We start from the raw sequence: 57,671 nt of genomic DNA, 5'->3' as shown, positions 1-57,671 counted from the left end.
CACTATCAGTATCGGGCTCGTCAACAAGGAAACAAAGTACTCGATCAAAATGGACATTTGGTGTTTTATCCTGGTTCTTCTGCCGAAACCTATAAAATGGCTTATAATGCATCGACGACACTAGCCGCTCTGCAGGTGGTAACCCATCGGATGTTGTCTTTGGTTGATGTGCAGCAAGATACCACGTTAAGATCCTATCTTGAGGGTTTTCAAAGACGAATTCCTCCTTTACCATGGCGAGAACTTGATGGGAAGAAAATGTTGGCCCCTGCACAGGTGTGGTCAAGGGTAAACAATACGGAAGCACCTCAGCTTTATCCTGTGTTTCCTTGGGGTATTTATGGAATAGGTAGACCTGATTTAGAAGTCGCGCGAAATACCTACTGGCATGATCCAGATCTCCTTAAGTTCAGGAGCCATGTTGGCTGGAAGCAAGATAACATATTTGCGGCTCGATTGGGGTTAACAGCAGAGGCGAAGCGATTGGCTTTACTCAAATTAGCTGATGCAGACCGTCGTTTTCCTACATTTTGGGGGCCAGGTTTTGATTGGGTACCGGATCATAATTGGGGCGGTAGTGGCATGGTAGGATTACAGGAGATGATTCTTCAAACAGTGGATGACAAAATATATCTATTTCCCGCATGGCCTTCGGAATGGGATGTAGATTTCAAACTCCATGCCCCACAGCAAACGACCGTAGAAGGAAAACTGCGAGGAGGGAAAGTCGTTGATCTTATCGTTATGCCGGCAACGCGAAAAAAGGATGTAATTAACCTTCTGGATAAAGACCTAAAGAAATAAACATTGCGCTGTCGGCATGACAGTCCATAACAGTTTTAACCTTTATTCCTCTTATCTTGGAGCATCAATATGAATCTATATTATTAAAATAAAATTTATGAATGCATTAGCAGGAGTTATATTTCACTTTATTGGAGGATTTGCGTCGGGGAGCTTTTATGTACCGTATAAAAAAGTCAAGGGTTGGTCTTGGGAGGCCATGTGGATCTTGGGCGGTTTATTTTCTTGGATTATTGTTCCACCGATTGCTGCGTGGATTACGATTCCCAATTTCGCCGACATCATTCGGGAAGCCGGAGCGTCGACGTTGGGTTATACATTTTTGTTTGGGTTACTGTGGGGCATAGGAGGCCTTACGTATGGACTGGGCGTTCGCTATCTCGGTGTATCGTTGGGTGGCAGTGTGATCTTAGGATTGAGTATGGTCTTCGGATCATTGATGCCGGCAATATATTATTTTTTCAATCAAACGCCCGGAAAACACGGTATTGACTACTTTTTTACAAACAGTGCAGGAATTTGCGTGATGGTAGGCTTGCTTGTTTGTGTATTGGGAATTTACCTATGTGGTCGCGCTGGAATACTTAAAGAAAGAAGTTTAGCAACCCTATCTGCGGAGGCGAAGTCGGATTACAATTTTGGCGTCGGCATTGTGGTGGCTATTGTTTCCGGTGTTTTGAGTGCTTGTTTTAATTTTGGTATTGAAGCAGGAAAGCCTATGGCTGATATTGCAAATGAATTGTGGAAAGCTGCAAATCCCAATGAAGGGGAGTTTTTATACCAAAATAATGTAACCTATGTGGTGATTTTATGGGGAGGCTTTATGACGAATGTTATTTGGTGTATCTACTTGTTGACCAAAAATAAAACATTCTCCGATTACGGTAAATCGTCTGCTCCTTTAGCTAAAAATCTTTTATTATGTGCTTTAGGTGGCACAACATGGTACCTGCAGTTCTTCTTTTATGGTATGGGAGAAAGTCGTTTGGGAAATGGAGCTAGTTCTTGGATTTTACATATGGCCTTCATTATCTTAATCTCCAATGCTTGGGGAGTTGCATTAAAAGAATGGAAAGGTGTCAATAAATCAACGTATACGTCCATCATTGCCGGGATTATAACGATTATACTCTCGATTTGTATTGTTGGATTAGCAAAAACTTTAGAATAGAATAATAACATAAATTTTTATAACCGTGAAAGCATATAAACACGTAAACTACCTATGGGATGATGCAAAAGCAAAATCGCTGGAAGGCGATGAAGTAGCTTTATTGCTATATCGCTCCAATCTATTGGGTGCTGACTTGAGAATTACCAACTATGGAGGCGGAAATACTTCCTGCAAAGCGATCGATAAAGATCCTTTAACGGGAGAGGAAGTTGAAGTGATGTGGATTAAGGGATCGGGTGGCGACATCGGGACACTTAAAAAGTCTGGATTAGCAGCACTATATGTGGAGCGTCTACGTAATTTAGAACGCGTTTATCGTGGGATTGATCATGAAGATGAGATGGTCGAATTGTTTAACCACTGTATTTTTGATTTAAATTCAAAAGCGCCTTCTATTGATACACCATTACATGGTTTCCTTCCTTTCAAACATATCGATCACTTACATCCTGATGCAGCAATAGCAATTGCTGCGGCAAAGGACGGAAAAAAAATTACACAAGAGCTTTTTAACGGAACTATTGGTTGGGTTGAATGGCAGAAACCAGGGTTTGACTTGGGCTTGCAATTGCGCGCTTGTTTGGAGGAAAATCCAGGTATCCGCGGTATTATGCTAGGTTCACACGGTTTGTTTACTTGGGGAGATACGGCTTATGAAAGTTATGTTAATTCCTTGGATGTAATCGAAGCTTGTGCGGAATATTTAGCACAGAACTATGGTAAAACACGTCCTGTATTTGGGGGGCAAAAGCTGGAAAGTTTATCCGCTGAAGAGCGTAAGGAACAAGCAGCGAAGTTGGCACCTGTTTTAAGAGGATTCTGCTCGAGTGAACGCCACATGATTGGACATTTTACCGATGATGAGAAGGTGTTGGAGTATATCAATTCAAATGATTTGGAGCGTTTGGCACCATTAGGTACAAGCTGTCCAGATCACTTCTTGCGTACTAAAATCCAACCTTTGATCTTAAATTTAGACAAAAATGAAGATTTAAGTGATGTCGAAGTTCTGAAGGAAAAGCTTGCGCCATTGTTTGAGGACTACAGAGCCATGTATACAGCGTATTATGAGACTTGTAAGCATCCGAATAGCCCTGCTATTCGTGACCGTAATCCAGTCATCATTCTGTTTCCAGGCGTAGGTATGTTCGCATTTGCTAAAGATAAGCAAACAGCACGCGTTGCCGCAGAATTCTATATCAATGCGATCAATGTTATGAAGGGTGCTGAGGCGGTGAGCGAGTATACCTCTCTTCCTCGTCAAGAAGCATTCAATATTGAATATTGGTTGTTGGAAGAAGCTAAGTTGCAACGTATGCCTAAGCCAAAAGCATTGTCTGGGAAAATTGCCTTAGTAACTGGTAGCGCAGGAGGAATAGGTAAAGCTATTGCGAAGAAATTTGCAAACGAAGGTGCTGTTGTTGTCTTAAATGACCTAAATGCGGAGCGTCTTGCTGGAGCCGAAGAAGAATTTATTGGCTTATTTGGAAGAGATTCGGTAACAACGGCAATTTTAGATGTGACGAATCAGGAGCAGATAGAAGAGGCTTTAAAAGTAGCATCTTTAGCTTTCGGTGGCGTTGACATTATTGTAAATAATGCTGGACTATCAATTTCTAAGACGATTGAAGATCATACGCAAAAAGATTGGGATTTATTGTACAACGTTCTTGTTAAAGGCCAATTCTTGGTAACACAAGGAGCAACAAAGCTTCTGAAAGCACAGAGCATCGGTGGAGATATTGTTAATATCGTGAGTAAGAATGCATTGGTTAGCGGGCCTAATAACGCGGGCTACGGAAGTGCTAAAGCTGCTCAATTACACTTGAGTCGCCTGAATGCGGCTGAGCTGGGTGCAGCAAAAGTACGTGTCAACGTTGTGAACCCAGATGCGGTTATTTCAGATAGTAATATTTGGGCCGGAGGTTGGGCTGAAGGTCGTGCAAAAGCATACGGTGTGACGGTCGAAGAATTGCCGGCTTATTATGCAAAACGTACATTGCTTAACGAAATTATTTTACCAGATGATATTGCAAATGCTTGTTTCACTTTTGTGGGTGGACATTTAAATAAGTCTACCGGTAACGTGCTTAATGTTGATGGCGGTGTTGCCATGGGCTTTGTACGATAATTTATGCAATTCGAAGATCTGCGCACTCTCTTGCCGCAGATCTTCGTTTTTTTACACTTTTTACTTTGAAAAATGAGAATTGAAAAACAGACTATAGAACAACATAACCAGGAGCGCGTCGCAAAGCATCAACGTGCATTTTCTTTCGTAGCAGAAGATATTCCACAGGTAGAAGATATTATTTCAAAATTAGAGCAATTTCAAATTGCTATTCCGAGCTGGGCACTTGGTACTGGAGGTACACGTTTCGGAAGGTTTTCCGGAAAAGGTGAGCCTGCAAGTTTGGAGCAGAAGATTGAAGATGTTGGTTTATTGCATGCCTTAAATCAGTCAAGTGGAGCTATTTCTTTGCATATTCCATGGGATATTCCTCAAGATGCGGCGAAGATAAAAGAAGTTGCTGCTTCCTATGGTTTGGGTTTTGATGCAGTCAACTCGAATACGTTCCAAGATCAAGAGGGGCAGGAACACAGTTATAAGTTTGGTTCTTTACACCATGTAGATCCTAAGGTACGTAAGCAAGCTGTAGCGCATAATATTGAGGTTATCAAACATGGTGTTGCATTGGGATCCAAGGCGCTTACCGTGTGGTTAGCGGATGGTTCTTCATTTCCTGGACAGCTTAATTTTCGGGAGGCATTTCAAAATACGTTGGAAAGTTTGAAGGAAATCTATGCACACCTACCTGAAGATTGGAAGCTTTTTGTTGAATATAAACCATTTGAACCATTCTTCTATTCCACAACTATTGGTGACTGGGGACAATCGCTCCTGTTGGCAAATAAATTGGGACCTAAAGCCTATACGTTGGTTGATTTAGGCCATCATTTGCCTAATGCAAATATTGAGCAGATTGTTTCGTTACTTTTGATGGAAGGCAAGTTAGGTGGTTTTCATTTTAATGATAGCAAATATGCAGATGATGATCTTACGGCAGGAAGCATTAAACCATATCAATTGTTCTTAATTTTTAATGAATTGGTTGATGGCCTAGATGCACGTGGTTTAGATCACGCTACAGGCTTGGGTTGGATGATCGATGCTTCTCACAATTTGAAAGACCCTCTAGTCGATTTATTACAATCGGTGGAAGCGATAAAAATTGCTTATACACAAGCTTTGTTAGTTGACAGAGTTGCCCTGAAGAAAGCACAACAGGAAAATAATGTTGTTGGAGCACAGGAGATCTTGCAAAATGCATTCCGCACGGATGTTCGTTCTATTGTTGCTGAAGCACGTTTGCGTCAGGGAGCTGCCTTGAGTCCGGTTGCATTGTTCGAAGAGTTAGATGTAAGAAATAAACTAATCGCAGAAAGAGGCGAAAATTCAGTAGCTACAGGATTATAGTATCTGATTATGAAGAAAGCACGTATTCCGGTTGTAGCGGTCTTTGACGTAGGTAAGACAAATAAGAAGTTGTTTCTATTTGATGAGCATTACCAGATTGTTTTTGAGCGCTCCGCCCGGTTTTTAGAAACGGAAGACGAAGATGGGGATCCCTGTGAGAATCTAGAAAGTCTACGGCTATCTGTTTTTGATTCTTTGCATGAAGTGTTCCGTCGTGATGAATTCGATATCAGAGCTATTAATTTTACCTCTTACGGGGCGAGTTTTGTTTATCTGACAGAAAGTGGACGACCCCTAACGCCACTGTACAACTATCTAAAAGCTTTTCCGAAAGAACTGGAGGATAAATTATACGAGGAATATGGAGGGGTGGAACAATTTTCGTTGGATACGGCTTCTCCAGCTCTAGGAAGCCTAAATTCAGGATTGCAGGTGTATCGTCTCAAAGAGCAAAAACCGGAGTTGTTTGAGCGCGTGAAATATGCGGTGCATTTGCCGCAATACCTTAGCTTCTTGGTTTCTGGACAGATGTACTCGGACATGACTAGTATAGGTTGCCATACTGCATTATGGGATTTCAATACTAAAGATTATCACCAATGGGTAAAAAGTACAGGAATCGCGGATAAGTTGGCACCCATTGTTCAGGGCAACGAGGTGTTCTCAGCTGCGTTTCCGGGAAGTACTTACAAAGTAGGTGTTGGTCTACACGATAGTTCCTCAGCACTGATTCCTTATCTGTTAAATTTCCATGAACCTTTCATCTTGATTTCAACAGGAACTTGGTGTATTTCTTTAAACCCATTTAATGAAGATGGGCTTACGAAAGAGCAGTTAGAGAAGGATTGTTTGTTTTACATGACTTATGCAGGTAAACCTGTGAAGGCTTCTCGTTTATTCGCGGGCTATGAGCATGAAATTCAATCAAAACGTATTGCAGATCATTTTCAGGTGACAACAGCACGTTTTAAAAATCTAGAAATTGACTGGCATCTTGTTGAGCGGCTGACGGAGAATAAAGAGATTTCGACAGATCTTGATGCTTTTGGTCAGGTAGATTTAAGTTCATTTGCCGACTATATTGAAGCTTATCATGCTTTTATGGTATACTTGGCTGAAGCACAGGTAGCTTCTACAAGACTTATATTATCTGATAAACGGATCAAACGAATTTTTGTCGACGGTGGATTTAGTAAGAATAATATCTTTATGAATCTGTTGGCGCGTAAATTTGGAAATATAGAAATTTATGCCGCATCGATGGCTCAAGCTACTGCTATAGGGGCTGCCTTAGTGATTCATGAGCATTGGAACAGCTTGCCTATACCGAATAATATTATTGAATTACGATATTATAGAGCTTAACTTTTTTCATATACACTACATCGTCCCCTCCACATTGTCATGATCAATAGGAGGGGATTTTTTTTGCAATCTGCTTTTTTCTGATCAGAATCCCTAAAACGTTTTCGTAGATTAACAAATTTTTTACTGGAAGAACGGTCAAATAATTGATATACTTGTCTAATTGCTAGTGAATGGAATCGTATTTGCGCACGTTATCTGATCCTTTTTCATCCTATAAATTATTTTGAATAGGTCGTTAAGCTGAGTGATTATTTGGAGGATATTCAGTTCCAATTACGCTAACATAATTTATAAACTAATAAAACTAAGATGAAGTATTTTAATTCGGTTATCAAACTATTACCAGCCTGTGCCATGGTGTTTTTATGTCATTTCCCTGAAAATGCTGCCGCACAATCTACATCAAAAGGTTGGCAGAATCTATTTGACGGAAAGACATTGCAGGGCTGGAAATCTGTCGGCGGAAAAGCGCCTTACACTGTAGAGGATGGCGTTATTGTGGGAAGAATGACAAAGGGAACTCCGAATTCATTTCTGTTTACAGAGAAGGAATATGGTGATTTTATTTTGGAACTGGATATTAAGCTGGAGGGCGATCAAACGAATTCAGGTGTACAAACACGAAGTCATTTTGATCCTTCAGCCAACGGTGGAAAAGGACGCGTTTATGGTCGACAGGTAGAAATCGATCCTTCCGCTCGTGCTTGGAGCGGCGGTATCTATGATGAAGCACGTCGCGGTTGGTTATATCCTTTGGATTTGAATGAAAAAGCAAAATCGGCGTATAAAGCAGATCAATATAATCATGTGCGAATTGAGGCTATAGGCGATGAAACACGTACGTGGATTAATGGGGTGCCAGTCGCATACGTCGTGGATACTATTGATGCAAAAGGGTTTATAGGTTTGCAGGTGCATAGTATCCCAGATGCACAGGATGGTAAAAAAGTCTATTTTAAAAATATCAAGATACAGACTGCAAATTTGAAAAAACAGGATTTCCCACAAGAGGTCTACATTGTAAACCTAAAACCTAATGATTTAAGTAGTGCAGAAAAGAAAGCTGGATATAATCTGCTTTTCAACGGTAAAAATTCGGATGGATGGCGCAGTGTAAAAGGAGACAACTTCCCAAGTAAAGGATGGGTAATTAAGAATGGAGAAATTAGTGTTCTTAAATCTGATGGCGCGGAGTCTACAAACGGAGGAGATATTATTACAAAGGACGAGTATGCAGTGTTTGATCTTTCTTTTGAATTTAAGTTAACACCCGGAGCAAATAGTGGTGTGAAGTATTTCGTGACACTGAAAGAAAAGACAGCGGGTTCTGCTATTGGCTTGGAGTTTCAGGTGTTAGATGATGAAAGGCATCCAGATGCTAAGTTAGGAAGAGATGGAAACCGTACCTTGGCGTCTTTGTATGATTTAATCACATCGAATAGAGACGCTAGAGCCAGAAGACCAATAGGGGAATGGAATCGGGGACGAGTTGTGGTAACGGCAGATAATCAGGTAACACATTATTTGAATGGCGTGAAGATGGTTAGTTACGTTCGGGGATCCAAAGAATTCAAGGATATTGTTGCTATAAGCAAGTATAAGGGCTGGGAAAACTTCGGAGAGGCACCAACAGGTCATATTTTGTTGCAAGACCATGGTGATAATGTTTCGTTCAGAAGCATTAAGATTAAAAAAGTAAAATAAGGTACATATAATTATAAGTAGATGAATCATTATTTATCCCGCCGTAGTTTCATTAGCCGGACAGCAATGGCAGGCGGTGCTGTCTTACTTTCTAACAGTGTTCTGGGAAATGTGACATTAGCAAAACCGAATGAACGAATCAATCTAGCATGTATTGGCATAGGTAATCGTGGAGGAGAGATTATAAAAGAATTGTATAAAACGGGACTTTGTAATATCGTGGCGCTCTGTGACGTGGATATGGGGGCAAAACAAACGCAAGAGATTATAAAGATGTTTCCTGATGCGCCTCGTTATCAGGATTTCAGGAAAATGTTTGATGAGATAGGCAACAAGATCGATGCCGTTTCGATTGGAACTCCCGATTTTGCCCATTTTGCCATAACAATGATGGCTATAGACTTGGGTAAACACGTTTACGTAGAGAAACCTATGGCGAGTACGTTCTGGGAAGTGGAATTGATGATGCAGAAGGCAAAGAAATTCCCGAAGGTTGTTACTCAGATGGGAAATCAGGGGCATTCGGAAGCGAACTATTTCCAATTCAAAGCATGGAAAGATGCGGGAATCATTAAAGATGTGACGCGTATTGACGCGCATATGAATATGCCAAGGAGATGGCATGGCTGGGATCCGAAAATGAAAAGTTTTCCGAAGCCAGAACTTATTCCTGATACGTTAGATTGGGAGCTTTGGCAAATGCAGACTTTAGGTCATGATTACAATAAAGATTTTGTAAATGGTCAGTGGCGCTGTTGGTTTGATTTTGGTATGGGCGCTCTAGGCGACTGGGGGGCGCATATTTTGGATACAGCACATCAGTTTTTAGATTTAGGGCTTCCAACTGAAGTAGATGCTAGCTTTTTAGAGGGACATAATTCGTTCTTTTTTCCGATGTCTTCCACAATTAAGTTTCATTTTCCAAAACGAAAAGGAATGCCAGCATTGGATGTAAACTGGTATGATGGTTTGGACAATTTGCCTCCAATACCAGAAGGTTATGGTGTGTCAGGACTTGATCCGAATATTCCTCCACCAAGTACAGGGAAAATGGAGCCCGTAAAACTTAATCCAGGGAAGATTATTTACGGTAAAGATTTGACCTTTAAGGGAGGATCACATGGTAGTACGTTGCAGATCATTCCAGAAGCAAAAGCAAAAGATATGGCAGGAAAGCTTCCCAATGTTCCGGAGACACCGTCTAATCACTTTGCTAATTTCTTAAAAGCCTGTAAAGGAGAGGAAAAAACCAGATCGTCTTTCGATATAGGTGGACCATTGAGTCAAGTTTTCTGTTTGGGTGTAATCACGCAACGCTTGAATACGAAAATTACTTTCGATCCGATAAAGAAAGAAATCGTAAATGACAAATTTGCAAATGCGCTATTGGCTGGTCCAGCGCCACTAAAAGGCTGGGAGCAATATTATAAAGTTTAATGTTTGTTTTTGTTAATGTATAGTTGTTCAGTGTTATGCGGGTAGAAATACCCGCTTTTTTTATAAAAAAAAGGTTTTCAAACGGGGAGAATGAAAACCTTTAGCTAACCAATTATAAACCTAAATTATGATAGGACAAATATCGTTTGTTTTTTGTTTCTTTCAAAATCTAATAAAAAAAATGTCGTTTTTATACGACATTTTAGTCGAGAAAGCTTGTTTTTTGTAATCTTTAAAGAAGCTTCAGTAGTTCGGAGGGATGATGGATGATGAATTTCGCGCCATTTTCTAAGAGTTCTTTTTCTGTTCTAAATCCCCAAGTTACACCGACGGCGGTAACTCCAGCTCTCGTTGCGGTTAACATATCGACAGAAGAGTCGCCCACATACAGGCAATCATCTTTCGTTATATCGAGACGCTGTAACGTTTCAAGTACGATATCTGGATCAGGTTTTGGAGGTTTATCCGCACGATGACCTAATACCAGATTAAACCTGTGGTTTGGGAAATAATGATCTACTAAAGCTCGTGTTGCCTCGTGGTATTTGTTGGATGCGACACTGAAAAGACAGCCTTTTTTTGAAAGCTCCTCCAAGGTAGAAGGTATGCCATCGTAAGGCTTTGTAAAATCCTGGCCATGAACTTCATAGTGTTTGACAAAGTCTGATTTTACGCTTTCAATGGTTTGGTCGTTTCTGTTTTGAATGGGAAGTGCACGTTCCACAAGCATGCGAATGCCGTTTCCGACAAAATATTTATAGGCTTCTTCATGATGTGCTGGAAAGCCGTGTTTCTGAAGCGCGAAGTTACAGCTATTGGCAAGGTCTGTTAAGGTATCAATCAGGGTACCGTCTAAGTCGAAAATAACGAGTTTCATACCGCAAACTTAGAAAAATATTTGCTTTTCGATCTCGTACCAAAGAGGTTTGTTGACTTTTAGTTTTAAAATATCCAAGCTTATTGAGGCTTTGATGATGAATGGAACTGTTGCTGTAGAACCTTTCTCCTATTTATGTAGGATATTCAAGGAATAGATAATACCTTTGGTAGAGTTGAAAAACCTTTATATAACTTCCTTAATGAAACAAAAGAAGAAGGCTGAAAGCTGTGATCATTCCTGTTTTATGTGCCGATATGTGATCAAGGATTGGCATAGGCAAATCGATCTATCGAAGGAAACCGTAAAGCTAAAAAAGGGACAGCAATTTATTTCGGCGGGTGAAGCTGTAAGAGGCGTTTACTTTGTTGAATCAGGCTTGGTTAAAGTACATCGTCGTTGGGGCGAAAAGGAAATGATTGTTCGCTTCGCAAAAAAAGGAGACATCGTTGGACATCGTGGCGTGACGTCTTCCAGTTCGGTATATCCAATATCAGCTACTGCTCTTGAAGCGACGAATTTGTGTTTTGTCGACTTGGATTTTTTTCTTTCTACTTTACGTGTTAGTCCTGAATTAAGTTATCATCTGATGTTATTTTATGCCGATGAGTTACAGTTATCAGAGCAGAAGATGTGTAATCTTGTTCAACTTTCTGTAAAAGATCGGCTAGTATGGAGCCTTTTATTATTGTACAAACTCTTTGGAGACGCATCCGCAGACGGTTATTTAGGCTTAAATTTGAGTCGAAAAGATATCGCAGCCTATATAGGGACTACTTATGAAACAACGTACCGTATGTTGAATGAACTGGTAGAGGAGGGTGGTATTAAGTTAGATGGGAAGCGCATTTTTATTGAAAATATCGATTTATTGCATCAATATATTGTAGACGAAAATGCTAGATAAGGCAGAAGTAGGGCTTGCCTAAGGCCCTTCACTCTTCTTGCCTCTTTTGTTTTCCCTCAATTATTTTTAAAATTTATAGCCCAAGCCGATACCTAATTTCCAGCGCCCATCCGTAGTTGCCGTTTTTGCGGAATAAAATGTCGGTAGTTGTAAAACGATGTGGTTAAATACGGCGGTTATTCCAAATCCCAAGCTCGGTGTGATCCAGGCGTTCTTAGGTTTTTCTGGCTCGACCTTATCTTCTTTGATTTTTAAGCTAGGCAGAAGACCCATCAAAATAGCTTTTTTTTGTGCATAGCTGTACTTTATTGCTGGTCCTGTACAGTTGATGTAAGCACCTTTATCTACGTATCCCATAGCAACAGTGCCTTCAAATAAGCTGGCTTTTATCTTAGGTTCCTGTGCTTGAGAGATGTTCTGCATGCTCAAACAGCTGAGTATTACGACTGCAATATTTTTTATTCTTTTCATACGATCGGTTTAGTTTTGACTGGTGGATATTTGATCTTTTTTGCTGTATGTGTAGTAAATTGCCATACCTGTAAATAACAGTCCGCCAACGATATTGCCTGCCGTTACGATAAGTTGATTGTATAGCCACCAATCGGAGAAGGAGACTTTTGCACCGAACATCATTCCTGCAGGGATCACGAACATATTCACAACAGCGTGCTCGTAACCTAGTGCAAAAAATATGAATATGGGAATTCCTGCCGCTAATATTTTACCCAATGTAGATTTTGAAGTCATCGACATCACAACCCCCATACAGACCATCCAATTACAAAGAATAGCTTTTACAAAAGCAGAAAATAAGCCCGCAGACCCATGTAGGCCATATCCTAACGTTTTCTTTTCCGCAATAGTGATCAGTCCTTTTTCGATATTCCCCAATTGGGTGAGTTGTCCCGTTTCTGTTGTTGCTGCCCAAAATAAGGTGGCGAAGAGAATACTGCCGATTAGATTTCCTATAAACACCCATAATAGGTTGCTCGTCATGGTTTTAAAGCTTATTTTTCCTTCAAACCATGCTAAGGGCACAAGGGCAAAGCTACCTGTAACGAGTTCTAGTCCAAGTATAACGATGATGACGAAGCCGACGGGAAAGACGAAGGCGCCAACGAGGCTCAGTCCCGTTTGTGTTGTTGCCATGAGGGCGAGTGTAACGGAAATGGCCAATAGTGCACCAGATAAAGCGCCGCGAATGAGAAGGTCTTTTACTGGAAGAAGAGATTTGTTGAGTGCTGTGCTCATCATAGTGCCAGCGACTTCTTTTGGGGTGATGTAGTCCATATCTTAATAAATGAGAAATAGTATAACTGTTATATTTTTTTATCAGATGGCTAGCCGAATGTAAACACGGCCATTTTCTATTTTTACAGGGTAGGTCTTGATGCGGCATTCATCCCCTGTAAGACATTCGCCTGTGTCTAAGGCAAATGTTTTTTTGTGAAATGGACACGCTACTTTTGGCGTTTCCCCAAGAGAGCCTAACATTCCTCTGCTTAGGATCATCTGCCTTTTGTGTGGACATTCGTTTTGTGTGGCATACCATTCGTTGCGCCTTGCGAAATAAAACAAGGCAATTTGTTCGTCGTTCAATTTAATACAAACGCCTCCATTCTCGATGGCGTCTTCTGTACGGCAGGCTTCAAGCCATTGGGTATTGGTTAAAGTTTCCATAATACTGTTCTTATTGGGTTTGTAATCTTTATGTTGTTGGGATGTTCCAGTCCATTGCTTTTTTCTGTCCACGCATTTCTTCAAATTGTACAGAGCTATCTTTTTCTTGAGGCGCGTTAATGAAATGTACAAACCGTTTGCGTAGGGTAGGGTCTTCGACAGCGACTTTCCATTCACATTGGTACGTGTCTACAAGCTGTTGCATCTCTGCCTCCCAGTTGGCGGCCATTCCGAGACTGTCGTTCACGACTACATTTCTTAGATAATCGATGCCTCCCTCCATTTTATTTAGCCATGTTGCAGTACGTGTAAGGGGATCGGCTGTGCGAATGTAAAACATCAGGAATCGGTCGATGTACTGTATGCATGTTGCGCTATCGATATCGCTGGCAAGAAGAAGAGCATGCTGAGGTTTGCTTCCTCCATTGCCGCACACGTATAGGTTCCAACCTTTCTCGGTGGCGATGATTCCAAAATCTTTGCTTTGAGCTTCAGCACATTCCCTTATGCATCCGCTTACCGCGGATTTCATTTTGTGTGGGCCTCGTAATCCACGGTATCGTTCTTCAATTTGGATGGCAAACGAAACGCTATCATGCAAGCCAAATCGGCACCAAGTGCTTCCTACGCAGCTTTTTACGGTGCGTAATGCTTTTCCGTAGGCGTGCCCGCTTTCAAATCCTGCTGTAATCAGTTCTTCCCATATCTGGGGAAGGTCGTTTAGATGAGCTCCGAATAAATCGATGCGTTGGCCGCCTGTAATTTTAGTATATAGGTTGTATTTTTTTGCGACCTCACCAATGACGATTAATTTCTCGGGCGTGATTTCTCCGCCGGGGATTCTAGGAACGACAGAGTATGTGCCTCCTTTTTGAATATTGGCCAAGTAACGATCGTTGCTGTCCTGAGCTATGTCATTCCCTTTTTGCAGAATCATTTCATTCCAAAGGCTTGCTAATATTGAGGATACCAAGGGCTTGCATATTTCGCACCCATGTCCCCTGCCCAAAGCATCGAGTACATGATCGTAAGTTTTTAGCTGATGTATTTTCACCAAGTCATAAAGCTCTTGCCTACTCAAATCAAAATGTTCACATATGGTGTTGCGGATATATTTACCTTGTTGTTTCAGTGTGTGGCTCACTAGATCTTTCACTAAAGGCACGCAGCCGCCACAGCCAGATCCAGCACCGGTGCATTTCTTTACATCGGCGGCATTTTCACAGTTTTTTGTTCGTACAGCATCACAAATGTGGCCTTTCGTAACCCCTTCGCAGGCACATATTAGAGCTTTTTCAGGTATACTATCAAGACCGCTGGAAGCTGATTTGCTTTGTTCTTTTTGTTCAAGAAGCAAAAACTCGGGGTCGGAAGGAAGAGGAAGGTTGTTTGTCACTGTTTGGAGGAGCATGTTGTAGCTCGTCGCATCGCCAACGAGAATACCTCCGAGAAGACGTGCGCCGTCCGAAGTTACGTTCAATCTTTTATAGATACCTTTGTTTCGGTCTTCCAATACAATAATACGTGCGAAAGGTTCGGTAATGAAAGGGTCTCCGAAACTCGCGACGTCGACACCCATAAGTTTCAACTTGGTGCTCATGTCAAAACCCTTGAACGATTTTTGTTCACCAAGTAGATGGGACGCTGCAATTTCTGCCATTTCATATCCAGGGGCAACCAGTCCGTAAATCATCTCTTCGAACAAAGAACATTCGCCAATCGCATAAATAGAGGGATCTGAAGTTTGCATATGTGCATTTACCACAATGCCTCCTCGTGTGCCTATTGTGAGTCCTATTTTTTTTGCTAGTTCATCCCGTGGACGGATCCCTGCTGAAATGACTAACATATCCGTTTCTATGCTGCTGCCATCATTGAATGCAATGCCTGTGAGGTGTTGTTCGCCCAATAACTCCTTTGTTGATTTATTTAAGAGGCAAGTCAAGCCAAATTCCGAAAGTTTGCTTTGGAGTATACTGCTCGCACTATCATCGATCTGCCTAGGCATTAAGCGGGGGGCAAACTCAATGACGGAGGTTTCTGTGATGCCTAAATCAACTAATGCTTTGGCTGCTTCGAGTCCCAAAAGACCGCCCCCCATAACCGCTCCTCTTTTGGAATGTCCAGCATAGTTTTTTATCAACTCAAGGTCTTCAATGGTTCGATAAAGAAAGACCCCTTCTTTTTCAATTCCTGGCAATGGAGGGACAAAAGCCGAGGATCCCGTTGCAAATATTAAATAGTCGTAAGATATTTTTAACCCTTTTAAGGAACGTACTTCTTTTTTATCGCGATCGATGTCGATTACGGGGTCATTAAGGTGGATCTGAATGGAATTTTCAATATACCATTCCTCTTTTGATAGAAATAGCTCTTCTACAGAGGGTATTTTAAAGAAATCTGTTAGGTGGACTCGATCGTAGGCTCGAATAGGTTCTTCACTGAATACGATTATGTCTATTTCTGGTTTCTTTTGCTTTATTTTTTCGCAAAATTTATTGCCAACCATTCCATTTCCAATTACTACTACTGTTTTTCTGTTCATAATTTTAGTTTTGTAGTGAAAAACCTCTTTTGTTTAGATTGTTTGGCTAATTTATAAATTTATATTATAAAAAATCAAAATAAATATGATTTTAATTATGTTTTTTGAATAAAAAAATAAAATTTACATAATAAAATATGATTTGAGTCATATAAATTGATATATTAGAATGTTTTTTATGTTTATTTTATTTGTTGTCTGTTTTTTTTAAGAAAATATATAATGTAAACATGCGGTAGGTGGTCAAATGTGTATTTATGATATCCTAAAAAGTGTTTTTATGGAAAAAAATGAGAAGAAAACATTGTATGTTGTTGGTTCAGGGCCTGGGGATCCCGAATTATTGACGATTAAAGCTTACAAAGCGATTGAACAGGCTCAAGTTATCCTGTATGATAACTTAATTAATAAAGATTTGCTGGATGTCGCTGATGAAAATTGTGTGAAATGTTATGTAGGGAAGCTTCCCTATGGAAAATATATGCCGCAAGAGGAAATCCACAATCTTATAATTTATTATTGCCAGCAGTATGATCGGGTGGTACGTTTAAAAGGTGGGGATCCCTATATTTTTGGTCGAGGTTTCGAAGAGTGGACAATTGCAAAGGAAATAGGTGTTGCAGTAGACTATATTCCTGGAATAAGCAGTATGCAAAGTGTGGGGCTGTCGGATATCCCATTGACACATCGCGGTATTAGCGAAGGGGTTTGGGCATTAACAGGGACAAAAAAGGATGGTGATCTTTCTGCAGATTTACATCTTGCTATCAAAAGTAAATCTACCGTTGTTATTTATATGGGAATGCGGAAGTTGGATGAAATCGCGCGTACATATGTTCTTCAGGGTAAAGGAGAGACGCCGGCAGCTATCATACAGTACGCTTCTCTACCGCAACAACGACAAGTTGTTTGTGAAGTGAAGGATCTCGTTAAAGCGAGTCAAGAGAAAGATCTCGGACATCCTGCGATTATTGTTATTGGAGAAGTTGTTCGTCTACACAAAGCTATTTCCAGTTCTCGTAATCAGCTGTTGTTTGGTTAAAAAAACGATCGAATTTTAGATATAAGATGTCAGCTCCTGTTTGTGAATGCTTTATAAAATAATAATGGCCGTCGTTAAACGGCCATTATATGCTTATGAAAATTATGTTTCCCGGGGAAGGAAACGATGCAAAACTACTATAAATTTTTTAAAAACATCCCCTATTTAGAAAAGGATTGCAACAAAGCTGCGTAATTTGTTGTTTTTTATTCTCGTTAAAAGATGTTAAAACGTGTAGGCTGAAGTACGAAAGAAGTCTCCGAATCGTTAAATAGATAACAATAGTGAGTTTTTTTTCATAAATTAGGTTAGTTAATAATTGGTTAGTAGAAGAAATCCTGAAGTCCCCGCTTCAGGATTTTTTTATGTCTATGATGAACCTATTGTGCGCTTTAATAGGAAATCTTAGCATGTTTGGCGAATAAGTGACATTCACTAAGAAAGTTGACGTTGTTGTTCTGACCACTCCTTAGGGCTTATTCCAAATTGTTTTTGGAAGTTGCGGATAAAATGAGAGGATGAACTAAAGCCAACCATACTGGAAATTTCGTAGATCCGATAGTTTCTCTCTCGGAGTAATTCCGCCGCCTTTTTTAGCCTGGTAATATTAATGAGTTCGTTTGGTGATAGATCCGATAAGGCCTTTATCTTTCGGTATAGCGTTGGCCTGCTCATGTGCATTTGGTCGGCCAGAAGATCTACACAGAGAGACTGTTCGGTGATGTGTTCGAGGATAAGGCTATTCAATTTTTCTAAGAAAGCACTATCCGATTTGTTGAGAGCCATACTCTGTATGGAGCTATTCGGCGAATGATTATAGTGTTCGCGAACATTTTGACGATTGCGTAATAAACTGGAAATCTGCGCCTGTAAAAAGGTTGGTGAAAAAGGTTTTTCGATATAGGCATCGGCGCCATATTCTAAACCTTCTATTTTCGACTGTAAGCTGTTTTTTGCTGTCAATAGTATGAAAGGAATATGGCTGTAATGCATGCTGTCTTTTAATCTAGCACATAATTCATAGCCGTCAATTCCGGGCATCATAACATCACTGACGATTAAATCTACAGCCGCATTATCCAAATGTGCCAGTGCTTGATTCCCATCACAGGCTTTTAATACATGATACTGATCGCTTAAATCATCGGCAATAAAATCTAAAATTTCCAGATGATCATCCGCCACCAAAATGGTGGATTTGAGTTGGTTTACATTAGCCATAGGTTCCCCTGATTGGTATCTTTAGTACGAATATATTTAAATTTTCTGAGTTTTCTAGAAAAAATAGTGAGCCTCCGTGTAGTTCGGCAAAGGAATGTGCTAATGCCAATCCTAGTCCAGACCCCTCAATATGGTAATGTTCTGAGGCGCGATGAAAGGGCTTGAAAATAGCGCGAAGTTCTTGATTAGATAGTACAGGACCATCGTTTTTGATTGTAAAGGTGAAAAACTCTTTTTCTTCTTCAGCAGTTTTTAGTTCTACAACTATTGTTTTTTCGGCATACTTCACCGCATTGGTGAGGAGGTTGTCAACAATTTTGGAAAGCACTTCAAGATCTAGGTATGCTTCGATAGCTTCGTTACAATGATAAGTGAATTCGATGCCTTTTTGGTTGAAGAGGGGTTGGAATTCCAATAATCGGCCTGTAATGAGTTGGTTGACAGACTGCTGTTCTATGTGGAGATTATGTTCGCTGCTCTCGATTTTTCTGAAGTCCAAAAGCTGATTGGTCAGGTTGACAAGTTTCTCCGTGTTTTGATGCATGGTGTTTAAAAGACGGTCTGTCTTGGCATCTTTAGTATCTTGTGCTCTTAACCGTTCTAAAGGTGCTTTTATCAACGTTAAAGGTGTTTTGATATCGTGTGCGACGCGAGCGAAAAAATCCATTTTTGTTTTGAAAAGCTCCCGTTCTCGATGCGCTTTTATGGCTTCGAGCCTTCGTCTGTTTTTTTCTTTAATTTTTCTATCGTAGGATACAACCAGAATGTAAATAGTAAAGCAGCCTAATACAACATATAAAATAAGAGCTGTTGTGCTTGCCCAAAAAGGAGGTCTTATGCTGATTTCCAACGAACGTTCATTTGATATAGGTTGTCCGTTAGCATCGACGGCTTGGATTTTAAATGTGTAGTTTCCCGGTGGTATTTTTGTGAAGTGTGCGGTATGGGAGTTTCGTAGGAGCGTCCACTCTTTATCGAAACCTTCTAATATATAGCGGTAAGACGTGGCTTGAGAGGAAACAAAATTGAGTGCTGCAAAGTCAATACTGATGGTGGATTCGTCGTAGTTAAGTTCCAGTTTTTTTAAATAGGTCACGGCTGTATCGATATTGTTTGGAAGGCTTCCTACCTGAAGTGCTCGCTGTAAGGATTGTATCTTGGTGATGTAAAGCGGATTACTTTGCTGTGGGTATGTGAATTGAAACATGGAATCTGGGTGGAATCGAATAAGGCCTGTTGAGGAACCAAAATAGAAATACCCACGATTGTCTTTGAACGTCGAGTTGTAATTAAATTGTAGATCGAGCAATCCTGATTCTTTATCAAATACATGGATACGAAAGTCCTTCAAATTCATGCGGGCTAAACCGCGTGTAGTTGATATCCAAAGATTATGTTGTTGGTCTTCTTGAAGTGCAAGGATTAAATTGCTCGGGAGGCCATCTTTTTTTGAAAACCGGCGCATTGGTTTGCCTTCTGCTGTCCATTGTGCTAAGCCGCTCTCGGTGGCAATCCACAAGCTACCGTAACTATCCTGAAAGACTCGGTTTACCCGGTTGCTATTTAAGCTACTGGTGTCATCTTTCTGGTGAAGATGTACTTTGGTGTGCCCTGTGGAATAATCGATATGATAGAGGCCATCACGCCATGTGGAGAGCCAAAGGTTTTCTTTGCGATCCTCGAAGATGGACGTATAAAAGATGTAGCCCGGTGCTTCCTTGACGAGAGAAATGCTATCTTTCCCTGGGTAAAACTCACATAAGCCTCGTGCTGTTGCCAATAGAACACGGCCTTTTTTTGTACGATAAATATAGAAGACGAAATTATTGGTTAATCCTCCCTTGCTAGTTTGGGAATCGATATGGCGTATTAATTTTTTAGTTCGGGTATCGATGATGTCAAGTCCCCCGTAGAATGTGCCCACTAACAAGCTGTCTCCAACAAGAGCAAGTCCATGTATATTGGTATGAGATAAGTTCTCTTTGAGTGTGAAGCTTCTGAATTGACCATTCGTCTGATTCCAGGCATATAACCCGTTGTCTTCGGTTCCGATCCACAGGTTTTGATGGCGGTCTTCTACAATTTCGCGGACCGCATGCCCTTGAATAGAGCTTGTTGAAAAGCGGGGGAAAATCTTTTGAAAGACATTGTGCTGTGGATGATAATAGTTTACTCCTCCGAAATAAGTACCCACCCAAAGACCGCCTTGATGATCCTTGCATACCGTGTATATGGCGTTGTCTGAAATGCTCCAAGGATGATCACCTTCGTGTTGCAGGAGTCGGTAGCTGCTGTTATTTCTATCGTAGACAATCAGCCCGCTTTCCGTTCCTATAAAGAAGGTGGATTGGTCGGTTTGGTAAATATCGCGCACAAAAAGAGAAGAGCCTTTATTTGGAGGGACTACATGTTGTATTTTTCCTGTAGAAGGGTTGATGGTAAATACACCATCTTTGGATGTTCCTACCCAGAGTATGCCCAAGTCATCGATAAATATCTTTTCGATTTTATGCGGATCGCTGCCTGTTGAAGGTAGTGTAAATGATAGGCCTGTTGTTAAGTTGCGCAGTGTTCCATTTGCTGCAATCCAAATATTGTTGTCTGTATCTATCCTGAATGCAGTGATTACGGCTTTAAAGCCTTTTTCTGTACCTCGTTCTAATTGTCCGTTGATGGGATGAAAACTGTAAAGCCTATTGTTTGATATAAACCAGATATTACCCAAATCGTCTTCATCAATCTGTAATATTTCCCCCTTTGTAGCCCCTTTGAATGTGGAGAAACGTTCAAGATAAGGATCAAAGATGTAGATGCCTTGATCGGTTCCTACCCAAATATTTTTGTTCCGATCAACTTTGAGCGTATGGATAAAATTACTTCCCAAACCGTTGTCATTGTCTGTGTCGCTGTAGAATTGCCTAAAGTTATAGCCATCAAAGCGATTTAAGCCATCTTTCGTGCCAAACCAGAGAAAGCCATCTTGATCTTGTGCACTACATAAAATAGAGTTGTTAGAAAGGCCCTCATCTACGGTGTAATGGTTAAAATAAAATCGCTGCGCATCACAGTTTGACATGCGAAACATAAAAAAAAAGGATATTATAAGGAGTCGGTACATCACTAAAACGGTTTATAGTACTTATGTCAAATAAATCTTATAAAAGGGGTCTATAATACTTTGAGACAAAATAATGATTTATTGAAACAATTTAGCAACTGTGGCTGAAAATTATTTAAGAGTTTTGACAAACAACAATATGTCATCATTATACCTGAAAAAGTGAATAGCTTGCAACGTCTTTTTAAACTCTTGCTCCTTGGTGTTTTAATAAACACATGCTGTGCATGTTCCGCAAATAAAACAACGCCGAACAATCGAAGTAATACGTATTATACTAATCCGGTTTTCGAACCCATATTAGCTGATCCTACTGTCATTCGTGATCTGAAAACGGGATTGTTCTACGCGTATGGTACACAAGATAACTGGGGGGATGGGAAAGGAGATCGTCTTATGCCAATTCTTCGTTCAGCGGATCTAGTGGATTGGCATTACGTAGGTAATGTTTTTCATCAAAGGCCTGATTGGAAAAAAAATGGAGGCTTATGGGCACCGGATATTAATTTTCTGAACGGCAAATATTACCTTTATTATTCTTGCTCAACTTGGGGGGATGCCAATCCAGGGATCGGTTTAGCTATTGCAGATAGTCCTGAAGGTCCTTTTTCCGATCAAGGGAAATTGTTTACATCTTATGATATCGATGTTCCTAATTCTATTGATCCATCTTTGTTTAAAGAGGAAGATGATAATTTTTTGATATGGGGAAGTTTCGGTGACGGGGCTACGCAGGGTATACATCTTGTACAATTGGATTCCGAAGGAAAGAAGCTCGCTCCAGGTGCTAAGAAGAGACAATTGGCAGCTGGTGACTGGGAAGCTGCAATGCTCCATAAAAAAGATGGTTATTATTATTTTTTCGGTTCTAAAGGAAGCTGTTGTGAAGGAGCTGATAGTCGTTACGAAGTGAGGGTTGCTCGATCAAAAAATATATTAGGTCCTTATATAGATAAAGAGGGTAACGCTATTACGAACAGAGGCCATGGATCTCTTTTGTTACAAGGAAATGAGAAAGTCGCGGGGCCAGGCCATCATACGAAGATTATACAAGACGATGGTGGGGAGGAGTGGCTAATGTATCATGGAATATGGAAAGATAATCCAAAGGTATCTAGTGGAGCTAGTCGCCGCACATTGATGTTAGATAAACTGGTATGGGAAAAGGGCTGGCCTAAAATTCAACAGGCTACAGCAAGTATTGCTCCCCAAGAAAGCCCCAAAATTAAACGATATGACTATGAACTATAAATTTTTGATTTGCCTATTTTTCGTGTATTGGAATGTTACTATTTCCAGCGCGCAACAAACTTATAAACCGGCTAACCCGCTGGATGTTCCGCTAGGAGATCCTTACATTTTATTTGACGAAGGCACTGCAAAATATTATATGTATGGAACGGGTGGCGTTGAAAACGGATTTGTGGCTTATGTATCTTCGGACCTAAAGCAGTGGACAAAAAAAGGGGTGGTGTATTCTGCGGAACAGCCTAATTCATGGGGTACAAAAGACTTTTGGGCCCCGGAAGTGTATCGCTATAAGGACAAGTTTTATCTTTTTTACAGTGCGCACTGGAAGGAAAATCCCACGAATGAATTAGAAAATTATAAAATAGGGGTCGCGGTGTCCGATAGTCCCCTTGGTCCTTTTTTGGATTTGACGGGAAAGCCCCTTTTCGATCCAGGTTATCCAATTATCGATGCGAATGTTTATTTCGGTGATGACGGTAAGCTGTATCTTTATTATTCTCGTTGTTGCTATAAACATCCCGTACAATCTGCTGTTGCCAAATGGGCGAAAAAAAGCGGACTTTTTCCAGAGATTGAAGAGAGCTGGGTTTATGGGGTGGAGCTTGCTCCGGATTTCTCCGGGGTAATCGGTCAACCTAAATTGCTGTTGCGCCCACCCGTTGATATGAAAGATGATCAAGCCGAGTGGGAGAGTCGTTCCGTAACCTCAGGTGAAGTCAATAGGCGGTGGACCGAGGGTTCTTTTTTGTTTAAATATCAAGGTCTTTATTATATGATGTATTCCGCGAACCATTTCGCTGGAGAAAACTACGCTGTTGGTTATGCAACTTCAAAAAGTCCACTGGGCCCCTTTAAAAAGGCGAAATCAAACCCAGTTCTCCAAAAAAATACAGATAAAGGCGGTATAGTTTCGGGTACGGGGCATAATAGTGTTCTTGTAACAAAAGATGGAACCTATTGGTGTGTGTATCACGGTAGGACAACTGCCACCGGGGATCAGCGTGTTGTCTTTATAGATAAGCTAACAATTGATGCCGAGGGAAAACTCAGCGTCGAAGGGCCTACGGTATCACAAGGGAAGTAACGTCTATCGTGGTTTTTAATGTAAAAATTTACACTTTACACAAAAAAGAATATATGAACAGCAAAAAATATCAGCATGCAGTCGATCTACTCTCTTTATTGGCCTGCCATGCTACGGTACTGTTTTCCTTTTTTCTAGTGCTTTCTTGCAAGCCAGGAAATGCTTCTGAGCAGCGGCTAGAAGAAGCGGATTCCGCTACTGTTTTTCTTGCCGATCCGACGATTCTCGCCCATAATGGTATTTATTACCTTTATGGAACAGATGGTGAAACACCTGATAGAGGATTCAGGGTTTATCAATCAACAGATTTGAAAAACTGGGGAGATGCTGTAGGTGTACACGATGGTTTTGCACTTATAAATGAGGAAGTGTTTGGTGACGTCGGTTTTTGGGCTCCGCAGGTGTGGTACGAGAAAGGTGTTTTCTATATGGCTTACACAGCAAATGAAAAAATCGCAATTGCAACGAGCGAATCCCCTTTGGGTCCCTTTATACAAAAAGAACAAGAGCCTCTGATTAAAGAAGGGAAGCAAATTGATGCTTTTATCCTAGAAGATGGAGATAAGCGATACTTGTATTACGTTAAATTGCAAGAGGGAAACCGTATTTTTATGGCAGAGCTTGCCACTGACTATTCTTCGATCGTGGAGGGCACTGAGCAAGAATGTATACACGCAACTTTAGATTGGGAAAACATTGCGAAGGCACCTTGGCCGGTAACAGAAGGGCCTACTGTTTTTAAATACCAGTCGCATTACTACATGTTTTACTCTGCAAATGATTTTAGACATCCAAACTATGCTGTTGGTGTTGCTGTTGCTGATAATCCGGTTGGTCCTTGGGTGAAAGTGGGTAATGAGGCCTTGTTGAGTATTCATAATACGGGGTGGTCTGGTACAGGGCATGGGGATGTCTTCCGTGTTGGAAATGACTGGTATTACGTCTGTCATACACATTTTTCAGCTACTCAAGTGGGGCCTAGAAGAACAGCAATTGTTCCATTCGTAATGAGTCAAGGTCAGGATCCTTTTGCAATACCTACTTTCGATGGTGCAGCAATCCGTTTTTTTAAATAGGGCGTGTCATCATAAGGAGATGTAGTCCAATACTTTTCAATAAAAAAATGAAGAAGTTAAACTGCTGGATCGACAGGATACTTATATTTGCTGTAATAGCTGGACTAACACTAGCTTGCACTAAACAAAAAACTATCACGATGACAAAATCGGGCTTATTGTTCGAAAATTTTAAAACATTGATTCACGGGGACTCTACCAATCTCTATGTTCTTCGTAATAGCAGCGGAGCGGAAGTTTGTGTGACAAATTATGGTGCTCGTATCGTCTCAATAATGATGCCTGATCGTAACGGAGAATGGAAAGATGTGGTTTTGGGCTTCGACTCTATCGCTGAATATACTTCAAAGCCATCTTCTTTTGGGGCATTGATTGGAAGAGTGGCGAATCGAATAGCCTATGGTAAATTTCTTCTGGATGGAGATACGGTTCATCTAGACGTGAATAGTGTGCCGCATACCATTCATGGCGGTCAAGGTGGTTGGCAAACGCAAGTATTTGACGTAGAGCAGGCTTCCGATAGCGTACTTGTTCTTCGCTATAAGGCTCCTGATGGTGAAAATGGTTTTCCCGGAGAAATGAACGTGGAGGTAACTTATAAACTGACTGCGGATAATATTTTAGATTTAGCCTATCAAGCCACAACAAACAAGAAGACTATTGCCAATCTGACCAATCATAGTTTTTTTAATTTATCTGGTAATCCAAAAACGAAAATAATTAATCATGTATTGACGGTTAATGCAGATGCGATAACGCCGTTGGATGAGGTGTTGATTACTACTGGAGAGCAGCAACCCGTTGATCATAGTCCTTTTGACTTTCGAAATGCTGCTCGCGTCGGAGATGCGTTGAAAGACATCGGTTCTAATGCGCAATTGCAAATAGCAAAAGGTATTGATCATAACTATGTATTGAACTCGAAGAAAGATACAATGGCTTTTGCTGCGAAATTATATGCCCCCGAAACTGGAATCAGTATGGAGGTTTATACCGATGAGCCAGGTTTACAGGTTTATACTGGTAATATGTTGGATGGGTCTCGTCGTGGCAAAGGAGGGATTATTTATGATAGTCAATCTGCAATATGTTTGGAGCCACAGCATTTTCCTGATACACCAAACAAGGCGGATTGGCCTCCTATCTTTATCAGTCCTGGAGAAGTGTATACCAGTCATTCCAGTTACAAATTTACTGTTGAAAAATAGTAGCTCTTACGTCCATAAAGTGGGTTTCCTAATCAGGAAACCCGCTTTATTTTTACTCATATCTGTATGTTCCCACTTCGGCCAATCCCGGTTGTTGTGTGCTGTCATAGCCTGTTTGAGGAACTAGTTTGAAATACCGAAACTGATGGGCGGTATTTAATGGGAGATATTGGGTGAGTGTTTCGAGGTTTTGAAGTTCAAAGACGCCTAGACTTTCCCAGGCTATATTGTCATCGCTCACTAAAATCTCCAATTCGTTAATTTTTCGATCACCGTTTTTTTGGGTGATTGCAAAACCATCTACAAGTCGTGGTTGATACATGTCGACGACAATCCAATGATCGGGGTATTGCGTTGGATTTGTCGAATAACGTGTGATCCAATATGTAGAGAGATCATCATCTATGAGTCTGTCGGCCAATCTGGTGTTGACGAGTTCTTCCGAACTATAACCTGCTATGGACCAGTTTTCCTTTTTATAAAGTAGACGTGTTTTCTCGCCTGAAGGGCGGTTGATAAATTGTCCGATTTTTAGCGGTTCACCCAAGTTGGGCGTTCCGTCGTTATTCCAGCTGAATGTTTGTATGCGGGCATTTCTACCGTTGTTGTTCCCTCCATTGGGCAGGCTTCGCGCATGATAGATGATCCAATCTTCTGTTCCATCAGGCGACTTAAAGAAACCGTTGTGGCCAGGGCCATACGCGCCACTTTCTGCTTTCATAGAAAAGATAGGGTTTGCAGTTTTTGTCCAATCGGAAGGATTCATCGGATCTCCGCCTGATTTTAATCGCAGAAGACCTAGGCAGTAGTTGTCTACCCAATAGCCACTTCCTGAATACACAACGAAAGTATCTCCTGTAGGGCTTTCAAGTACTTGAGGGCCCTCGTTTATTGGGTTTCCGTATTTTTCCCAAGGATAGGTTGGGCTAGCAATAGCGACTTTTTCACCTTCGATAGTCCATGGGTTACTCATCTTTGCAATATATATATTTTGAGGGGGAGCACCTGCATTTCCACCGGACCAAAGCATATACATCGTATTGTTGTAGTGCAATACAGTGCCATCGATAGCCCATTGGTCTGTCGGATCGGAGACTTTGCCTTTCCATGTCCATGTTCCTTCCATGGGGTTTGCCGAATCGTTTTCGATAACATACATGCGGTGATTGGCGTTACTGCCGTTGTCGGCAGAAAAATAGATGTACCATTTCCCATTAATTTCATGCAGCTCAGGTGCCCAAATATTGCTGGAATAGGATGTTCCTGAAGGAGGGGTCCAAGCATCATGACTCTTCGCGAGGGCTAATTCACTAATCCGCTCAGTTTCATAGAGGACCACTTTGCTGCCTTGTGTGTAGGTGAAATAATATTTGCCATTCTTTTGGGTGACCCAGGGATCAGCTCCTCGCGGTAATATTGGATTGCTGAATTTGTCCAACTTGCTGTAGTCATCAGATGTGGTGGGTTGTAGTTCAGAATAGATTTTGTCGCAGGAAACTAAGGTAGATACAAGTAACATGCGCGTGCTGAACATTTTTAATTGTTTTTTCATTAGATATAAGGTTTAATATGAATTCTGCATACAAAGAGGAGTATGCTATAATTAATATTGATTGGAAAAGCAGTCAGTTTATAACAGAAACTATTTAAATAATTCCATTCAAATTTCTAGAATGCCTTTGAAAAAAAATTGGCAACATGGTTCATTTGATTGTTAATTTGTATCAAATTGATTGGTGTAACTATTTGCTCTTGGCCTGTTCATCTCATTTGTCTATCTTAGTGATAGCAAGAATAGTAACATTAAAAATTATAAATCTCTAGATGAATCGTAAAGACTTTATTAAATCCGCGGCAATCCTGGCCGGGTCTACCTTATATTTCAAGGCTAGTGCATTCTCTGCTGTTAGAAGTCAAATCAAAGTAGGGCTAATCGGGGTGCATGGTATGGGATGGGCAAATTTAAATGCATTGTTAAAGAATGAAGATGTTGTATGTACGGCTTTGTGTGATGTGGATGAAAACATATTAGGAGAAAGGGTTGCCGAACTTTCGAAAAGAGGGATAACAGTTAAAACCTATATTAATCACCAGGATTTGATAAAAGACGCAGCGATTGACGCTGTAATCGTCGCTACTCCAGATCATTGGCATTGCTTGCAGATGGTGGATGCTGTGAAAGCTGGAAAACATGTTTATGTGGAAAAACCGATAGGGAATTCGATTAAAGAATGTGAGATTATGTTGGCGGCTGAAAAACAGGGGAATAGCATGGTTCAGGTTGGACAATGGCAGCGTAGTCAAAAACATTTTAGTGATGCGGTCGATTTTGTTCATTCGGGAAAGTTAGGTAAGGTACGTTTAGTGAAAGCTTGGTCTTATCTGGGGTGGAAAACGCCTATCTTGCCGAAGCCGGATTCGGAGGTTCCTGCTGGCGTTCATTACGACAGATGGTTAGGGCCCGCGCAGAAAAGACCTTTTAATAGTAATCGTTTTCATTTTGAATTTCGATGGTTTTGGGATTATGCAGGAGGGTTGATGACCGATTGGGGGGTTCACATGCTTGACTATGCTCTTCTTGGGATGAAAGCAGCCGAACCAATATCAATAATGGTTGCTGGAGGGAAATTTGCAAACCCCAATGGGGCTTCTGAAACCCCGGACACCATGACAGCGGTATACGAATTCGGCGATTTTAATATCCAGTGGGAACATAGTATAGGCATTTCTCAAGGGCCTTATGATCGTGATCACGGCGTGGCATTTATAGGAGAAAATGGGACATTGGTCTTAAATAGAAATGGATGGGAAGTATTGCCAGAAAAAGGCAAAATGGATGCTGTTCCGTTGCAAAAGCCATCAGATAATGGTTTGGAAAAGCACATGGAGAATTTCGTTGAAGCGATACAAAAAAATGATAGGACGATTTTAAATGCGCCAATAACAGCCGGAGCTAATATTGCCATCTTTTCACAAATGGGAAATATAGCTTATCGAACAAAACGTAAGTTGTTTTGGGATACGCAAAAACGGAAATTTACAGATAAAGAAGCAAATAAATACTTGGTCGCAAATTATCATAATGGCTATAAGTTGCCAACGGTTTAATAAGCAGTAACAGGTATTCACCGGTTATGTCCGAAAGTCCCAATAATTCTCTGTGTCGGAGCGTTATTGGGACTTTGTGTAATAAGTGATGGATGACACGATTTAGCAATAAAATGAGACAATTTGAAAATTTTTTACTGTCTAAGTCGGTTATTTTTGAGTAGAGTGATTATAGACTTCGATATAGTAAAAGGTGATAATTAAGCAGAAATTTTTGGAGTGTAATGGATGGGGCGGAAACGCTTTGTTCGCGAGATAAACTTCTTGGCCCTTATTCCACTTAAAGAGTCTAATAGACCATTAACATGAGGCAATTTAATCGAGAGAGCACAAACTATAAGACGCTTGTTTGTTCTACTAATTGAAAGCAATAAAAACAGAAAGATAATGACGATAAAATTGAGATCGATTACAAAAAAAACTATAGTAGTGGCTTGTATGTTCGCTACGTCGCTAACGACGGTGTATGCGCAGCAATGGAAGCCTGCTGGCGATAAGATTTTAACCACATGGGGCGAAAATTTAGATCCCGAAAGACCTCATCCCGAATACCCACGTCCTCAGTTGAAGCGCGACGGAAATTGGCAGAATCTTAACGGACGGTGGAGTTATAAAATTACATCGAAAGAAGAGCAAAATATTCCGCAGGCTTGGGATGGTGATATTATTGTTCCTTTTGCGGTAGAATCTGCCCTTTCTGGTGTTGGAAAACGTGTTGATAAAGATCAGTTTCTATGGTATAACAAGGAGATTGCTATTGATAAAAAGCTACAAAAAGGACGAGTTCTACTTCATTTTGGTGCTGTGGACTGGAAATGTGATGTATATATAAATGGACAGCATGTTGGGCAGCATGAAGGAGGATTTGATCCCTTTTCTTTGGATATAACAAAGGCCTTAAAAAAAGGAAGCAAACAAGCAATTTCTGTTCGTGTGTGGGATCCAACAAGTGATGGTCCGCAGCCGAGGGGGAAACAAATAAATAACCCACACGGTATATGGTATACGCCGGTCACAGGGATATGGCAGACTGTTTGGTTGGAGTCCGTACCACAAAGTTATATCGTCACAACGAAGCAAACGCCGGACGTGGACGCCTCTTCTCTTTATCTTTCAGCGCAAGTAGAGCTTGCGGAAGCAGGAGACAAATTATTGGTAGAAGCATACGATGGCGCTGGAAAAGTGGCAGAAACCACTTTAGATGCGGTTGGGCAAGGACAGTTGAAAATTGAAAACCCAAAGTTATGGAGTCCTGAAACACCACAGCTTTATGATTTGGTCGTTAAATTGGTGCGAAAAGGAAAAGTAATCGATCAGGTTAAAAGTTATTTTGCGATGCGCAAAATAGCCGTAAAGAAAGATCCGAAGGGCATACAGCGCATGTACCTGAATGATAAATTTGTTTTCCATTACGGCCCGCTTGATCAAGGGTGGTGGCCAGACGGTTTGCATACTGCGCCTTCTGATGAAGCGCTGTTATTTGATATCGTCAAGACAAAAGAGATGGGATTTAACATGATTCGCAAACATATTAAGGTTGAGCCTGCGCGTTGGTACCGTCATTGTGATAGCCTAGGTATTTTAGTTTGGCAAGATATGCCGAGTGGAGATTTAGGTGAGAATATTTGGGACATGCAGCCCGGTAAGATTTCTAACGGCAATCATGATAAAAATCGCAGTGCAGCATCAGAAGCGATTTATAAAAAAGAGTGGAAAAGTATATTGGATGCCTTGCATAATTTCCCAAGTATAGTTGTTTGGGTTCCATTTAACGAGGCTTGGGGGCAGTTCAAAACGAAGGAAATTACGCAATGGACAATGGACTATGATCCATCTAGGCTTGTGAATAGTGCAAGTGGTGGAAATTTTTCTTATACAGGACATTTATTAGATATTCACAATTATCCCGATGCAGCGATGCCTGACCCAGCTATTTTTGGGGATAAGTTTGTGCTGGCATTGGGTGAATTTGGTGGTTTGGGGCTTCCTATAGAGGGACATACATGGCAACAGAAAGATAATTGGGGTTATCAATCCTTTAAGAACAAAGAAGAGCTCCGTAAGCGTTATGAGGAAGTTATTCAGAATTTAGCCAGTCTGATACCGTTAGGGCTATCGGCAGGTGTTTATACACAGACGACCGACGTGGAGGTAGAGACCAATGGCTTGATGACCTATGACCGCAAAGTAATCAAGGTTCCTGAAAGCACATTAAAGAAAATACATCAAAAATTATATGACAATGCGCAACGCGCAAACGACTAAGAAAGGGGGGCTTTAGCCCCTTTTCTCTTTTAAGAGCTTAGCGAGCTCGCCTAGGATTCTGTTTCGCTCCTGTTGCACTTTAATGTATTGCGTGAAAAAATGATCTATAAATCTATGGATGATAAATAGACCAGAACCGATAAGTACGATCCAGAAACCATATGCTATGAAAAAATCAAGTAACATAATTTTTAATTAAGGTTAGTTAGTAATATCTGTTTTCTATGCAAAAAACGCCACGCTTAAATGTAGGTATTTTAAATATAAATCCATGTATTTTTTCTGATGGTATTGAATATACAGTTTCGATGGGGAGATGTTTGTTACAAGCGTTATAAAATAAATCTTTAGTTCTTTATGAAGCAAATTAAACAATATATGTCGAATTTGGTGAATAAAACAATTCCCGTTTTAAAATGTGTTATTTACATTTAAGTGCTTGATATAAAAAAAATTAAAAAAATTTGCTAAAACGTTTTTTTTATCTATATTAGATTAACAAAGCCTTATAAACATTGAATAATTAACTACAATAACTTAAACAATTAAATTATGGAAACAGCTACTCAAGAAAAACACTGCACCTAATAATGCACCTATTGTTTTAATCATTAAGAGACTTATAACCTTTTAATATTTTGGATAAAACAGATCAATATACCAACTGATATGTGCTATTCCAGGATGCTAAAATGTGTAATAAAACATTTGTTATTTCATTTTTAAATGAAGTATTTTGTTGCTTTATGCTTTTGAATTCAAGAGAGGGCATCTTGTTGGTATATGGGTTTTTAATAGACTGATAACAAACTTCGCTAATTTAAAATCTTCATCATATGCGGGAAAATCTATCGACCGTGTACGGAGTGAGTGTGCATGCTGTTTTTTGCTTATTTTGCCTCTTTTTTTCTCAGCCTTCACAGGCGACGCCCTATATGGAAGCGCGTGGTGTTAGTAGGCTGATCGAGCAAGATACAGTGGAGAGACCGAGCTCCGACTCTACGGTTATTAATAGTGAAAAAGAGGAATCTTTTTCACGTATTCACAAGCCTATTCGAGATATCGCACTTTATGGCAATGCAACCCTCCATCAGTTCTTAAAGGGAGAGGCGGCTGGACTGTATGTGAGTGAGTCTACTGGAGAACCAGGGACACCACAATCTATGTTTATTAGAGGAATAACTACACCGGTCTTTAGTCATAAAGATGTGTATGCAAATCAGCCTCTTATTATACTTGATGGCATCCCACTTATAAGAAGTCATCCTTTTTCCTACACCATTCAGGCTTATAATGTAGAGCAGATCGGACCAGAAAACAATCTGCTGAGTAATTTCGATATAGACAATCTTGCCTCTATTGAGGTACTAAAAGATATGTCAGAAATTGCGATTTATGGTCCTCTTGCCGCTAATGGCGTCATTCGGTTAACCACCAAAGCGAACGCTAGTAATAATAAACGTAGAATAAGTTTGAACAGCTTTGTGGGTATGTCCCAAAGACCTCAGGTAACAACCATCAATGGCGAATTTGAGAATAATTTTAGAAAGCAGTTCTATGATCTTTATACATCGAATGGGCAATACGGTGAGGACGACATCTATCCTGTTTACCTTAGTGATTCCCTTAATAATAGGTACTATGGTCCCTCGAATTGGTCGGACAGTTACTATAATAATGCCCTCAATTACGGAATAAATGCACAAATTTCTGGAGGAGGTCCTCGTTCAAACTTTCAATTCTCGCTCGGGAATCTACAACAAGGGGGCATCGCGGATGATACAAAATTTAAAAAGTATAGTGCAAGGTTTCAGTTGGATATTCAGCCTTTAAAATGGTTGACTTTTCACACGATGATCAATGGTACGCGCTTAGATAGAAAGAGAAACAAAAATCTTAGAAATCGCTTTGCCATGATGTCGTATTTCCCAGATCTCAGTGCGCCTTTAGCTCCGAATAGGGAAGCTTATGACGCATATCTAAAAGAATATGACAAAAGTTTCGACAATAACTTTACGAATATTTTAGAAGGGAATCTTGCTTTCGACATACATGTTGGCGGTTTCAAATTTCGATCTAGTCTAGCGGTTGATTATAATGAAGGTTTTCGTGATTTGTTCTATCCAAGTACCTTATTGGAATCAAACAATTTTGCGTCTAATTATTATGGATATAATCAACGGTTATTGTATGATAATTCCGCGCAGTACAAATGGGATATTAATGAAAAACAAACATTGCTCTTTGAAGTTGGAAACGTATTGCAGTGGGATACACATAAATATAACTACGCCTATGCTTACAAAGGCTTAAACGATTTTATTAAATTGAACCTTTTGGAGTCGGATCCAAATAAGGATAATTATTTAAATCCAACAGCGTTTCCAAGACAGTTGGTGTTTAAGTTTTTAGATAGGACAAGACACAATCTCGTGTCGTTTTATGGGCAAGCAAACTATAGATTGAAAGAAAAATATAGCGCTAGTCTATTGTTACGCTATGATGGTTCTTCAAATGCACAGCCAACGAGTCGTTGGATTTTCACGCCTGCTTTAAATCTTGGCTGGAATCTGAAAGAGGAATTTTTTGCACAGCAATCTTCCCTGCAAATGTTTAAGCTAAGGGCTGGTGCTGGCAGACTTGGAATTGTAAATACATTCGACAATATTTCACAAGGACCAAATTATACAGCGCAGATTGGGTATACAGGCAACGTGATCGTTCCCGGATATAATGGATTTGCTGGTTTAGTACGGCCTTATCAAGATGGATGGGTAGGTTACAATATACCTTGGGCTTATACTGACCAGGCCAATCTCGGAATCGACATTCAAATGACGAAGAGGAATATATACTTCTCTGTCGATGCGTATATCAAACAGAATAAGAATCAGGTATTAACCATGCCTGGCTTTGCTGAATATGGCTACAAGTTTAGCCTAGAGTCTGGAATGGATGTACAAAATACTGGTGTTGATCTTAGCTTCGGTGGTGATGCAATTAATGAAGAGGGCGGTAAGTTTAAATGGAACACAGGATTTACGCTGAGTTTCAACAACAACAAACTTACCAGATTGCCACGCGGACTTGATGAAGTGGTGATTGAAGACCGTTTGTTAAAAGTCGGCGAACGAATAGATGCTTTCTGGATTTATGAAAATAAAGGGATTTACACATCGGATGCTGAAGTGCCCACCGTCGATGGTGTCAAATTGAATTACAATGGTATCGCTTTTAAAGCGGGCGATCCTATATGGGTTGATCAAAATAGCGATAATCGAATCAGCTCAGAAGATCGTGTGTTGAAAGGGAATTACATTCCAAAGCTCTCGGGATCTTGGCAGAATAACTTCACTTACGGTGCCTTTGATCTCAAACTCAATTTCTATTTCAACTTGGGAAGACACATTATCAATCAAGAAATGGCGAATAGGTTTGATTTTGTGAATAATGAGAATGCGGAAAATATAAATGCAATTAAAGAGATTACGTTTTGGGAAAAAAGGGGAGATTACAGCAAGTATCCTTTATATAATCCATGGAGCTCCGTAGCACCCTATCAGTATACGCAAGATTTATTTATGGAAGATGGGTCTTTCTTAAAACTAAGACAGGCTTCTTTAGGCTATGATTTTTCAAATCTATTAGCCGATAAATTGAAAGGTGGACGTCTATATGTCTACTGTGCAGCAAATAATCTCTTCACAGCTTCTAGTTATTCGGGTAGGGATCCTGAATTGGTGAATTATTTGGGCCTTGATAATGGTTATCAAATGATTTTACCGAGATCGTATATTCTAGGTTTTAAAATGGATTTTTAATTAGGTCATGAAAAAAATTAAGTTTTATATCTCACTACTCTCGATCCTATGTTTCGGATGTGAAAAGATGCTCGATGTCGATTCTACGAGGGTGGTCTCTGAAGAGCACATGTGGGAAAATATGGAGGATACCAGGGCTGCATTACTTGGGGTGTATGCGCTGACGAAATCTGCTTTGGTCGACAACAATTCATTTTGGTTATATGGCGAGGTTCGGTCAGGTGAGTTTGCGATACCCCAACGAAATGATCTGAAAGCTATTGCAAATAATCAATTGAATACCAGCGACGGAACGTTAGCGTCTTTGCGTGACTGGACAAGGTGGTATGCTGTTGTCAATGCCGCTAATATTTTTCTAGAAAGGGCACATGAGGTTTATGAAAAAGACGAGCGTTATACACAGAATAACTTTACGGTAGATTTGGCACAGGTTAGATTCTTAAGAGCTTTTGCGTATTTCTATATGCTACGTCTTTGGGGGGATTTGCCGTTGATTACAGTTTCTTCGGAAGCTTCCTTTATCAATAAGCCAAGAGAAGAAAAGGAAAAGGTCGCCGCATGGGTAGAGCAGGAAATGTTGTTGGCAGCCAATGATCTGCCTTACCGCTATAGTGCTAACGACGATCAACAGCAGGGAAACTATTACAACGAAAATACGACACGTTGGGATGGTACATTGGTAACGAAGATTTCCGCATATGCAGCTTTGGCTCATTTAGCCGCTTGGACAAGTGATTACCCCGATGCTGCAGCCTATAGCGCATTTGTGTTGGATAACTACAGCAAATCAAACATAAATTATGTAACCACCTCTAGTTTGACGAATGCAAACGGCTTTTTTTACGATAAGCATAGTAGTCAAATGTTTGCTTTTCAATCCGTCTGGGGGCATGTCGAAGCTTCGTTCACAGGACATATTGAGGAATTGACATTGGCTGCGCCTGTCGTCAATAAAAGTATTCCTGATATGTATGTGCCTAAAGATCTCATATTGGAAATATTTGATGAACAAGAAGACGAGCGTTTCAGTGTAGATACACTCGGTAATCCAATGGTTGAAGGATATTTTCGCAACTTCAATGGCCGCTACCCTATATTTTCAAAAATAAAATGTATCCAGGATGGTTCTACCGATCCAACATTTCGAATTTTCTCCAGTGCGCTGGTATTTTCCCGTATTGAAGATATAACGCTGTTGCGCGCCGAAGCATTGGCCGTGCTTGGCGAACAGGCTGGAGCAGTAGAGTTGCTTGATCGTATTCGCGAAAACCGAGGTCTTGATACCTATTCGGAAACAACAAACGGAGACCTCATTGATGCGATATTTAAAGAAAGACGACGAGAGTTAATGGGCGAGGGGCACCGATGGTATGATTTGGTAAGATATAATATCATTAAGAATGATAATCCTGATTTTACCAAATTGATTGATGAGGGAGGGATATACTGGCCCATAGGTCAAAATGTGCTTCAACAAAATAGTCTTCTTGAGCAAAATAACTATTGGAAATAACCTAGAAATCGAGAAAGCATGAAACTACATACATTAATATTTTGTTGTTGTCTGGCCTTTATCTCTTGCAAGAAAGATGGTGGTTATTACAACAACGAATTGAAACCGGTCCTTTTTGATGGGACGACATATGAATATCTTAAAAGTAAGACTGGAATCTATGATTCCTTAATCAAGGTCATTGATCGTATCGGGATGCAGACGGTGTTGTCGGATAGTTTAATTACTCTTTTTGCACCGACGAACGAAAGTTTCCGTTTAGCCATTGAGAATTTGAACAACACGAGGCGAAATGCTGATCAACCGCTAGAGAACCTTGCGAATGTCGAGTACGAGCAGTTGGATACGATGTTGTCTCAATATATTATCCGAGGTCGTGTCACTGGTGATTCGCTTTTTCTACAAGATGGGATGTCTTTGGCTGATTTTAAGTATGGTTATCCTATGCATGGAAAATTAACGGATTCTTATTCATCGGGATATATCAGTGGAGGGCCTGCCTTGATTGAGTTTAGTGATACAAAGCGAAGTCAGTTTGTTCGGGATTGGGTAACAACAACCTCTGCATCCATCAATATAGAAACGAAAAATGGAATGGTTCACGTTTTGACCGCAGACCATGTATTTGGTTTTAATGATTTCGTCGAGCGATTGACCTTTGTTCCTCCTCCTCCAAATTTATTCAAAACAGTAGGAGGGATATTCACTACGTCGCATGAGAATGGTGGCGGTCCTAATGCCGTGGAAGCTTCGAAATATGTGTTTGATGGAAATCCTGAAACGAAATTCCTACTGGGAGGATTTTCAAATTCCCTTTGGATGCAAGCAGAATTGAGTCAGACCTCAATCGCAAATGCGTACACGTTGACATCCGCAAACGATGCGCCTGAGCGAGATCCAATTGATTGGACTTTACAAGCTTCTATGGATGGGACTAATTGGACGGTCTTGGATTCAAGAGCATCTGAAGAATTTACAGGAAGATTCCAACAACGTGTGTTTAGAATTAACAACAATACTGCTTACAAATACTACAGACTGACTATACTTCGCTTGAGGGATGGTACGACGTTTCAGCTCGCTGATTGGTCTGTAAATTATGAAGAAAAAGCGCAATAGATTTAATGATTTAAATAGAACCCGACTATGCTTAAAAATAAAATAGTATATAGGCTTAGCTATATTATCGCTTTCTGCAGTTGCCTGACAGCATGTAATTCGCTTTACGATTTACCTTCAGATAAGGATTTTATTAGTGACAACCTAACATATTCTACCAAAATCCTCGAACCCACTTTGGGTCGAACAACTGTATTTAGTATACTCAATGCGGATAATTCCACATTGCCGATGCGTTTTGAAATTGTTAATCCTCGCTTTGGTGATGGTAGAGCAGCGGACGATTTTCTAAAAACTGCATCAACTTATGAATGGATAACAGAGTATGACGGCGAAGAGAAGTCTTTGGAGGAAATTGAAGCGAAAAGACACCTGGTAGAAAAACCCATGTTCGAAGTAGATTCCAATGGACGTTTTATTCTATGGGCTTCGGCAACGAATGATCGTATTCTTCCACGTCCTAGCGATACGACGCTTAAAACACAAGATATTCGTTTCTTTGATTTGAAACTTTCCAACTCGGGAGGTATTCAATATGTTAAGGATTTTCAATTTATACCTTGGCGGGAAATAGACTATTCTCCAGAGACTGATGTTAATATTTATACGGGAGGCGTTGCTCCTGATCCAAATAGCCCTAAAGATCCTAGAAAGCGAGCTTATATTTTGCCGACTTCAATGGGGAACTTGGTTGGCGAGCAAACGAATGTTGACCTCGTAAATAATAATGACAAAAAGGACTTGGTTGTTTACATCCGAAAATTTGAGGGAGGGAATGGTCATAATTTACGCTTGAAATTCCTCGATAAAGATAGTATACCGATCGACCCTGCGAATTTCAATGAGACACGTTGGGATCAACTGTTACATGCTTTTAATAGAGTGACTACTTCCGAATATGTGCAATATGATGTGGCTTATCCAGTGCCGTTGACATCTCGATCTAGTTTTTATACCGTTGGTGGAAATGCAAAAGTGGATATCTCTTATTCACGTAAGGGATGGGGAGGGGTGCGTACAACGGGCTTTTTCGGTCTTCAGTTTAAGATTTTTAAAGCTGGTGACTGGGAGGTCGTATTCCACTTTAGAAATGATAATCCCAAGTTTGATGACGAATAATCCTTCTATTATGAGAAATAAACACATCATCGTTGTCCTGTTGTTTTGTCTAGGACTTTTTCAGCAAGGATTTGCTCAACAGACTATTAGAGGGAGGGTTGTAGATCAACAAGGAGCCGGTCTTGGAGGGGTTACGATTATAAATACATCCACAGGAAGAGCAATCGTCGCAACCGAATCCAACGGTAGCTTCAGTTTACAAGGAAATGGATCTATGACGCTATTGTTTAAACTTGTCGGTTACGTAGAGCAACGTGCAAAAGTTAGTGCTGGTCAGGCCGATTTGCGTATTACGTTGGTTTCCGCCGACCAAGGTATAGAGGAAGTTGTAGTAACGCGAGGGTACGTGCAACGGGCTAAGGAAACCACAACAGGCGCCTCCAACCTCTTGACAGATAAAGATCTTAGAGACGTTCCCGGAACACTAGAGCAATTAATGCAAGGTAAGGTCCCCGGGATGAATATTCAGGTGAATACTGGTGCTCCGGGATACCGGGGATCTACACAGATTCGCGGTTTGTCTACATTGACGATTACAGGCTCAGGAGATCAATCTGCATTGTTGCCAACATCGCCTTTATATGTTATTGATGGAGTGCCTCTAGATGCAGATCGTGCTGCAGAATATGGGCTACAGCAGCAAGGCCCCGGGATTAGTCCGCTGTCTATGATCCCCCCTGAAGATGTTGCTAGTATTGAAATATTAAAAGATGCACAGGCCACATCATTATATGGTTCCTTGGCTGCCTACGGTGTTATCATCATTAACACCAAGCGAGGAAATTCTGAGGTACCGCGTATAAACTATACGAACAATACGTTTATAAAAACCCCACCCAAATTAAGGGAAACGTTGGGTGGAAACTTAGAGCGTCGTTTGAAGTTGCAACAGATTTATGGTAATGCATTGACACAGGCCGATATCGATCGTATTTCACAGACTTATCATCTTTCTGATAGTCTCAATGCTTATTTTAATAATTCAACCAATTGGCAGGATCTTTATTATCAGACAACGTTTAACCATAGCCATAATTTAACGGTGGATGGGGGCAACTCTGTGTTGTCTTATAAGGCAAATGTTGGTTATTACACCGAGACCGGTATCATCAAAAATACAGGGTTTGATCGTTATTCTACCAATTTGAGGATGGACTATAGCCCCGATAAAAGGCTCCGCTTTACTGGACAGGTATTTGCGCAGGTCGGTAAACAAAAGAAGGGTGATGGGACAGGAATTTTACAATCGGGTGTGGCTCAGGGGGGATTGTCGTCAACGTTGTTGCCTCCTCCTTCCTTCTACTTAGCTTCATCCGAGTATGTTTCGTCAATTTCAACTAAGAATGATAACAGTTCGCGCCTTATCAGGCCGTTCGTTGAAGGTTCCTATGAAATCCTACCTGGGTTACGTATCAACTCTGCTTTAAGTTATGAGTTTGTCTCAAATGCAGAAGATACGTTCACACCTGCTGCTGCAAATAATCAATTTTCTCAGGTTTATTCCTTTGCCGGAAGAGAAACGCAGTTGTACAATCGGAATACGATGAACTACAGTAAGACCTTTAAAGATGCGCACAGTATTTTCATCAATTTGTTTAATGAAGTTCGAAATGTAACGAGACAAAATACGATCACACGGCAAGCGAGAACTCCTAATGACCAATTTGAAGGACCTCTTGGCTTTGATGGATATTTTTCGAGAGGTGGGGGAATTTTGACAAATTTCAAAGATGAACGGGCGCTATCTTTTGCGATAGCGGGTTCTTACGACTATATGAAGAAGTATGTAATCGACCTTTCGTATCGTATGGATGGTTCTTCTGGAAATGGCTTTGATAATTTGTATACTAGAAATCCAGCGGTGGGACTTCGTTGGAATGCACATCATGAGGAATTCGTAAAAGATCTCAAATGGATTAACTTGGCGTCTATACGTTTGAGTTGGGGGATAAATGTTATGCCTAATAGTACGCTAGATCGTATTTATGGAAAATATAACATTGCGGGAAGTTACAACCAAAACACGGGAATTGGTATTGATTTTGGACAGATTCCTAATCCGAATCTAAAGCCAACGACTTCTTCTCAATTTAACCTTGGATTAGATCTCGCTTTGTTTAATAACCGTATCGATCTTGTGTATGATACCTATTATAAAAAAGTGGATAACCTGTTGTTCCCCGAAAGCTTAAATTCAACATTGGGATTTGGGACGCTGTTTTCCAATGGTGCTGCGGTAGCGAATTATGGTCATGAACTTGCCGTGAATTTTAGACCACTGTCTCCTTCAAGCTCTTTCAGCTGGACACTTTCTTTTAATGGTGCATTTAACAAGGATGTATTACTTAAACTCCCAGCACAATATAGTGGGCAATATATAGATTGGGACGAAGATGGTAAAGGACAACATGTTGTTTTTCGTGTCGGAACTTCAGCTCTGTCAAACTATCTTCTTCAAAATGTGGGTGTCTATCGTACAGACGCTGATGTGCCAGTCGATCCGGCAACAGGTTTACGTTATCGCACAGCTGACGGTACTTATTTTCAGGCTGGTGATCCCATTTGGATCGATCGAAATGGGGATTATATCTTAGATGGACAAGATTATACACGAACAGGGAATTCGCAACCCCTGATTACGGGTGGGATGCAGAATACCTTCATGTATAAAAATATTCAACTAAGCATTTACACTTCTTTCACCGCAAAAAGGACAATCTTAAACAACGCTCTTGCGCAGCGTATGGGCTTGATGGCAGATCCATTTGGTACAGGTAAAGATAACAAGGTGGTGGTACCTTTGGATGGTTACGACATTTGGCTGAAGCCCGGTGATGTGGCAAAATACCCCTATCCTTATGCATATACAAGGGCGGAAAGTGTGAGCCCGTTTAGGTATGATCAAACATTATGGGAGGAGAATGGCTCTTACTTAAAAATCAATAATATTATTCTTGCTTACAATTTCGAAAGAGACTTCCTCAGGCGTTATGGTCTACAGCGTTTGCGTGTGTATGGTTCATTGGATAATGTTTACACATTTTCGAAGTATAGTGGGCCAAACCCAGAGAACGTGACGACCATGGGGAGAGATATTTCCGATGGCTATCCGGTGCCTAGAACATATAATATTGGACTTAATATAACTTTTTAAGATTATGGAAAACAAAATTAATCCAAAGCTATTCCGCATAATCTTGTTATGCTGCTCTACAATAATCATTGGGCTCTGTAATCAATGTAAAGATTATTTGCGCGTAGAACCTATAGATCGGTTGACAGGTAATAACTTTTACCTTTCTAAAGCCGATGTTGAATCGAATCTGACGAATATCTATGCTACGTTTTTCGATAAAATCAACGAAACGTGGGTGATGGGGGCAACTGGGGAAGCTCGCTCAGGGGAAATATTTGCTTCGCCCAATGCAAATAATTTCAACGCAAGAAAGGTCGTGGAGGTCTTGGGGGATAATGATCTGCTATCTGCAATAAATGTATCGCAATATTCGATGTATAACCTATCGGTTATTACCGATTGGACGAAATATTATCAAGTCATTCAAAGTGTTAATATACTCCTGTCCAAACTGGAAGAAGGTATTCCTGGAGTGAGCGGAACGGATAAAAATCGATATGTCGCTGAGGCCACCTTTATTCGCTGCTTTACCTATTTCTGGATGATACGTTTATATGGCGATGTGGTGTATTATACGGAGCCTTATTTTGCGGAGACGCTTCCACGGGAATCTATGGTTTCTGTGCTTAGCAAATGTATCGCAGATCTTGAGGCGCAAAAAGATTTAATGCCTTGGTCTTTTACGGATCCTGCGGAAAGAGGTGCTAGGCCTGCAAGGGGCGCTATCATCGCTTTATTGATGCACATGAATATGTGGAGCGCTTCCTTTGATCCATCGAATAAACAAACGTATTACGAAAAAGTAGCTTCTTTAGGTAAGGAATTGATAAATAGTGGTGTACATCGTCTGTATGACATGACTGATGAAGAATGGTCGCAGGTAACGAAGGGCCGTTCGGAAGAGTCGCTCTTTGAGTTTTATAAGAGTATAAACTATGGGGACAATGTTAGTGGCTTAGCTCCTTTCTGGGATTCTTTCCTGCGTTGGCCGTACAAATTTCCTCGGTATGATAACAATGTCAGCCATTGCTACTTCATCTCAACTTATTTAAATAAGATTTACCCTGAAGATGTGGGGGATAAAAGACGGACATTTTGGTTTGAAGATATTAATGCAGATAATGGACAATTTGTGCTGCGGAAATTTGCAACTAATATTTATGCGGCAGGTAATGAAGATAAAAATCCGGATAACTCGTTTATTATCTTTCGCTATGCAGACGCAATCCTGCTTTACGCGGAAGCTTTAGCCGAGTTGGATCGGGTTACAGAAGCGATAACAGCTGTGAACATGGTCCGTAAACGCGCCGAAGCAACATTTTACGACGGTGGAGGTGGTGCTGACTTGAAAAACTTTATCTACTTAGAACGCTGCCGTGAGTTAATAGGCGAAGCACACCGTTATTTTGACCTTATACGTACACGACGGATTATGAATTCAGAATGGACAATGGCTCCCATGACGTTGGATCAATACAACCGCGGCGCATGGACATGGCCAATTGCGAGCAGCGCAAGAAACTACAATCCTAAGATTGTTTTGAATGAGTATTGGACAACAACGGGAAGATAATATGAAAACATTGAAGAAAATGAAATTAGGTTTTTTGCTTATCCTCATTTTTGCGCTGAGCAGCTGTGCTAAAGATGATTATTACGTAGACGGAGGTCTTGCACAGGCAGAATTCGATGGATCAATTTTGGAATATCTTGATTCAAAGCCAAGAGAGTTTGATACGATTGCGCAGATCATCCGGTTATCGGGTTTGGAATCTTATTTCCAAAACGAAGAGTTTACATTTTTTGCCCCTCGTGATGAAGATATCAAATCTTTGATAGGTTCATACACCAATGGAGGGCTAAATGCAGACCTCTATTTCCTTGGTTTGGATACGTTGAAGCAGTTGAGTGACGTTGATCCGGAAATCTGGCAAAAATATCTATTACGGCACATGTTTACCGGGAAAAATGTGTTAGCAGACTACCCACAGGTAGATTATAGCGTCATGAATCTATATGGGGGACAGAATTATTTTTCGTTAAGTGGAGAGGTGTGTAATATAGGTGTTATTTTCCACGATGCCGTCAGTTCCGACGGGACGTCAGTACTTAAATACATGGGCTATCGTCAGCTCAGTATAGCTTACATCTATGATCTTTCTAGTCCAGATGATTTTATAAGTGTTCCAATTTCTTCTTCCGATATCCAACCACATAATGGTGTGGTCCACGTATTGGATTATACTGTTGGGCAATTTGGATTTAATCAAGGAGAAGTAGGTGCAGATATCATTGAAAGTAAAAGGTAGATTTTATGAAAAAGGGAATAAATAAATATAAAATATGGGCTTTCACGTGGATCCTATGCTGTTTAGGCTGTGCTAAAGAAACTTCTTTTTTCTCAGAACCTTATGCAGAGGGAAAGCCAGCCTTGGGTTTGGTATTTGAACGGACACAGGTCCCATCCCCGGCTAATGGAAAGCCAGGAACGGTTGTCACCCTAAAAGTAGGTGGATTACAACAGTATCAAGATAAAGCGGTTTTTAGATTTAATGGACAAAAAGCCGAAATCCAAAGTGTATCCGATACAGAAGTGCAAGTCGAAGTGCCTCCTTTTGCCAGTACAGGTATAACTTCTATTGTCGTGGATGATATCGTCGTGTTTGGTCCTGAATTTGACGTGGACGGACAAATATCCATTGATCCAACTTGGGAAGCTATTAATGGTACAAACGGATCTGTAAATAATCGACTGATAACCGATGATGGAAAGGTTATTTATGTAGGAAACTTTACAGATTACAATAAAAGAGGATTGGTACGCCCTATTAACCGTTTGGTTCGCACTTATCAAAATGGGACTTATGACGTGAGTTGGAGGACAGGGGAAGGCGCTAATGGATCCTTAAATAGCGTGGTCCAAATTGGTCAACGTTACTATCTGGCGGGTTCCTTCTCTGGATATGATCAAAAACGTGAAAACATTTCCAATTTAACGAGTATCTACCTCAATGGTACATTGGATAGTACGGGAATAAAGCCTTTCAGACGTCCCGATCAAAATGATACCACCAAGTATGTGCCGACATTTAATGGTGGGTTTAATTCGTCTGTAGATCAGTTGTATGTGCAGGGCACCAAAATCATTGCCACAGGAAATTTTCGCTATTATGTAAACAGAACCTATACGGAACCCAATGAAAGGGAAACTCGAGATACTGTTATTTTGGATAGTACAGAAATCCGTCAAGTCGCTCGACTAAATTTAGATGGCTCTCTGGATAAGTCGTTTCGGTTTACAGGAGGTAAAGCTCTTGAGGGGGGGAATGGAAATTTGAGAACATTATTACATGAAAGTGGTGCGTTGCAAGGAAAAATATTGGTCTACGGCCAGTTCTCTCGTTTTGATGGACAGACCCTAGGATATATTACGCGTTTGAATAGTGACGGAACCATAGACCCTACATTTAATCCTGGCGGCATCGGAGCAAACCATTATATCAGCAGTGTCACATTTAACCCGCAAACAAATAAATATGTTATCGTCGGCCAGTTTAGGACATATAATGGAAATACAGCCTTGCGTATGGCTTTGTTAAATGCTGATGGTACGCTCGATAATTCGTTTGAAGCACAGGTGTTTACTGGAGGATATCCGGCTTATGCCATACAGTTGAACGATGGCCTTATTGTGACCACCGGTGGTTTCATGACCTATGGTGATGTTTCTAGAAATGGATTTATGGTGCTCAATGCCGATGGGACACTGGCAGAAGATCTGAATGCCACAGGGCAATTTCGCGGGAGTATCAACAAAATCATCGAGACAACATCCGAAGATGGTAAAAGGGCGCTTTTGTTAATGGGCTCTTTTTCAAAGTTTGACAATGAAGATGTTGGAAATATTATTAGGGTTATTATTGAATAAAGTGGAATAGATATGAATTTGAAAAACATATTCAACATACAATCGCTGATAGGTCTTGTATGTATAGTATCTGTCTGGTGCACAGGTTGTAAAGAGGATTTTTCTAAGCTGATTCCAACGACAGCTGATGGCGACAGTATCAATGTTGTTTACGGAAACCCACATGTGTTGCTAATCGTTGTTGATGGGGCTAGGGGACAAACAGTACAGCAGCTTAACCCAACAAACATTAGTAAGTTATTACCCCGTTCTATCTATACCTGGGTTGGATTGAGCGAGGAGGATGCACAGGGTATTGCAGCAAATTGGACCGGCATATTTACAGGGGTCAATTACAAAAAACATGGGGTTATAGATAATGATTTTAGTAGTAATAATCTGGATACTTACCCTTCTGTCTTTAAGCGTATTATGGCTTATGATGAAACAATGCAAATTAACCTGGTCAGCCCAAATGAAGCTTTTCTGTCTAATTATGGGGAGGATAGTAAAACCACATTAGCTGCAAATGATCAGTCGGTTACAGATGAGGTTGTTCGTCTTCTAGGGCAAGAAAATCCTACCATGTTAACCGCTCATTTTGAAGAGGTGCAGAAGGCCGGTAAGGAAAGTGGTTTTGATCGGACTTTTGATCAATATGTTGAAGCTATTCGTCAATTCGATCAACGTGTAGGGGAAATGGTTGCTGCTGTCGAAAGTCGGGCAAATTATCAAAAAGAGGAATGGCTAATTATTATCACGTCAAGTCAAGGGGGGGATTTTGAGATTCCAGCGAATGAAAACGATAATACCGTCTTTAGTAATGCTGCTGTCAATACGTTTACCATTATGTATTCACCCAAGTATCAAACGAAGTTTATCGGTAAACCTTATATAGGTAATAAGTTTACTGGAGACTTTATGCAATTTAACGATACAAAATATGCCGAATTGCTAACCGAGGAAAATTCGCTCTTTGATCTCGGAATGGAGGATTTTACGGTAGAGCTTAAGATTAAAAAAAATAAAGGCCCTAGTAATAATTATAATTTTAGCTACCCTTCAGTTATTGGTAAACGTGCAAGTTGGCAATCGGGCTGGGATCAGGAAATCGTCAGGGGTTGGGTTATTCACCTTGCCGACGCGTCGTGGATCTTTAACGCGCGAGGAACAACAGGATATGGAGAGGTCAAAGCCGATAAAGAATTGAACAAAGGCACGTGGAACACGATCACCCTCGTTGGAGCTAATACAGATGGAAAACGAATGGTCCGTTTGTATACAAATGGTACGTTAAGTAAGGAGGCTGAGATAACTGGCTGGGGAGCGATTAATTCTGATGCGCATTTTAAATTGGGATTCTTGCCAACAAAAGAAACCTGGCGGTCAGATGCTTATTTAGCGGACGTGAAAATTTGGAAAGTAGCAATGCCAGAAGATATCGTGAACGATTATGCCTGCGAAATTGGTGTCGATGCGGCACATCCCTACTACAACTATCTTGCAGGGTACTGGCCAGTGATGGGAGCGACAGACGATGGTATGCTGATGGACTACGGCCCATTCGGTGCTAATCTCAAGCTCGGCGGAGCTTATTCTTCCGCACTATTAACAGATTATATATGTACCCCTTCTACGGTGGAATTGGGGGCTTTAGTTCCAAGAACCTATGATGTACCTACACAAATTATAAGTTGGCTGAAAGTTCCTAGACAGTTAAGCTGGCAGTTAGATGGTCGGGTATGGTTGGATAAATAAGAGAAGTATGAAGATGAAATTATTTGGTATGTTCGCCCTTTTGCTAGTCATTATGCTAGACGGGTGCGAAACAAAATCCTTAGAGGATTTTAGCCTTCAGGACAATAAGCTTGCTACCGTTTCTGCAGCAGGGATTGCAGGAGAAGTGCAAAAAACAAACGAGTCAATCATTGTGCCTGTATCAGTCAAACTTAACGGTAATGCCAGTAAAGCTTTTGATGTTGGCCTGTCCGTTAATCAGGATACGGTACAAACGTTGATACAAAGCGGAGAATTGACTGCTGTTGTTGCGGTTGCCCCTGCTGCTATAACTGTTCCAAATGTCGTAAAAGTTAGCTACGGTGCCGACTCGGCTTCTTTCGAAATAACGATATCTCGAACAGAGGTGGAGAAATATTTTGGAAAGCAGTTGGCCTTGGCATATTCGTTAAATGATCCCACAAAAGGTAATATAATTAATAGCAGTAACCGTACTGGGATCATTATTTTGGATACAAAAGAACTATTGACTACAGCTGATATACATTATCTTTCGATACGAACAGGAGGAGGCGAAGTGCTTCAGGTTAAAAATAGACAAAATTATGAAAGTACTTCTGGGGGGATGGCAATTCCTATTATCGTCAACTTAGCAAGTTTTCCGAGTCAAGCATTCTCTGCTAACATCGTCAGCAATGTAGATACAATCGCTCAAATGGTAACCGGTGGACTATTGCCTCCAAATACGATAGCATTGAACGCACCAAGTGTAACGATACCTTCCCGGGTGCAGTTCCCGAGTAACACCAGCGAAGCAAAATTCGAGATCGCGGTACCTTGGTCTGTGATTAGTGCAAATGTAGACAAGCAACTGGCTGTTTTGGTGCGATTAAGTAATCCGACTTTGCACGTTCTGGACGAAACGAAAAGTGATGTTGTTGTGTTGATTGATTGTGAAAACGTTATTGAAATTGATGTGACTAACCTTGGGGTTTTCTCCGTTAATCGGGATAATAATAGTGGTGCCGATGCAGGAGAAGGCTCGAAGAAAATGGTGGATAACAATTTTACGAATAAGTTTTTACAACAGAATTTCACCGGAGATTTGGTGTGCAAGCTGGTCTTCGAAGAAGCGCAGAAAATAGGAGCTTATACCTTGACTTCTGGTAATGACGCCCAAACGAGGGATCCAAATGCGTGGAATTTGCAAGGTTCAGATGATGGTGAAAATTGGACGACAATCGATAGCCGTGTTAACGAAGTCTTTGAAACAAGACTGTTGACAAGAAGATTTGATGTATTGTATCCAATCGCTTTTAAGCAATATCGCTTAAATATAACATCCAATGTAGGATCGAGTAATTTTCAAATCACCGAGTGGCGTATGATAAGAACGCCTTAATCAGATAAATAATAATTTACGGTTATGTCTAAAATATATCAATATATCTCATTAGCTCTGCTGTTAGGGCTCTCCGCTTGTTCTAATGAAGAGCTTGCTCCTGTAGACAATGAAGGTCTACTGCCCAAGCCGACAGCATTATTCTCGTATGAAGTTCCGGATCCATCTGATCCATTTACAATAAAGTTCGACAATAAATCGACCAACTACGCTATCAGTCGATGGAGTTTTGCTGATGATAGCACCTCTTCTGATGTTGCGCCTACGCATACTTTTCTGTATACGGGGAGTTTCAATGTTAAACTCATTTCTTTAAATGAGGAAAATTACTGGGCGCAAAGAGAGGAAACCATTGTGATATCACCTTCGGCTCTCGTGGAACTCGAAGCAGTTCCTAGCGGAGGTCAACTGAAATTGAGTTACAATACGGTGATGAATATTGCCCAGACTTCGTGGTGGGTTAAAGCGTCGGAAAATTCTTCCACACAAATATCGTCTCAAAGCACAGCTTCTTTGACAATCGCACAAGGAGAGTTTGTAAATGCGGGTCTAACATTAGTAACACCCAAAGGATCGGTGACATCATTATCGATGTTGTTGACAGATTTGGGAATTGTAAGAGATTTAACGAATCTAGATAACAATTTCACAATATCAAAAGAGAATAGTGGAGGTAAAGATGCAGGAGAAGGCTCTTCGAAGTTGATTGATAATAATATCGAGACAAAAGTCTACCTGTCCAGTGTAGGAACAAGTTTGTATTGGCAATTCGAATATTTCGAGCCTCAAATTATCAACGCTTATACAATGACTTCTGGAAATGATTCCCCAGAGCGGGATCCAAAAAATTGGGAAATAGTTGGCTCTGATGATGGGCAGACCTGGACAGTTCTGGACAGCCGAATTGATCAGGCATTTTCTTCTCGTAAGTTGACCCGAACATTTTCTTTTGAAAATACGAAGCTTTATAAATACTACCGCATACGTATTACTTCAACGAATGGATCGGCTAATTTTCAGTTGTCAGAATTTAGAATGTTGCAGATGCCGAATGAGTAAAAAAGAGGGTAATTTGAAATGTCCATGATTGCAAACCGAATGTAATAAGCTCATTGATCCCATTAGAATTAAACACGATCAATAAACACAAACACAAATGAAAATAACCCGGACATTCCATATGGCCTTTAAAAAGCAGATAATTTACATATGAATTAAAAAAGGGTACAATATACCAGGAGACAATAATCGCAATTGTAAAACGCTGTGTTTTTGAGGTAAGCATTCGTCATTAGGAAGTTTTGTTCCTACCTTTGCATGTGCAAATTGAATAATCATGCGACGAAGAGTTCTTATCTATAGCTATGTCAAGTTGATGATAGCTTCGGCAACGGTTGCGCTGCTGTGTTGTCTCCTGGCTTTTTCTCTAAAGTTTATAACGGAGCACATTCAACATCTTCTGTTTAAAAAAATCGAAGATCACCATGTTTTACTTTACATTATTTTCCCATCCATCGGGATAACTGCAATTTACTTTTTTCGGAAGTATGTATTTCAAGGGCGTAAAAATAAAGGGATAAAAGAAATCTATACAACCTTGGAAACCCGAAAAGATCATTTGCCATTCTTCAAGATTCCATCACATTATATCAACGGGTTTCTGACTGTTGCTTTTGGGGGATCCACTGGTATTGAAGTTTCGACGGTTGTGGCAACTGCCACGGTCGGTAACCAAGTATACAAGCGTAAGTTCATGCCGATGGCATTTAAGAAGGAATTGGTTTGTGCTGCGGTTGTGGCAGGTGTGACGGTGTTGTTCGGCAGTGTAATCGGAGGTTGGCTTTTTGCCGTCGAGGTTATTGCGAAGAAGCTTCACAAGACCGTCTTATTGAGTTGTACGGTAGCAGGTTTGGTTGCTTTGCTTTTTTTACAACATGTTGATCAGGAGTTTATTATAGCTATGCCTGCGCAAAGTTGGAAATGGAAGGCCTTGCCTTTTATGCTTCTTCTAGGAGCTTGCGGAGGCCTGTTAGCGACATTTTTTACACAAATAGTTATCCATTGCAAACACTGGTTTGCGAATATCAAGAGTAATTTCATTCGGGTTAATTTAGGCGCATTGACTGTAGGTACACTTATTCTTTTCTTTCCCAGTCTTTACGGAGATAGCTACCACGGATTAGCTCGGATGTTGACGATCTTCACTGCGCAGGATATGGCTCATACAGTTCCGCTAACCTTGGCGCTACTGGTACTGTTGAAACCGTTGGCAGCCTCGCTTACTCTCGGTGCGGGTGGAGATGGCGGAGTATTTGCGCCGAGTATTGTGGCGGGAGCTTTTTTAGGAATATTGTTTGCCTACCTTTGCAACACCTATCTTCATACAGATTTTCTAATTATCAATTTTGCGATGATTGGTGCTGCAGCAACATTGTCCGCGGCTATACACGGTCCTTTTACAGCTATATTTTTAGTGTGTAGTGCCGCGCCAAACGGCTATGCATTGATGCTGCCGATTGCATTGGGAACATTTTTAGCATTTTTACTTTCTAAGAAGCTATGCGCCTATAATGTTTATTCCTACAAAGAGGCTTAAATAACACGGTTGAAAGTTGGAATTCTTTTGGGTAATAAAAAAAGAAGCCTCAAGCCGGGCGACTTGAGGACTTCCAAACCAATTATTAACCTAAATTATGAGTTGATATATTGTCAATATTCGTGCCAAGTAAATATTTTTTCTAAAATATTTACGGATTTGTCGAAAAAATAGACGCATTAGCAATCAATGCTCGTTTGTTGAATTTTAGAATGTCAACGATCAGTTCGGCAAAATCTTCTGGTTGTAGAACTTTCTCAGGGTTGCCATCTGTGATTTTGAGATCAGAAATTGTCATGTCTGTCGCGATTGTACTTGGTGTAAGTGTCGTGACCCGAATGTTTTCTTTTCGCATTTCGTACATTAAGGATTCAGAAAAACCAATAACGGCAGATTTTGAGGCACTATAAGCAGAAGAATTAGCGCTACCTTTTAGTCCAGCAGTGGAAGCGATGTTGATGATATCTCCACTTCCTCTCTTTTTCATGAGAGGGATAACCGCTTTGGCCACATAATAAACGCCTAAAACGTTAACTTGGATGATTTCTTCCCATTTCGTGCTCGCCATTTCTTCTACACTACCGAAAGCAGTAATCCCTGCGTTATTAATCAAAATATCAATTTCAGGAAATTCACTGTTCACTTTTTCTACAGCTGCTTGTACTTCAGTTTCCTGGCCAACATTGCACACAACATATAAGGCTATTACCCCATAACGAAGCAATTCTGCCGTTGTTTCTTGAAGTTGCTGTTCGTTTCTCCCGCTGATCGCTACATTTACGCCTTCTTTCGCTAGTGCAATCGCTGTAGCTTTGCCTAAACCGCGACTACCACCTGTAATAAATGCGCTTTTGCCTTTTAAGTTCTCCATAGTTGTTCCTTTTGGTGCAAAAATAGAATATACCGAAGGTTTTGGCGTCACCAATGCGTAATAATTCTATTTCCGAAGCTGGGCTTCGGAATTGCTTGTGTAGGTGTTTGTGGGAACTATATGTATAGCTTTCCGTTTTTTTTCAGTCCGGACGAGATAGTTAAGAATTGTTATCCCTATGCCTGCATAGAGCAGCAGGATAATAAGGCTAATGGGGCCAACAGCAAACGCTGTAGGAACAAGTTGTCCAAGTAATGTGACAATTGATAAGCCTATTCCTGCACCTAAGAAGTATGTTGTACTGGTCAAACTCGATGCAATACCGTAATGTGTAGCGGGTACTTGTTGTAAGCCCAATACAGAGAAGCTTGTAAAACAAATAGTCATGCCTATGCCTGAAATACAGGATGCCCCTAATAGTACAACGAATAATGGATGATTGGTATAAACAGCAACTAACAAGGACGAAACCCCGATAAACATAAATAACATTCCGATAACGCCTAGTTTGGTTGTTGGCACGCGCTTGGTGAGTGGAGGGATAATAAACTTAGCTACGCATGCGGATAAAAGATTAAATGGAACCAAGAGTAAGCCTGCCGATGCACCGCTATAGCCCATGTCTTTTTGCAGCATCAATGATATTAAGAAAAGAAAGCCTATGAATAATGCCCCCAGTAAAAAGAAAGATAAATTAGAAATAACCAAATAGCGATTACGGAATAAAATCGGTTCTATTAAAGGCGTTTGTACCGTAAAAAGGCGCTTGACAAAGAGTGTTAATAAAAGAAAGGCTATACAAAAAGAACTGCTTATTAAGTATGGTTTTGTTGACCAATGAATAAGCTCGTGTATAGCAAAAGTGAGAGCGAGTAAACCGAAGACGAGTAGAAACCCCGAAACGAAGTCTTGTTGATCTTTTTTCTCCTGTTTGAAGTCACTGGGAAGATAGCGATAGGCAGCAATAATAGTGAGGACCAATAAAGGAACATTAATCAAAAATACCCAGTGCCAACTCCAATAAGTACTGATCAAACCTCCTATGGAGAGCCCACTTCCGGAACCAATCGCTGCAAAAGAACTGAATACGCCGATCGCGCGACTGCGTTCTTGAGGTTCTTGAAAAGTGTGCGTTACGATGGAGAGTGAGGCCGGCATGAGGAATGCGGCACCGAAACCTTGTAGTGCACGGAATAAGGCAAGTGTGGTAAAGGTCTCAGATAAACCGGCGGCTAAGGAACTGCCTAGGAAAATAAAACTTCCCCAGATAAAAATCTTTTTTCGTCCGATCTGATCCACTAATTTTCCTCCAATGATGAGGAACCCCCCGAAAAATAAAACATATAAGGTTTGTAGCCATTGTACGGTGTCGTAGTCTATGTCAAAATCTTGTTGTATAGCGGGGATCGTCAAGTTAATAATCGCTATATCCAACGCTTCAACAAAAGTGCCTACAGACGCAAGTAACAATATTTTGTTTTTCTCTCATCACCTAATTTTTCCGGCAAATGTATGCTTACTGATCTGTTGTTTTGTTTTAATATTTTATTTTAGAACATATGTGTCTTATGTTTGTATATTTTATATTAAATGTTCTGTTTGATTGATTGTCCTATGCATAAAAAAGAACAACAGGAAATCGTCGGTTATTCGCCCGACGAAAAAGACCTTGAAATTTTGAGGTTATTGGAAAATGACGCAAAACTTAGTGTAAGAGATATTGCAGCCCAAATACATTTAAGTTCAACGCCCACGCATGAACGTATTAAACGATTGGAACAGTCGGGGATTATTCGGGAATATGTTGCTGTACTTGACAAGAAACGAATAAATAAAGGCCTAACTGTTTTATGTATGGTGGCCTTGCGCGTCCATAACAAAATAGCTGCTGGGAAATTTATCCAGGAAGTCAGTCGTCTGCCAGAGGTCATTGAATTTTATAATATTAGCGGAGATTTTGATTTTATGTTGAAGATCATAGCAGCTGATATGGAGGGTTTTCATGATTTTTTTGTGAATGAATTATCTGAAATTGAAGGTATTGGCCAAACAAAAAGCATCTTTGTTATGAACGCCATCAAAGAGTCACATCAGGTATTATAAATCTGTTTTTTAATTATTGTTTTTTCTATACATAAAAAAGATATACATTTGTAATTCATCATATCATCAGATGAATTATGATTAAAAAAATATCGCTTGCAGAAGAGCTTGCTGATCGGATAAGAAAAAAGATCAAAAAAGGGAGCTATGCCCTTCATGAACGTCTCCCTACAGAGCCGGAATTGATGAAAGATTTTGGTGTCGGACGTTCAAGTGTACGAGAGGCTGTACGTATTTTGTCTAATTGGGGCTACTTAAAAGTACAGCAAGGTGTGGGGACATTCGTTGTCGATGTAGAAGGAAAGGAGAGCTTAGGTGAGGTCTTTGAACAGGCTGATCTGGCCGATTTGTTAGAAGTTAGACGGCTTTTGGAAGGCACTATTGTCGAGAAAGCAGCCAAAAACAGGACAGAAGTTGATTTGGAAGATCTACTAAAAACTCTGCGTTCTAGGGAAGAGATGGCTAAACTGGGCGATTTGGTAGGCTGTATCGATGCGGATATTGAATTTCATCAAGCGATTGCAAATGCTTGTGGAAATACCATTTTGACGGAGCTTTATGGAGCATCTTCTAAACATGTGCGTTCGGCATTCCTGCAGATTTATAAAGACACGCAAGTGTTTCTTGATACACATTCTTCACATGAGCAATTGTATTTTGCCATAAAAGAACAACGTGTGGAGCAGGCAAAGGCAGTATTAAATGAAATTATTGAAAAAGTTTAGATTATTGATTAAAAGATGAAAACGACAATGTCGACTTCGACAAATCCCATAGTAAAAAATACAGTATATAGCATTTTGTTCGCAATAAGCTTTGGACATTTGCTGAACGATCTTATGCAAGCGGTTATCCCGTCAATATATCCTTTGTTAAAAGATAATTTCCGGTTAAGTTTTGCTCAAGTTGGTTTAATTACATTGGTGTTCCAACTTTCTGCCTCAATTTTACAACCCTTTGTGGGGCATTACACAGATAGAAAACCTAGTCCGCAATCTTTGGCTGTAGGAATGGGTTTTACGCTGCTAGGATTACTTTCTTTATCATTAGCGCCTAGTTTCGCTCTTATATTGTGTTCTGTAGCTTTGGTAGGAATTGGATCTTCTGTTTTCCATCCCGAGGCGTCGAGAGTTGCACAGCTAGCTTCAGGAGGGAAGAAAGGATTAGCGCAATCGATATTCCAAGTCGGGGGAAATGCAGGTAGTGCGATAGGACCATTGCTAGCGGCATTGATTGTAATACCGCATGGACAAGATTATATTCGTTGGTTTTGTCTTTTTGCAATTTTAGGCATGTGTATTCTTTCTGTAGTTGGACGCTGGTATCAGCGACATATGCCAGTGAAAGTGGTGGGGGGAAAACAGGTTAAAGAAACGGTGGGAGCCGTGGCGTTGAGTCGATCTAAAATAGTGACGTCGATTCTAATCCTTTTAGTGCTGATTTTTTCAAAATATTTTTACATGGCATCTATGACAAGTTATTTCACCTTTTATCTGATGGAGAAGTTTCATGTTAGTGTACAGGAATCTCAAATTTATCTGTTTGCTTTCTTGGCTGCAGTGGCTATAGGTACAATATTAGGTGGGCCATTGGGGGATCGTTATGGACGCAAATTAATTATTTGGATATCAATATTGGGAGCAGCGCCTTTTACATTGTTGCTTCCTCATGTGGGATTGTTTTTGACGGTTGTATTGGCTATGATAATTGGTGTGATAATTTCTTCTGCATTTTCAGCAATATTAGTCTATGCGACAGATTTGGTACCAGGCAAAGTAGGAACTATCGCTGGATTGTTTTTTGGCTTTGCGTTTGGAATGGGCGGTATAGGTTCTGCTTTATTAGGCTGGTTGGCCGACCATACAAGTATCAGCTATGTTTTCCAGGTCTGTGCATATTTGCCTCTGATCGGGATTGTGACAGGATTTTTGCCAAATATAAAAGGTAAATAAAACATATTTATTTGTAAGTCATTTGCCCGGGTCCTTGTATTATAAAAAATACAGGGGCTCTTTGTTTTTATCAACTGTCTATTTAGTTCTATTTAAGTTCGGTGTTAACAGGGGTTTTATAGGGGTATAGTAGGGGGTTAATAGGGGGTTAGTAGGGGTCATACCCCTACTAACCCCCTATTAACCCTAAGCAAATCCGGTCTAAGGTAGGAAGTTGGAGGGGCTTTTGCTGCTCCAGCTTCGGAGCAAGAACAACCCAAGAACGGAACAAGGATGACCCAAGGATGGAACAAGGATAACCTAAGGATGGAGCAAGAACAACCTAAGAACGGAACAAGGATGACCCAAGGATGGAACAAGGATGACCCAAGGATGACCTAAGGATGGAGCAAGAACAACCCAAGAACAGACTAAGAACAACCCAAGGATAGACCTAGCTCTGACCTGTCCCTGCACAAGAACGGAACAAGAACGACCCAAGAACGGACTAAGAATAACCCAAGAAAGCCCCAAGAACGGAGGAATAGCAGTGTTTCTGTAAAAATATCGTGCAGTCTACCAGCGCCTTGTGGAATAGTCTGTAAAAATAAGTGGGGAAAGCTTGGAGGGAATAGGTCTAATTTTCTACCTTTGCACCACTCCGCAAGGGAGGGACGGTTGAAAAGCGAAAAAGGAAGTGTTTTTTTAGGTGGATCAGAACGTGTTTCGGTGAGCTTATTGAACGGGAAACAGGTTAAAAATTATTTTAAAATAATTTTTGCGGAAACGAAAAAATCTTCTACCTTTGCAGTCCCGAACGAGATGAGGGGAGACAGAAAAGATAAGAAAGGGGCAGCGATGCCTTTTAAAATAAGGCCAAAGCGCGATGCGGCGGCGAGAGAAGTTCTTTAAGAAAATGATCATGTAGCGTAGCGAGTAATCGGAAGATGAAAGTTATAAGATAACAAGAAATCAATTCCTGTCAATGAGGAACGTTAAGATACAAAACAAGACGATTCTAATTATTTATTGATAGATAGTTAGGAATCGAACAATTCATTTTACA

The 57,671-nt window shown here is 40.5% G+C and carries 42 protein-coding genes (1 of these 42 running past the window's edge); 31 read left to right on the top strand and 11 right to left on the bottom strand.

The genetic code is table 11. The features are described from left to right. The 7 genes from ACSZOX_RS06400 to ACSZOX_RS06370 form a co-directional block, all read left to right on the top strand. Positions 1-804, top strand: the final stretch of a protein-coding gene (locus tag ACSZOX_RS06400) for a DUF5703 domain-containing protein (RefSeq protein WP_437919009.1). 1,536 nt of this gene lie to the left of the window's left edge; 804 of the gene's 2,340 nt are visible here — the last part of the coding sequence; its start codon lies beyond the left edge, outside the window; the stop codon is at positions 802-804. A 97-nt stretch (positions 805-901) separates the two neighbouring features. Beyond that, entirely contained in the window at positions 902-1,975 is a 1,074-nt protein-coding gene (gene rhaT / locus ACSZOX_RS06395; RefSeq protein WP_437919008.1) for an L-rhamnose/proton symporter RhaT, read from the top strand. Between the two features lie 25 nt (positions 1,976-2,000). Continuing rightward, positions 2,001-4,109, top strand: a complete 2,109-nt coding sequence (locus ACSZOX_RS06390; RefSeq protein WP_437919007.1) for a bifunctional aldolase/short-chain dehydrogenase — start codon at positions 2,001-2,003, stop codon at positions 4,107-4,109. Positions 4,110-4,181: 72 nt separating this feature from the next. Continuing rightward, positions 4,182-5,456: a TIM barrel protein gene (locus ACSZOX_RS06385; RefSeq protein ID WP_437919006.1), complete on the top strand. Its 1,275-nt coding sequence runs from the start codon at positions 4,182-4,184 to the stop codon at positions 5,454-5,456. 9 nt (positions 5,457-5,465) lie between these two features. Then, on the top strand, positions 5,466-6,821 hold the full coding sequence (locus tag ACSZOX_RS06380; RefSeq protein ID WP_437919004.1) for an FGGY-family carbohydrate kinase: 1,356 nt from the start codon (positions 5,466-5,468) through the stop codon (positions 6,819-6,821). A gap of 312 nt (positions 6,822-7,133) precedes the next feature. After that, positions 7,134-8,528, top strand: coding sequence for a 3-keto-disaccharide hydrolase (locus ACSZOX_RS06375; RefSeq protein ID WP_437919003.1), 1,395 nt, complete (start codon positions 7,134-7,136; stop codon positions 8,526-8,528). A gap of 21 nt (positions 8,529-8,549) precedes the next feature. Next, positions 8,550-9,965: a Gfo/Idh/MocA family oxidoreductase gene (locus ACSZOX_RS06370; RefSeq protein WP_437919002.1), complete on the top strand. Its 1,416-nt coding sequence runs from the start codon at positions 8,550-8,552 to the stop codon at positions 9,963-9,965. 232 nt (positions 9,966-10,197) lie between these two features. On the opposite strand, the gene ACSZOX_RS06365 is transcribed toward ACSZOX_RS06370, so the two are convergent. Further along, positions 10,198-10,842 carry an HAD family hydrolase gene (locus ACSZOX_RS06365; RefSeq protein ID WP_437919001.1) on the bottom strand — a complete coding sequence of 215 codons (645 nt, stop codon included), beginning with the start codon at positions 10,840-10,842 and terminating at the stop codon, positions 10,198-10,200. Between the two features lie 202 nt (positions 10,843-11,044). Between ACSZOX_RS06365 and ACSZOX_RS06360 the strand changes: the two genes are divergently transcribed. Continuing rightward, positions 11,045-11,749, top strand: a complete 705-nt coding sequence (locus ACSZOX_RS06360; RefSeq protein WP_437919000.1) for a Crp/Fnr family transcriptional regulator — start codon at positions 11,045-11,047, stop codon at positions 11,747-11,749. A 66-nt stretch (positions 11,750-11,815) separates the two neighbouring features. On the opposite strand, the gene ACSZOX_RS06355 is transcribed toward ACSZOX_RS06360, so the two are convergent. From ACSZOX_RS06355 to nirB, 4 genes are read right to left on the bottom strand one after another with little or no spacing between them, the layout of a single operon-like run. Beyond that, on the bottom strand, positions 11,816-12,220 hold the full coding sequence (locus ACSZOX_RS06355) for a hypothetical protein (protein WP_437918998.1): 405 nt from the start codon (positions 12,218-12,220) through the stop codon (positions 11,816-11,818). A 9-nt stretch (positions 12,221-12,229) separates the two neighbouring features. Next, positions 12,230-13,042: a formate/nitrite transporter family protein gene (locus tag ACSZOX_RS06350; protein WP_437918997.1), complete on the bottom strand. Its 813-nt coding sequence runs from the start codon at positions 13,040-13,042 to the stop codon at positions 12,230-12,232. A gap of 42 nt (positions 13,043-13,084) precedes the next feature. Further along, positions 13,085-13,432, bottom strand: a complete 348-nt coding sequence (gene nirD / locus ACSZOX_RS06345; protein WP_437918996.1) for a nitrite reductase small subunit NirD — start codon at positions 13,430-13,432, stop codon at positions 13,085-13,087. Between the two features lie 28 nt (positions 13,433-13,460). After that, positions 13,461-15,977 (bottom strand): nitrite reductase large subunit NirB, encoded by a 2,517-nt coding sequence (nirB, locus tag ACSZOX_RS06340; protein ID WP_437918994.1) that lies wholly within the window; start codon positions 15,975-15,977, stop codon positions 13,461-13,463. A gap of 280 nt (positions 15,978-16,257) precedes the next feature. Between nirB and cobA the strand changes: the two genes are divergently transcribed. After that, the gene (gene cobA, locus ACSZOX_RS06335; protein WP_437918993.1) at positions 16,258-17,019 is read left to right on the top strand and encodes a uroporphyrinogen-III C-methyltransferase; all 762 of its coding nucleotides are present in this window, start codon (positions 16,258-16,260) and stop codon (positions 17,017-17,019) included. Positions 17,020-17,454: 435 nt separating this feature from the next. Here cobA and ACSZOX_RS06330 read toward each other — a convergent pair whose 3' ends face one another. Both ACSZOX_RS06330 and ACSZOX_RS06325 read right to left on the bottom strand, forming a co-directional pair. Then, entirely contained in the window at positions 17,455-18,240 is a 786-nt protein-coding gene (locus tag ACSZOX_RS06330; RefSeq protein WP_437918992.1) for a response regulator transcription factor, read from the bottom strand. After that, a complete protein-coding gene (locus tag ACSZOX_RS06325) occupies positions 18,233-21,325 on the bottom strand; it encodes a ligand-binding sensor domain-containing protein (RefSeq protein ID WP_437918991.1) in 3,093 nt (1,030 codons plus the stop codon). Before ACSZOX_RS06325 ends, ACSZOX_RS06330 begins: the two co-directional genes overlap by 8 nt. 195 nt (positions 21,326-21,520) lie before the next feature. On the opposite strand from ACSZOX_RS06325, the gene ACSZOX_RS06320 reads away from it, so the two are divergent. From ACSZOX_RS06320 to ACSZOX_RS06305, 4 genes are read left to right on the top strand one after another with little or no spacing between them, the layout of a single operon-like run. Then, a complete protein-coding gene (locus tag ACSZOX_RS06320; RefSeq protein WP_437918990.1) occupies positions 21,521-22,609 on the top strand; it encodes a family 43 glycosylhydrolase in 1,089 nt (362 codons plus the stop codon). Beyond that, positions 22,599-23,693, top strand: coding sequence for a glycoside hydrolase family 43 protein (locus ACSZOX_RS06315; protein ID WP_437918989.1), 1,095 nt, complete (start codon positions 22,599-22,601; stop codon positions 23,691-23,693). The genes ACSZOX_RS06320 and ACSZOX_RS06315 overlap by 11 nt, the downstream gene beginning before the upstream one ends. Before the next feature lie 53 nt (positions 23,694-23,746). Next, positions 23,747-24,769: a glycoside hydrolase family 43 protein gene (locus ACSZOX_RS06310; RefSeq protein WP_437918988.1), complete on the top strand. Its 1,023-nt coding sequence runs from the start codon at positions 23,747-23,749 to the stop codon at positions 24,767-24,769. A 47-nt stretch (positions 24,770-24,816) separates the two neighbouring features. Then, entirely contained in the window at positions 24,817-25,977 is a 1,161-nt protein-coding gene (locus tag ACSZOX_RS06305) for an aldose epimerase family protein (protein WP_437918987.1), read from the top strand. Between the two features lie 52 nt (positions 25,978-26,029). Here ACSZOX_RS06305 and ACSZOX_RS06300 read toward each other — a convergent pair whose 3' ends face one another. Next, positions 26,030-27,529: a family 43 glycosylhydrolase gene (locus tag ACSZOX_RS06300; protein WP_437918986.1), complete on the bottom strand. Its 1,500-nt coding sequence runs from the start codon at positions 27,527-27,529 to the stop codon at positions 26,030-26,032. A gap of 272 nt (positions 27,530-27,801) precedes the next feature. On the opposite strand from ACSZOX_RS06300, the gene ACSZOX_RS06295 reads away from it, so the two are divergent. Beyond that, positions 27,802-29,085 carry a Gfo/Idh/MocA family protein gene (locus tag ACSZOX_RS06295; RefSeq protein ID WP_437918985.1) on the top strand — a complete coding sequence of 428 codons (1,284 nt, stop codon included), beginning with the start codon at positions 27,802-27,804 and terminating at the stop codon, positions 29,083-29,085. A 387-nt stretch (positions 29,086-29,472) separates the two neighbouring features. Beyond that, positions 29,473-31,350, top strand: a complete 1,878-nt coding sequence (locus ACSZOX_RS06290) for a glycoside hydrolase family 2 protein (RefSeq protein ID WP_437918984.1) — start codon at positions 29,473-29,475, stop codon at positions 31,348-31,350. A 12-nt stretch (positions 31,351-31,362) separates the two neighbouring features. On the opposite strand, the gene ACSZOX_RS06285 is transcribed toward ACSZOX_RS06290, so the two are convergent. Beyond that, positions 31,363-31,536, bottom strand: a complete 174-nt coding sequence (locus tag ACSZOX_RS06285) for a hypothetical protein (RefSeq protein ID WP_437918983.1) — start codon at positions 31,534-31,536, stop codon at positions 31,363-31,365. 650 nt (positions 31,537-32,186) lie between these two features. Between ACSZOX_RS06285 and ACSZOX_RS06280 the strand changes: the two genes are divergently transcribed. The 12 genes from ACSZOX_RS06280 (at position 32,187) to ACSZOX_RS06225 (ending at position 51,700) form a co-directional block, all read left to right on the top strand. Beyond that, positions 32,187-35,171: a SusC/RagA family TonB-linked outer membrane protein gene (locus ACSZOX_RS06280; RefSeq protein WP_437918982.1), complete on the top strand. Its 2,985-nt coding sequence runs from the start codon at positions 32,187-32,189 to the stop codon at positions 35,169-35,171. Positions 35,172-35,178: 7 nt separating this feature from the next. After that, on the top strand, positions 35,179-36,684 hold the full coding sequence (locus ACSZOX_RS06275; protein WP_437918981.1) for a RagB/SusD family nutrient uptake outer membrane protein: 1,506 nt from the start codon (positions 35,179-35,181) through the stop codon (positions 36,682-36,684). A gap of 18 nt (positions 36,685-36,702) precedes the next feature. Beyond that, positions 36,703-37,803, top strand: coding sequence for a discoidin domain-containing protein (locus ACSZOX_RS06270; protein ID WP_437918979.1), 1,101 nt, complete (start codon positions 36,703-36,705; stop codon positions 37,801-37,803). Between the two features lie 27 nt (positions 37,804-37,830). Next, on the top strand, positions 37,831-38,922 hold the full coding sequence (locus ACSZOX_RS06265) for a DUF5007 domain-containing protein (protein ID WP_437918978.1): 1,092 nt from the start codon (positions 37,831-37,833) through the stop codon (positions 38,920-38,922). A 10-nt stretch (positions 38,923-38,932) separates the two neighbouring features. Beyond that, positions 38,933-42,076, top strand: coding sequence for a SusC/RagA family TonB-linked outer membrane protein (locus ACSZOX_RS06260; protein WP_437918977.1), 3,144 nt, complete (start codon positions 38,933-38,935; stop codon positions 42,074-42,076). Positions 42,077-42,080: 4 nt separating this feature from the next. Continuing rightward, positions 42,081-43,631: a RagB/SusD family nutrient uptake outer membrane protein gene (locus ACSZOX_RS06255; RefSeq protein ID WP_437918976.1), complete on the top strand. Its 1,551-nt coding sequence runs from the start codon at positions 42,081-42,083 to the stop codon at positions 43,629-43,631. Next, entirely contained in the window at positions 43,603-44,367 is a 765-nt protein-coding gene (locus ACSZOX_RS06250) for a hypothetical protein (RefSeq protein ID WP_437919510.1), read from the top strand. Before ACSZOX_RS06255 ends, ACSZOX_RS06250 begins: the two co-directional genes overlap by 29 nt. 5 nt (positions 44,368-44,372) lie before the next feature. Further along, the gene (locus ACSZOX_RS06245) at positions 44,373-45,986 is read left to right on the top strand and encodes a DUF5008 domain-containing protein (RefSeq protein WP_437918975.1); all 1,614 of its coding nucleotides are present in this window, start codon (positions 44,373-44,375) and stop codon (positions 45,984-45,986) included. Positions 45,987-45,998: 12 nt separating this feature from the next. Then, a complete protein-coding gene (locus tag ACSZOX_RS06240) occupies positions 45,999-47,723 on the top strand; it encodes a DUF4983 domain-containing protein (protein ID WP_437918973.1) in 1,725 nt (574 codons plus the stop codon). Between the two features lie 7 nt (positions 47,724-47,730). Next, positions 47,731-49,104 (top strand): hypothetical protein, encoded by a 1,374-nt coding sequence (locus ACSZOX_RS06235; RefSeq protein WP_437918971.1) that lies wholly within the window; start codon positions 47,731-47,733, stop codon positions 49,102-49,104. Positions 49,105-49,128: 24 nt separating this feature from the next. Continuing rightward, a complete protein-coding gene (locus tag ACSZOX_RS06230; protein ID WP_437918970.1) occupies positions 49,129-50,163 on the top strand; it encodes a discoidin domain-containing protein in 1,035 nt (344 codons plus the stop codon). A 277-nt stretch (positions 50,164-50,440) separates the two neighbouring features. Beyond that, a complete protein-coding gene (locus tag ACSZOX_RS06225) occupies positions 50,441-51,700 on the top strand; it encodes a chloride channel protein (protein ID WP_437918969.1) in 1,260 nt (419 codons plus the stop codon). A 151-nt stretch (positions 51,701-51,851) separates the two neighbouring features. On the opposite strand, the gene ACSZOX_RS06220 is transcribed toward ACSZOX_RS06225, so the two are convergent. Together ACSZOX_RS06220 and ACSZOX_RS06215 are read right to left on the bottom strand one after the other, a co-directional pair. Continuing rightward, a complete protein-coding gene (locus tag ACSZOX_RS06220) occupies positions 51,852-52,571 on the bottom strand; it encodes a 3-ketoacyl-ACP reductase (protein WP_437918967.1) in 720 nt (239 codons plus the stop codon). 66 nt (positions 52,572-52,637) lie between these two features. Further along, the gene (locus tag ACSZOX_RS06215) at positions 52,638-54,041 is read right to left on the bottom strand and encodes an MFS transporter (RefSeq protein ID WP_437918966.1); all 1,404 of its coding nucleotides are present in this window, start codon (positions 54,039-54,041) and stop codon (positions 52,638-52,640) included. Positions 54,042-54,185: 144 nt separating this feature from the next. Between ACSZOX_RS06215 and ACSZOX_RS06210 the strand changes: the two genes are divergently transcribed. The 4 genes from ACSZOX_RS06210 (at position 54,186) to ACSZOX_RS06195 (ending at position 57,517) form a co-directional block, all read left to right on the top strand. Beyond that, positions 54,186-54,674 carry an Lrp/AsnC family transcriptional regulator gene (locus ACSZOX_RS06210; RefSeq protein ID WP_437918964.1) on the top strand — a complete coding sequence of 163 codons (489 nt, stop codon included), beginning with the start codon at positions 54,186-54,188 and terminating at the stop codon, positions 54,672-54,674. Between the two features lie 77 nt (positions 54,675-54,751). Beyond that, on the top strand, positions 54,752-55,399 hold the full coding sequence (locus ACSZOX_RS06205; RefSeq protein ID WP_437918963.1) for a FadR/GntR family transcriptional regulator: 648 nt from the start codon (positions 54,752-54,754) through the stop codon (positions 55,397-55,399). A gap of 15 nt (positions 55,400-55,414) precedes the next feature. Beyond that, positions 55,415-56,626 carry an MFS transporter gene (locus tag ACSZOX_RS06200; protein ID WP_437918962.1) on the top strand — a complete coding sequence of 404 codons (1,212 nt, stop codon included), beginning with the start codon at positions 55,415-55,417 and terminating at the stop codon, positions 56,624-56,626. A 657-nt stretch (positions 56,627-57,283) separates the two neighbouring features. Continuing rightward, complete coding sequence (locus ACSZOX_RS06195) at positions 57,284-57,517, top strand: hypothetical protein (RefSeq protein WP_437918961.1); 234 nt, start codon at positions 57,284-57,286, stop codon at positions 57,515-57,517. Positions 57,518-57,671 lie beyond the last annotated feature (154 nt).

Source organism: Sphingobacterium sp. LRF_L2, from assembly GCF_965644235.1.
In the GTDB taxonomy this organism is placed as follows: Bacteria; Bacteroidota; Bacteroidia; order Sphingobacteriales; family Sphingobacteriaceae; genus Sphingobacterium.
The sequence above is the reverse complement of the archived record's forward strand: the minus strand, read 5'-3'. Positions and strand labels throughout refer to the sequence as shown.

What these genes read in the sequence shown, in the direction of transcription:
- ACSZOX_RS06350 (WP_437918997.1), bottom strand. Translation starts at nt 13,042, where the DNA reads ATGGACTACATCACCCCAAAAGAAGTCGCTGGCACTATGATGAGCACA.
- ACSZOX_RS06375 (WP_437919003.1), top strand. Translation starts at nt 7,134, where the DNA reads ATGAAGTATTTTAATTCGGTTATCAAACTATTACCAGCCTGTGCCATG.
- ACSZOX_RS06270 (WP_437918979.1), top strand. Translation starts at nt 36,703, where the DNA reads ATGAAACTACATACATTAATATTTTGTTGTTGTCTGGCCTTTATCTCT.
- nirD (WP_437918996.1), bottom strand. Translation starts at nt 13,432, where the DNA reads ATGGAAACTTTAACCAATACCCAATGGCTTGAAGCCTGCCGTACAGAA.
- ACSZOX_RS06240 (WP_437918973.1), top strand. Translation starts at nt 45,999, where the DNA reads ATGAATTTGAAAAACATATTCAACATACAATCGCTGATAGGTCTTGTA.
- ACSZOX_RS06315 (WP_437918989.1), top strand. Translation starts at nt 22,599, where the DNA reads ATGAACTATAAATTTTTGATTTGCCTATTTTTCGTGTATTGGAATGTT.
- ACSZOX_RS06360 (WP_437919000.1), top strand. Translation starts at nt 11,045, where the DNA reads ATGAAACAAAAGAAGAAGGCTGAAAGCTGTGATCATTCCTGTTTTATG.
- ACSZOX_RS06200 (WP_437918962.1), top strand. Translation starts at nt 55,415, where the DNA reads ATGAAAACGACAATGTCGACTTCGACAAATCCCATAGTAAAAAATACA.
- nirB (WP_437918994.1), bottom strand. Translation starts at nt 15,977, where the DNA reads ATGAACAGAAAAACAGTAGTAGTAATTGGAAATGGAATGGTTGGCAAT.
- ACSZOX_RS06380 (WP_437919004.1), top strand. Translation starts at nt 5,466, where the DNA reads ATGAAGAAAGCACGTATTCCGGTTGTAGCGGTCTTTGACGTAGGTAAG.
- ACSZOX_RS06235 (WP_437918971.1), top strand. Translation starts at nt 47,731, where the DNA reads ATGAAGATGAAATTATTTGGTATGTTCGCCCTTTTGCTAGTCATTATG.
- ACSZOX_RS06225 (WP_437918969.1), top strand. Translation starts at nt 50,441, where the DNA reads ATGCGACGAAGAGTTCTTATCTATAGCTATGTCAAGTTGATGATAGCT.
- ACSZOX_RS06230 (WP_437918970.1), top strand. Translation starts at nt 49,129, where the DNA reads ATGTCTAAAATATATCAATATATCTCATTAGCTCTGCTGTTAGGGCTC.
- ACSZOX_RS06370 (WP_437919002.1), top strand. Translation starts at nt 8,550, where the DNA reads ATGAATCATTATTTATCCCGCCGTAGTTTCATTAGCCGGACAGCAATG.
- ACSZOX_RS06210 (WP_437918964.1), top strand. Translation starts at nt 54,186, where the DNA reads ATGCATAAAAAAGAACAACAGGAAATCGTCGGTTATTCGCCCGACGAA.
- ACSZOX_RS06305 (WP_437918987.1), top strand. Translation starts at nt 24,817, where the DNA reads ATGAAGAAGTTAAACTGCTGGATCGACAGGATACTTATATTTGCTGTA.
- ACSZOX_RS06295 (WP_437918985.1), top strand. Translation starts at nt 27,802, where the DNA reads ATGAATCGTAAAGACTTTATTAAATCCGCGGCAATCCTGGCCGGGTCT.
- ACSZOX_RS06245 (WP_437918975.1), top strand. Translation starts at nt 44,373, where the DNA reads ATGAAAAAGGGAATAAATAAATATAAAATATGGGCTTTCACGTGGATC.
- ACSZOX_RS06265 (WP_437918978.1), top strand. Translation starts at nt 37,831, where the DNA reads ATGCTTAAAAATAAAATAGTATATAGGCTTAGCTATATTATCGCTTTC.
- ACSZOX_RS06330 (WP_437918992.1), bottom strand. Translation starts at nt 18,240, where the DNA reads ATGGCTAATGTAAACCAACTCAAATCCACCATTTTGGTGGCGGATGAT.
- ACSZOX_RS06280 (WP_437918982.1), top strand. Translation starts at nt 32,187, where the DNA reads ATGCGGGAAAATCTATCGACCGTGTACGGAGTGAGTGTGCATGCTGTT.
- ACSZOX_RS06260 (WP_437918977.1), top strand. Translation starts at nt 38,933, where the DNA reads ATGAGAAATAAACACATCATCGTTGTCCTGTTGTTTTGTCTAGGACTT.
- ACSZOX_RS06385 (WP_437919006.1), top strand. Translation starts at nt 4,182, where the DNA reads ATGAGAATTGAAAAACAGACTATAGAACAACATAACCAGGAGCGCGTC.
- ACSZOX_RS06325 (WP_437918991.1), bottom strand. Translation starts at nt 21,325, where the DNA reads ATGTTTCGCATGTCAAACTGTGATGCGCAGCGATTTTATTTTAACCAT.
- ACSZOX_RS06365 (WP_437919001.1), bottom strand. Translation starts at nt 10,842, where the DNA reads ATGAAACTCGTTATTTTCGACTTAGACGGTACCCTGATTGATACCTTA.
- ACSZOX_RS06300 (WP_437918986.1), bottom strand. Translation starts at nt 27,529, where the DNA reads ATGAAAAAACAATTAAAAATGTTCAGCACGCGCATGTTACTTGTATCT.
- ACSZOX_RS06255 (WP_437918976.1), top strand. Translation starts at nt 42,081, where the DNA reads ATGGAAAACAAAATTAATCCAAAGCTATTCCGCATAATCTTGTTATGC.
- ACSZOX_RS06275 (WP_437918981.1), top strand. Translation starts at nt 35,179, where the DNA reads ATGAAAAAAATTAAGTTTTATATCTCACTACTCTCGATCCTATGTTTC.
- ACSZOX_RS06290 (WP_437918984.1), top strand. Translation starts at nt 29,473, where the DNA reads ATGACGATAAAATTGAGATCGATTACAAAAAAAACTATAGTAGTGGCT.
- ACSZOX_RS06220 (WP_437918967.1), bottom strand. Translation starts at nt 52,571, where the DNA reads ATGGAGAACTTAAAAGGCAAAAGCGCATTTATTACAGGTGGTAGTCGC.
- rhaT (WP_437919008.1), top strand. Translation starts at nt 902, where the DNA reads ATGAATGCATTAGCAGGAGTTATATTTCACTTTATTGGAGGATTTGCG.
- ACSZOX_RS06285 (WP_437918983.1), bottom strand. Translation starts at nt 31,536, where the DNA reads ATGTTACTTGATTTTTTCATAGCATATGGTTTCTGGATCGTACTTATC.
- ACSZOX_RS06310 (WP_437918988.1), top strand. Translation starts at nt 23,747, where the DNA reads ATGAACAGCAAAAAATATCAGCATGCAGTCGATCTACTCTCTTTATTG.
- ACSZOX_RS06205 (WP_437918963.1), top strand. Translation starts at nt 54,752, where the DNA reads ATGATTAAAAAAATATCGCTTGCAGAAGAGCTTGCTGATCGGATAAGA.
- ACSZOX_RS06250 (WP_437919510.1), top strand. Translation starts at nt 43,603, where the DNA reads ATGAGTATTGGACAACAACGGGAAGATAATATGAAAACATTGAAGAAA.
- ACSZOX_RS06355 (WP_437918998.1), bottom strand. Translation starts at nt 12,220, where the DNA reads ATGAAAAGAATAAAAAATATTGCAGTCGTAATACTCAGCTGTTTGAGC.
- cobA (WP_437918993.1), top strand. Translation starts at nt 16,258, where the DNA reads ATGGAAAAAAATGAGAAGAAAACATTGTATGTTGTTGGTTCAGGGCCT.